Source organism: Peribacillus aracenensis, from assembly GCF_025175645.1.
Classification (GTDB): domain Bacteria; phylum Bacillota; class Bacilli; order Bacillales; family DSM-1321; genus Peribacillus; species Peribacillus aracenensis.
Genome location: NZ_JANZMJ010000013.1, coordinates 1 through 57,671 on the forward strand (window position 1 = coordinate 1; position 57,671 = coordinate 57,671).

Below are 57,671 nucleotides of genomic sequence, written 5' to 3' on the forward strand. Positions count from 1 at the left end.
TTTACAAACGTTCGACAGCATGAAGCATTTCAAACAAGAACTAGAAGATTATATTTATTATTACAATCACCAACGAATTAAGGTGAAATTAAAAGGCATGAGCCCGGTTGATTACCGGGTTCATGCCTTCAAGGTTGCCTAACTAAATAAAGTGTCTAACTTTTTGGGTTCACTTCATGACATGGGGTGCTCTTTTTTTGCGGGAATGGATCATTCCATTCCATGAAATAAAATACATCGAATCAAAAAAAGTTGGGACCAAGAAAATAACAGGAACCGCACTTTATTATCAGCGAGGTCCCGGTGTGTAGCAGCTTATATCTCGGATACATCGATTTCTGAATACTGGGTATTGAAACTTTTCTGAAGACGTATTTCCAAAGTTGATTCTTTATATTGGGCCGATGCCCCTTTTTTCTTAACAAGTGCGGGGAGTGTAATGACATGCCGATCCGACTCTTCAGGAATCCCCTCGATGATGGATTGGTTAGATGTATGGTAAAGTTTCATTTTTTTTAGCCAAGATTCATCTTCTATGGGAATTCTTACAAAGACATATAAGTGGGTTTCAAATACTTCTGCATGTAAAGGAAGTTCAGATCTGGCATTTACTTGTGAGCCGCCATTTACTTGTGAGCTGCCATCATTTTGGTTCATCATACCTTGCATATTGTCAGGGATGACTTGTGAAAATACTTTTTCGATGAACGATTGTACATCACTTTGCTGCATATTTTTCATGAATTCCTTCTGGTTCGAGTTATTCTTAAAAGAAAAAAGTGAATTCCAGGGAAACATAATGGATTCCTCTCTCCTGCTTTTGGTCTGACAGGTTTATTTGTTATATTTTATGCAGTTAAAGCCCATAGGTTCTTTATTATAATTACTAAATTATCGAAAATGGAATAAACTTATGTATAATTAAGTAAAATCCATTAGATAAAGAGGGTAAAGCCTGTGGATGACAAAGTAGCTTTTATTACTGGTGGAGCAACGGGAATCGGCAAAAGGATGGCACTTTCACTTGCGGATAATGGAATGTCCATTATCATTACTTATCGAAAAAGTAAAAAGGCAGCTTTAGCATTAGTGGATGAATTACAGGAAAGGTACCATGTTAAGGCAATTGCGATTCAAGGTGACTCGTCGAGTGAGGAGGATTGCCTGAATATTTTGCAAAAGATTTCGGAGTCATTTGGCCATGTTGATATTTTCATTCATAATGCAGGGCCATATATGCATGACCGTAAGCCCATGACTGAATATGGCAGTGATGAATGGAAATACATCATGGATGGAAATTTAAATGGTTTTTTCTATTTTGCTAAAGAGCTTATTCCACAAATGCGCAGTAGAAACTGGGGTAGAGTCATTACATTGGGGTTTGAACGGTGTGAAACTGCACCAGGTTGGATCTATCGTTCTGTTTTTGCTGCTGCCAAGAGCGGCTTGACCTCCTTGACAAGAACTTTAGCTGCCGAAGAAGCTACACATGGCATCACCGTGAATATGGTCTGTCCCGGTGATATCGTAGGTGACTGGAAAGAGGAGGAAATTAGGGTCGCGAGAGAAGAAAAGGATGATACGGTTCCAGTCGGCAGACCGGGAACAGGGGAAGATATAGCGAGGGTCATCACGTTCCTTTGTGATGAAAAATCAGATTTCATTACCGGCAGCATCATACCGGTAACAGGCGGTAAGGATGTTCTTGGGAAAATATATAAAGCCTAGTGGTTTAGGAGTTTAATTCAGAATATAAAAAGGGTGGGGCCGGTATAATCCAGCTCCACCTTTTTTTACGTCATTTTTTTATATTTGACTTGCTGTATGAACCGTAAGCGAGCCGCCAAGCCTATAGCTCCGAGAGCCAAGCCGGAAATTAAGCCGATCCAGTACCCAAAGGCTCCCATATCCGTATACTTTGCAAAGAAATAGCCAATGGGAAGTCCGAGAATCCAGTAGGAGACAAGTGACATCGCAAATGTGACATTTACATCTTTATATCCACGCAAAATACCCTGAATAGGTGCCTGCAGGGCATCCGATATCTGAAAGAAGATGGCATATATCAAGAAATGTGAAGTCAACATCATTACCTCATGGTCTTTGGTGTATAAAGCCGCCACAGGTTCGCGGAAGAGGAATAAGATGGTCGACAAAACGAGCGACATCGTCAATGCCATTGAAATGCCAATCCAGCTATACTCTTTGGCGTCTTTATAACGGGCTGCTCCAATTTCAAATCCAATGACGATCGTCAATGCCATGGATATACTTAGCGGGATCATATAAAGCAGTGACGCAAAATTCATGGCGATCTGATGCGATGCAATTGTCACGGTGTCATACTTACTCATTAAAAGGGTGACGGCCGAGAAAATGCTGGTTTCAAAAAAGATAGCTAGTCCGATGGGTACCCCGATCAATAATAAGGCCTTCCATTCTTTCCAGGAAACCCGGAAAAATTCACTGAAAACATCATATGTCGAAAATGGGTTGATTTTTATCACAACAAGGATGGCCACAAGCGCAATTAACCAATACGTAATGGCAGTGGCGTAACCGGAACCGACACCGCCAAGTTCAGGGAATCCAAACTTCCCGTATATTAACAGGTAATTAAAAAGGACGTTTACCGGGAGTGCACATAAGGTGATGATCATGGAAATCCTAGTCTGTCCCAGAGCATCAATGAAAGCTCTCAACGCATTATAAACGAATAAAGGAAGGATACCGAGTGAAAGGGCGATCAAGTAATCATGGGCCACCATGTGAACACCATCTTCAAGGTCCATGGCACTCAATATGGGGTTCAAAGAAAACGCCCCAATGACTAAAATGATCAAGGCTAAAGTTACAGCTAAATAAATGGCCTGCATCACGGAATAGGAAACGGATTTAGACTGCCTGGAACCTACCAGCTGCGAAACCACTGGCGTCAAGGCAATCAATATCCCGCTCAGCCCCGTGTACACTGGTGTCCATAGCGAACTGCCGATGGAGACGCCAGCAACGTCCTGGGTGCTGTATTGTCCCGACATCATCACATCAAAAAAAGTCATGGCATACATGCTGATTTGGGTGATCAGGATAGGTATCAATATATAAAATAACAAGCGGATCTTTTGGGATTTAGTATAAGTCTGATTCATCAAAGTACCTCAATATCAATATTTGGAATTTTCAACACAATGAAAGAATTATATCACATAAGCATGTGATGTTTTAAGAGTTTTTATTAGAGGTTAAAAAAGACTTGCCGTATTGGGCAAGTCCTTTTGTCAGTCGCGCATGGATTCAAAATCATTCATGGCTTCAAAATTTGAGTCTTTTTGAAGAATGAATGCCTGTGAAGGAATGGCAATTTGTACATCTTCCTGATCCAATATCTCCATTATTTTAAAGTTCACATCTTCTTTGATTGATAAATATCCCCCAAAGTCCGTCGCATTCGTGAAGAAATAAAGGTAAAGGTTGAAACCGGAATGACTGAACTCATCAAATTTAACCAAAATCGTTTCAGGATGTACTTCAGGATGATCAATGAGCATTTTTTCAATTTCCCTAATGACATTTTCCAATTTTTCTTTTGGTGTCGTGACATTTACGCCCAAATGAAAGGCAATCTGTCTTTTGCCCATCTTGGACCAGTTGATGATCGGTTCATTCGAAAGGGTGGCATTTGGGACTGTAACTAAAGCTTGGGCAAAAGTCCGAACTTTGGTGCTTCGGAATGTGATGTCTTCGATGGTTCCCTCCACACTGGGAGTTTTGACCCAATCTCCTATGGTAAAAGGTTTTTCGGTAACGATGACGATACCCCCAAAGAAATTGCTGACGGTATCTTTAGCGGCAAGAGCGAAAGCCAAACCACCCAAACCAAGCCCCGCAACAAATCCATCGACATTAAATCCCCATTCTTCCGCAATGATGGAGGCACCAAAAGCAATGATGATCAATTTTATGATTTTCGTAAAGAACGGCATGACGATTTGATCGACTTCAAGTCCGAATTTACTTACCAATTTCGGAAATAATATAGTAAAGCTCGAACTGATATTAAAAATCGTCCAAAAGAATAAGAAAACAAAAAACGATCTATATATTTTCGATCTGAATTCAACCGAAGGTGAGTCGATCGGAAAATAGTGCATGGATATAATGATACCAATCAAAACGATAAGCAATCTTACCGGTTGTTCTATAGCGAGCATTAAGTTGGCGGCAAATTCTACTTTACGTTTTTCTGCAATTCGTAGAAAGAACTTGAATATATATGTAGTAAATACTTTTCGAAGCAAAAGGAAAATTAGAAAAATGCCAATGGAAATTCCTAAATTGGTCCAGGCTTCGATTCCATCAAATTGATCGAGTGATTCAGAAACTTCTTGCAATGTATTACTCCTCCAATGTATCTTGTAGTATTGTAGAATACTAAGATTATAATATATTCATGCTGAAAAAGGAAAAATAATCGATGATTACATTCATCATTGGGATTTAGCGATTCACTGAATACTTTTTCAAGTTATTAATGGCAAGGATATATGGTAATATGGATGCAAAGTGATTTTTTAAGTTTGGAAGGTGGAAATATTGACTAAGAAAATAGTATTTACCGGAGGCGGTTCTGCCGGTCATGTATCTGTTAATGCAGCAATCATCCCTGAATTTTTAAAGCATGATTGGGATGTTACTTATATTGGATCAAAAAAAGGCATTGAAAAAAATATCATCGAGACGGAATTTCCCGAGGTCCGTTATGAAACGATTTCCGTTGGAAAATTTCGGCGTTATCTATCTGTTGAAAATATGAAAGATCCTTTCCGGGTCATAAAAGGGATTTTTGATGCACGAAAAATATTAAAAAAGACCAAGCCGGATTTCATTTTTTCTAAAGGTGGATTCGTTTCGGTTCCAGTCGTTTTGGCAGGCAGGATGCTGAGAATACCGATCGCGATACATGAATCGGATTATACGCCTGGTCTGGCTAATAAGATTGCCATGCCGCTTGCATCTAAAATCTTCACCACTTTCCAGGAAACGGAAAAAGATCTTCCTAAAGAGAAGGCCATGTATCTTGGCGCTGTATTGCGCGATGGGATTTTTACTGGAAACGCTTCTGCTGGAAAGACATTTTGTGGATTCACGAATAACAAACCGGTATTGCTCGTTATGGGAGGAAGCCTTGGGGCCGTTAAAATCAATAATCTGATTACAGATAACCTTGATGCCTTATTAAAGGATTATCAGATTATTCACATTTGCGGGAAGGGGAATGTGAAAACGGAATTGAAACAAAGGGGATATGCCCCTTTTGAATTCGTACATGAGGAATTATTCGATCTTTTGGCGGCTGCTGATGTCGTTGTGTCAAGGGCAGGTTCAAATTCAATTTTTGAATTCCTTGCTTTGCAAAAGCCGATGTTGCTTATCCCTCTAAGTGCCAATGCATCCCGTGGAGATCAAATCCTGAATGCGTCAAGCTTTGAAAAACAGGGTTTTTGTAAAGTCATCGAAGAAGAAGAGCTAAATGACCGGATTTTTAATGCTGCATTGGCGGATTTAGTGAAACAATCGGATGAATATCAGGAGAAAATGCGTCAAAAGCGCCCATTCAAAACGGCAGCTGAAATGTATGAATTACTACTTAAAGTAATGGGTGCAAAAAAATAAGTATCAATCCCCTCTATGTAGCATATCTTTTCGAACAGAGGAGGGGGTAGAATGGCTTATGAATATTCCAAAGGGTGGTTCATTCAGCAGCTGAAAGCCGCAGGGATTAGCTATCATCCAATTGAGAAAAAAAAGCTGGAGCTGTATAAAACCTATATTCTAAGGCGTCTATACGACGATCTGCAAAAAAATAAATCTTAAAGAAGAACCGCAACGTCGTTGACGCTGCGGTTCTTCTTTATAGGAAATTACTTATAAAAGGAAAGAAACAGGAAATAAGGATACCTGCGATAGCCATTGCCGCACCTGCGACAGCCCCAGTAAACTCACTTTCCTGGGCAGCTTGAGCCGTTCCGAGACCATGGGCGATCGTACCATAAGCGATACCGCGTGCGAAAGGCATCGTAATGTTTAGTTTATCCATCATTTTTGGAGCGATCATCGTACCCAGCACCCCAGTCAAAATGACGAAGGCTGCTGATATATTGGAATTTCCGCCATAAAGTTCGGTGATTTCAACAGCGATGGGCACTGTAATGGATTTAACCGCCAATCCTTGGAGTATGATTTGCGGAAGTGAAAATGCTTTAGCGATGGCAAAGGCAATGAACAATGTGACCAGAAGACCAAAAACCATGCCGCTAATTGCCGGCATTGCATATTTAACGATTATTTTTCTATTTTTATAAAGTGGTACGGCCAAAGCAACGGTAGCTGGTCCCAGGAAGTAGGTGATGATGTCCTTTCCTGGTGAATAATCTTCGAAGTCCAAACCGCTGATCAGCAGTACGAGAATAATTGTAATCGTACTGAAAAATACGGGTGTCGTAAAAGGTGATGGATGTTTAGCATATATTTTCCTTCCAATGAAATAGGCAAGGATGGTTATCAAGATGCTATAAGTTGTGATGAGCTCTGTCATGCTGCTTAACCTCTTCTCTATGGGATAGCTTCTGGACGGTCCAAGCCGAAACGATGAATCCAAAAACCAGGCTGACTCCCAATGTCAGTGCCAATGGCAAACCGAATTTAATGAAAAGCCATCCCATGGTCATTAAACTGATTGAAATGGGAATGAAGAAAAAGGCTAAGTGCTTTACCAAAAATCCTGAAGTAAGTTCAATCCATTCTACTTTTATTACCTTCGTCTGTAATAAACCGAATAATAGAATCATGCCGATGACGTTGCCTGGTATGGGTAAATGAAGTAAATTGGCTAAATAATAGCCGAGCTTGCAAATGATGAGCAGGAAGATGAGCTGCACGATAAAAGCAAATGTTTTTTTCATGATTAAGTCCTTTCAATGACGCTTTGAATATATTGTTGAATTGGTCAATTGTATTCATTATAAAAAAATATCCCTAAAAAGAATAGGGATTTGCAGCAATCGATCTTAAACATCCTGTGAAAATGGAAAAAAGAGCTTTCCAGGTTTGGAAGCTCCGGCCATTATATGAAAAGAAAAACAAAGCCATGTTGAAATGTTCTTCGCTCTATGCTTCGAGTAACTGTTGTTCGTCATCATCATGCTGTCTAAGGATATGAAAGGTGTATAAATCTTTAGGGATTTCATACAAATCGTATATATCTCCTTCATGATTGATTTGATCATAAAGGGATTTTCTGGTTTCGTTGGCATTGACGGCATAGGGAAGCTTTTCTGCGGCTTTTATAGAGCGGATATTTTTTTTACGGATACGCATGAAGACCGTTTCCAAACCGAGCTCGAAAAAAAGCTCTTTAAAGAAAGCGTCTTTTGCAATGGCATTATACCCTTTTCCATGATAAGGCTTGCCGAGCCATGTGCCTAAGAAACCTGCACCATTTTCAATATCGTATAAAGAAATACAACCGATGGGATTTTCCCATTCATCCAAGATTGTTCGTGATATGAGTTGCCCAGCATCTTCGGCTTCGATCGTTTGCTTAGTAATGAAAACATATTCTTCATATGAATCTACCTTTTGGCGCACGAAAGGGAAGACATCTGGATGCGTCATTTGTTCATAAAGAGAAAAACAATCTGTGAAATCTCTCTTTTTTAACATTTCCGTCCCTCCGTTTGAGGGCAGTTCTTATGCGTAGTCGCTGCCCACCCTCGAAATTTTTTAAGTCGCTCATCAAAAAATTTCGGGGTGGGAATCGAACCCACTAGAACCGGAAACCGGTGGCGCACCATTTGCCTTCCCTATTTTTATTGTCAGAAAGTATGCAAATCAAAAGAACCTTACGAAGGTATAATACTAAAAAAAAAACGGTTTGGGAATAGGTTTTTTGCCTTTTTTTTTCGTCAAATTTCAACTTTTTCAACAAGGGTGAATTTGAAAGGCAAACGTATGCATTTTTCCATGAAAAACTGTTTTTTTCGCCTGCTTTTTTCTTTAAAATTCACCTGTGAATTGCATGAATAAAATGATCACGCCGAGGGCCCATACATAAATGGAGAATATTTTCAGTGATCTCTTTTTTAAGAAATCGATCATCCATACTACGGCTATATAACCAAAGATTGCTGCTGCCAGGGTTCCGACGAAAAGTGCAGTGAGTGGCAGCCGTTCAACTTCTCCTGTAAAAATCGGTTTCATCTGAAATACAATGCCGCCGGTAATGGCAGGAATTGATAGCAAAAAGGAAAAATAGGCTGCAGTGGGCCTATCCAGCCGGCAGAATAGGCCAGCGGCTATCGTTAGGCCGGAACGCGAAAGGGCAGGCATGATGGCAGCAGCTTGGAAGGTACCGATGATCAAGGCATCTTTAATCGAAATTTCATTAAGGGATTTGCCGCCTTTTCTTACTCCGTCCGCTACCCATAAAATCAGTCCGGTCGCTAAAAATTCCCAGCCTATGGTCACGCCTGTTTTTGAAAGGCCATCGAACCAATCGCCGAGTAAAATGCCGGCAATCACTGCAGGGATTGTCCCGGCAATGAGAAGCAGGGTCATTTTAGAGAAAGGTTTTTTCAAAATGGCAATAATGTCATTCTTATAGACGACCACTAACGCTAGCAAGGTACCGATATGGAGCATGGTATCCAGAAAAATGCCGGCCTCGTCAAGATGGAAGATATGCCGTCCTAAATATAAATGTCCAGTGCTTGAAATAGGTAAAAACTCAGTCAAGCCTTGAATGATCCCAAGGATGAAGGCTTGAAATTCGTTCAGCAAAAAAACATCACTCCATTCTAGAAGGTATGGGACATCCATTATTTAAACTGTATGCACAAGACGGATGAACATATTCTGATTTTTTGTCATATATAGTGCCATTTGGGTTTTATGAAGAAAAGGCAGTCCAAATTTACTTTTTTCGAATATAATGAGAGGGAAAATGAAACTATTTTGCATTTGATTCGTAATTATTCGTATGAGAAAGGAGGAGAAGACACTATGCCTACTAAAGATGAAAGAGTGTTTGCTGCCCTTATTTATGTGATCAGCTTTTTTACAGCATTTCTCGGTCCTTTAGTGATTTGGTTATTGAAGAAGGACTCTTCACAATTTGTCGATTATCACGGAAGGGAATACATGAATTTTTTCATTTCCTACACCGTATATTCAATAGTTGCAGGGATACTCACTATAGTATTGGTTGGATTCTTGCTATTGCCTGTTATCGGGATAGCTTTAGTCGTATTCACCATCATCGCTGCCGTTAGGGCTTATGAAGGAACGGATTATAGGTTCCCGTTGATTTTCAGGATTTTATAGTAATGATGTAAAAAGGATTCCGTTCAATTCGGAGTCCTTTTTTATAGGAACCAAGTTGGGAATTGCCCTACATTAAAAAGGGAATAGATCACATTAAAGCGAATAAAGTATTATGATAACTACTTCAATGCACTTTTAGAAAGTGGATGCCGGGCGGTTTGTGGTACTGCAGATCAATATTCGTTCAAGGCAGCAATCTTTCTTATAAGGAGTGAGGAGCAGAGCAGGATATGAATATACGTGAATATTATCAGAAAACAAGCAATTCAAATTTTCATGCATCTTGGATATCACTTCTTTTGGCCGTTGTATTTTTCATTTGCCATATTTTCAAAATGATTCCGGGCAATATATTATTGATAACGTCTCCTTTTATTTTCTTTAGCATTGCCCAATTTGTCAGTCATCGTATATATGAAAATAGAATGAAGGAATTGCCTGATGATCACATCGGGACAAATGCTGGGTTATTTAAAAATGAACATGTTTTATTGACTTTTATGCCAGCACCGACATTGCGCCTGCTTCTATTTGCGCCTGATGGATCTCTAATGGGAGAGGTAAGGGATTTGAATATGAAGTGGTTCATGTGGATGATACCCAATTTCTTGTCTATGCTTTTGGCCAAGCGTTATGAACTGGTGGACCATGAGGGGCGTTTGCTGGCTAAGTACCATATCAAAAGGGGACTTTTCAATAAAATGACGATCATGGATGATCAAGGCGGCATTATTGGATCTTATCAAGAAAATCGGTCATTCGTGAAGGTTAATGGAATGATATATAAGGAAGATGGTACGGAATGGATGCCCATTGAAACGCCGGGAAGTGTGAATTCATTCGAAATTGCCACAATAGAAGGGGGGAAAATCGTTTCATACCAAGAGGGCTGGATGCCTTTGGAGTGGGGGAAACGATTCAAGACAAATACACCCATCCTTTCTTTTTCATCAAATGTTGATGAAATTCCTAAAATCATCGTCTTTGGGTTCTGTGCAGCCACGCTAAATCATCGTTCAAATTGACTAGGATTACTTCTTTAGCAAATCTTTAAAATATTTGATATAATCATAGTGGGATACATAGATTAAATACTCAATTAAAAGGTGGTAAATATGACTTTACTTAATGAGATTCTTGATTTTAATGAACAGTTTGTAGAAAAAGGTGAATATGTCAAGTATAGAACGGATAAGTTCCCTGAGAAACGTATGGTCATCATTAGCTGTATGGACACTCGGCTCGTTGAACTATTGCCGAAATCCTTGAATGTCAAAAATGGCGATGTCAAAATCCTGAAGACTGCCGGGGCAATCGTCTCCCATCCATTCGGAAGTGTCATGCGGAGTATCCTTGTTGCCGTTTATGAGTTAAAGGCGGATGAAGTATTGGTCATTCCTCACCATGATTGCGGGATGGCATCAGTCGATGCTGATTCTATGGTAGGGAAGATGCTCGAACGTGATATTCCACAAAGCACCATCGATACCCTTGGAGCCTCAGGAATAGATATTCGCAGTTGGCTTCGCGGATTTGATGATGTTTATGAAAGTTGTAAGAAAAGTGTGGAAGTGATTAAAGGACACCCTTTGATTCCTAAAAATATTCCTGTACATGGTCTTATCATTTCGCCTGACACAGGGAAGCTGGAATTGGTAGTCGATGGGTATGCCGAAGGACAAAAATAATATATTCAACGAGGCTGTCGGGATTATTTCCGACAGTTTTTTTCAAATTCTGATCAATACTATTTATTTTTATCCTTTTTTTTGTTAAAATCGCCAAGTGTGGTTTGTCACTAATACAAACGGGTGGGCGAGGGACAAATTTAATAAGGATACAACATGAAGAAATTAAACTTGGAGACGTTTTTTCATTTTTCCGACTATGGAACGAATGGGAAGCGTGAAATCCTTGCTGGAGTGGTCGGCTATTTTACAATAGTCTATATTCTCATCGTGAATTCCCTGATTTTATCGGAAGCGGGCATTCCGATTAATGGTGCAGTGATTGCGACGATTCTTTTATCGGCTTTAAGCTGTGTCATGATAGGACTTTGGGCGAATGTCCCAATCCTCCTCGTTCCAGGAATGGGCGTAAATGCCCTATTTGCTTATACCATGGTCCAAGGAATGGGTCTATCTTGGCAATCGGCATTGGGTGCTGTATTTATCTCAGGGGTTATTTTTGTAGTCATCGCTTTTACAAAATACTCTAAGTTAATCAGTGATTCGATTCCAAGGTCGATAAAAGAAGCCATATCTGTCGGTCTTGGCTTATTCTTGATGCTAATCGGTCTCGAGAAGGGCGGGATAATCACAAGAGGTTCATCATCTATCGTCGCACTGGGAGATTTAAGCGATCCAGCGGTGTGTGCAACGGTGTTGACCTTTTTGCTGGCAATTACACTGTTCATCAAGAATGTCCCCGGTAATTTCATGATTACCATCCTGGCAGGCAGCCTCATTGCTTATTGGTTCGGGACAGTTCAACTTTCAAACATTCATTTTTCAGGCATTGACACAGCTTCCTACGGCGATCTATTCTTTTCATTATCGTTCTTGGAAGCGAACCGGATAGAATTCTGGATAAGTGTATTTGCAATGACGATGGTTCTTGTTTTTGAAAATATTGGTCTTGTACACGGGCATGTAGATAGCATAAACCGCCAGGATGCCTATAAAAAGTCGCTGCAGGCGACAAGTGTGTCCGTTCTGTTTTCAGGTATATTCGGTTCGAGTCCTACCGTTGCTACAGTTGAAACGGCAGCTGGAATCGCATCAGGAGGCAGAACTGGTTTTACTTCCGTGGTGACGGGCGTGCTATTCATTCTATCACTTCTATTTATACCGGTGATAAAAGTAATCCCTGATAGCGCCATTGCCCCCATCTTAATTATCATTGGCATTTTGATGCTCGGAAATATAAAAGAGCTGGATTTCAGCGATTTAACCGAGAGCATACCTGCAATCATGATCATTACGATCATTCCTTTCACTTACAGTATTGCCGATGGAATGGCATTCGGTTTCATCCTGTACCCGTTCTTGAAGCTGGTAACCGGAAAAGCGAAAGAAGTGTCAGCCCCGATGTATGTGAGTGCCGGAATGTTTATCGTCTATTTCATCATTGGTATGATCGGTAAATAATTCAATAGAGCGGTTGGAATGAGTTAATTCTTATTCCAACCGCTCTTCTTATTGGTTTTTTCGTCGGAAAAAATGGATATATTGTGATTTACGCGATGACACATCCATCTTGAAAATGCTATGATATAGAATATTAAAAAAATGATATATGACAAGCAGCATATTAGAGGATGTGACAGGATGATTATTGAAGGTTTAAAAAGCCATGGTTCAGGAAATGATTTCTTAATCATTGATGAATTGACTACGACCCTGACGTTTACTGAAGAAGAGCGGAAAAATTTCGCGAAGGCCCTATGCAATAGGGAGAAGCTTGGGGCGGATGGTATTTTGTTCGTAATGAAAAGTGAACATGCTGATTGCCGGATGCGTGTTTTTAATGCGGATGGTTCGGAAGCCTCGATGTGCGGCAATGGACTTCGCTGTGTTGCACGATACGCGAACGACGTTCTAGGACTCGATAAAATGATTGTTGAAACCATGAAGGCAAATCTACTCGTGGAAAAAACGGAAGATATTTATGAGGGAATTCCGACTTTCAAGGTGGAAATTTCACCGGTAAGTTTTAATGTGAAGGATCTACCTCTTGTATTGGCTAAAGAACAGTTGCAAAACGAATTATTGCCGGAACTTCATGATACCCTATTATTTTCGGCATTGGCGGTTCCTAATCCACATTTGATCACGCTGGTTGATAGTGAGATTTTGCAAAGTGGTTTGCAGGACGAACTTTCAACAAAGGTCAATCAACCGAATGAGCTTTTCCCTGATGGTGTCAATGTCAGCTTTGTGAAAGAGCTGGAACCAGGGAGCATTTATGTGCGGACATTCGAACGGGGGGTAGGCTTCACGAATGCGTGTGGAACGGCGATGTCAGCCTCAAGCCTAGTAACATGCTCTGTTGGATTAAATGCGTTGGAAAGTGAAATATCTGTCTACAATAACGGCGGAAAAGTTAAATGCGTGGTCCACCATGATGATGAAAGCCAAAAGTATTCAATTGATTTAATCGGGAACGCAACCTATGAATTCAAGGTATCGATTGAAATGGACATAGACCAGCCTGAAAAATTTGAAGTGCTTGAAAAAGAGGATTTTGAATTGGAAACAAGCTTATATGCCAGGCTTCAGGATGAAGTTCAAAGTTATTTGAAAACAAAATTATAAAAAATTTTCAGACTGCAGCAAACTCGAAGAAAAGAGAGTTTGCCTGCAGTTTTCTCATTTAAAAACCTCTTAGTAATGTAATCAAAAGACCATTCCAGTTGATCCGGACCGGAAGTCCTGCTTAGAAAAGTGCGTTACAGGAAGAGTGCCGGGTGAGGGGGATCAACGTTGCATTTTAAACTCCTTAAGACCAATCAGTTGTTGGTCTTTTTTTGTTTTAGGAACGACAATACTTCCAAAAAGGCTGGTCCATTATCGATGAGTCTGTAATCCATAAATGCACACCCTTCCCTTTTTATTCTGCTTGGTATGGTTTCAATCGTAAAGTCCTTTAACTGGAGACTTTCGTCCACTTCCTTCCAAAACAAAGGTGTAGCCACACCAGCGAAAGAATTTCCCCGCGGGGAATAAGGAAGGATGATGGTTTTTCCTTCACTATGCTGCACAAAGTCCAAGTAAAGTCGATTATGCCGATTTATTTTCATCCTTTCCGTTGTAAAATCATTTGGGTTGGAACTTGATAAGTAGTCACCGAGAAAGTCAGTGAAAATGCGTGTCTCCTGATAAGTAAATGTGTCTACAGGCAGTGGGATGTGTATTTGCAGTCCTTTGTTACCTGAAGTTTTTACAAAAGCTTTTATCCTTAATGAATCCATCACCTTCTTTATTTCCTGTGCGGCCTTTATCGCTAAGGAGAAATATTCGATGGAAGGAGGATCCAAGTCCAGGACGATTTCGTCGGGACGTGTTTTACCCGCTTTCTGAAATGGCGCATGGAATTCCAATGCAAGTTGATTGCCGAACCAAAGAAGCGTTTCAATATCGTTACATAGCATATACTCGATATCTTCATCAATGAACGTTTTAATAAAGGACGGCGCATAATCAGGTTTGTTTTTCTGGAAAAATCTTTCCTTATCCAAAGTGCCATGAGGATAGCGGATCGTCGTAAGCAGTTTATCCTTCAAGAAGGGTAAGAAGAAAGCTGAAACCTCCCGTAAATAATGAAGGTATTCAACCTTTACCACCTTTTTATTTCCTGTTATCCAAAGCGGTTTATCCCTGGAAGTTATTTGCACAGTATCTGGAAATGTATATTGACCTAGCACGAATTTCTCCCAGGTACATTCTTCGGGAGCCGTTTGTAAAAGCCATTGTGAAAACTGAGGCTCACGCAATTCATTCTCCTCATACACGTGTAAGAATTGGACTTCGATGCAAATGGATGGATGGATATAAAAAAATTGTATGTCCTCGTCTGATGCATTTTGCTTGATCAGTTCATATAATATCCTTTTATCTTGAGGACTCAGTCCATTTTTAACACTTCCGATTTTGGTTACGGCACCTTCTTTGAAAACTGCGAGGGAAACGTAACCATTTTCTTTGTGCAATGCTGTAATGAAACAAGAAACGGTCTTCCAATTTTTCACCTTGATCCATGAGGCAGTACGTTTCCCTTCCTGCCAAGTCCCACGAATTTCCTTGGCGACAACCCCTTCGCCATCTAATAGGGTGACCTTATTCAAGGCATTATCCAATACGTCAAAACTCTCTATTAATTGTATCAAAGCCTTATCGTTGGGATCAGGAGGCATAGGAAAGCCAAGATTTGCCCCCATATTCAACATCAATTCCCTTCTTTCTTCCATGGGTTTAGCTGCTACGTTTTTTCCGCTGATGCTAAGCAGGTCAAACGCTATGAACCGGCATGGGGAAAAACGGGCCTTTTCTGAAATTAAGGATTGTTTCCCAAGGCGTCCCCGCCACTGTATTTGAAAAAAGTCGGCTTTCGCCTGATTGGTAAGCCAGACCAATTCGCCATCAATCCGAAGCGGGAGATATTCTTCCAGGTGCAGATTTTTGATGTAAGCAATGATTTCCGGGAATTGTGGTGATAATTCCTTTTCGTTCCGACTCGAAATGCTAATGGTATCGGAGTCTATCGTTAATATAGCCCTAAAGCCGTCATATTTGACTTCATAACGCCAATCCTTGGAATTGGGGGCTTCAGGGTAATAGGTAGGCAGCATCGGTTTCATTTTTTGTATTTACCTCCGCAAATAATTGATTAACATTATTTTGCCAAAAAAACGAAGTGTTAGAGTTGGCAATTGTTTTTTCGGTTTTTTTTGAACAAAGGGGAATAATAAAATTGTTCTTCTCTTTAAAAATAAGTTATGAGGTGACGAATATGCATACGATGTGGAAGGGGAGCATATCATTCGGTTTGGTGAACATTCCGATCAAACTTCATGCTGCAACGGAGGATAAGGATATTTCTTTGAGGACGTTGCATAAGGAATGTCATTCACCGATTAAATACGAAAAGGTTTGCCCGGTATGCCAGAAAGAAGTGGGGAAGGATGATATAGTCCGCGCTTTTGAGTATACAAAGGGAAAGTTTGTTGTATTGGAAGACAATGAACTAGAACAACTGAAAAAACAAAACGAAGAAAAAGCCGTGGAAATCGTGGATTTTGTTAAAATTGAAGAAATAGATCCCATTTATTTTAACCGGAGTTATTACATGTCTCCTAATGACGGAGGGATAAAAGCTTATTCCCTTTTGAGACAGGCCCTTAAGGAATCGAATAAGGTAGGGTTAGCGAAAATTATCATTCGCTCTAAAGAACAAATGGCGGTAATCCGAGTCGTTGATAATACCTTAGTGATGGAAACGATTCATTATCCGGATGAAGTTCGCCCCACAGCGGATGTTCCGAATATTCCTGCCACCGATACCATTGTAAAAAAAGAAATCGATACTGCTGTATTATTGATAGATCAATTAACGACTACTTTCGATCCGACAAAATACACCGATGACTATCGAACCGCGTTACTTGAATTGATTGAATCAAAGAAAGCAGGACAGACGACGATTCCAGCCAAAACAAAAGAACCAATTTCCAACAATGTAACCGATTTAATGGAGGCATTACAGGCATCCATTGACCGTACGAAACATGATGAAACGGAAATGAAAAAGACGACCCGAAAGAAAGTGGCACCGAAAAAAAAGAAACAAGCTTAAACAGGAAGCTGAGCGGAAGACACATGATGTCGCTCGGCTTTCTGCTTGTTTTAGCAAGGTAATTTGCTTTCTAAATGGTAAGGAAAGTGAATTAATAGGGGGGAGATTTACATAGTAAGGAAAGTGCAAATATGTAAGTGGATCACGATGTAAGAACCAGAATGGAATTAAAATAAAATGGTGGCTGGAAATGAAGGCAAAAAAATTCGCTCCCTAAAGAGCGACAATGAGGAATTCAATCGTGAAAATCAACATATAGGCGAACGGTTGTAGTTTTCGACTATATATTGTGTTCATATTCTACCATATTTAATTCTGAAATAGCAACAAAATTACTGAAACAAACCTATGAATTTTTCTGGAAATCAATGATATTTCCCCCATTTAACAGCTCATGAGGCTTTTGCATTTTCATATTCTTATAAAATACTACAGAATAAAATGGACTTTTAGTATAATTTATACATACAGGATGATATAAATTAAATATGAATGGAAGATGCAAAATGGAAAATGGAAAAATCAAAGCACTTCATGCCGGGAAGCCGAAACAAGAAATTTTTTCAAATATCGAAATCTATTCAGCAATGGATAAACAAGAACAGGATAATGTGACAGTGACTAAATCAGGTATAATTGGTGATGGGGTTGGTAATGTAAAGTTCCATGGAGGTCCTGATCGCGTTTTGTGCTTTTACCCCTTTGAGCATTATTCAATATGGAATGAAAAATTCTCTAAAAAACTGGAAATCCCTGCATTCGGTGAAAATTTAACCGTAGCGGGGATGAGGGAAGAAACAACATATATTGGCGATATTTATCAAATAGGCGAAGTGATTGTTCAAATTAACCAGGGGAGGATACCTTGTTCGACCATTTCCCATTTCAATCAAGAACCTAAGTTTTTGGAACTCGTGCTGAAAACGAGTTTCACTGGTTATTTTGCAAGAGTACTTCAAGAAGGAACGATAAATAAACAAAACGATATTGTGCTGATAGATCGTTTGCAGGAAAAAATTTCAGTTCATTATGCAGCAGAGGTACTCCTTCATAAACGAGATGGGCTGGAAGGAGCAAAGGCTTTACTTACACTAGACTCGTTAGCGGAAGACTGGAAACAAAGGATTTTGAAGAGGGTTCAAGCTGCAAAAGGTTGAATGATTTTTGCAAAAGTGAAAAAAATGTCGATCAGGTATTGAAATTGACAGATTATTAATGTAAATTAAATATAATCAAATTTTGAAATCTTATGAAAATTATATAAATGGATCTTATCGAGAGAGGTGGAGGGACTGGCCCGAAGAAACCTCAGCAACCAGCTTAGGCAAAGGTGCTAAATCCAGCAAGCAGAGCTTGATAGATGAGGAGAATGTTTCAAAAAACCTTCTTCTTTGAGAAGGTTTTTTTTCCTTTTCTCTCATACTCATAGAATACGACAAAAACAGGATTGTTTTTGAGAGAGGGTGTAATGATGAATTTTCGTAAAGACGTGAAAGAAAGAATACTGGTTGGGGAAGGGGCAATGGGGACCTTATTGTATTCGAATGGCATCGATCAATGTTATGAGGAATTAAACTGTACGAACCCAGATCAAATAGAGTCCATCCACCGTGCCTATCTGGAAGCCGGTGCAGATATCCTTCAATCGAATACATACGGAGCCAATTTCAACAAATTGAAACGGTATGGAATTGAAGATGAAGTAAGCAGAATCAATCGCCAGGGAGTCATTCTTGCTAAAAAAGCGGCAAAAGGAAAGGCATACGTCTTCGGTACCATAGGGGCACAGCGGAGCATCAGGAAATCGGATTTAAGCATGGAAGAGATAAAACGGGGTTTTCGTGAACAGCTATACAGTCTTTTGATGGAAGACCCTGATGGGATTCTCTTGGAAACATTTTATGACCTGGAAGAACTGGAAACCGTCCTGCAAATCGTTAAATATGAAACTGGACTGCCGATCATAGCAAATGTTTCGATGCATGAACTGGGAAATCTTCAAAATGGAATCCATTTAAATGAAGCTTTTCAAAAACTTGAGCAACTGGGTGCCGATGTTGTTGGGGTGAATTGCCGTCTCGGTCCACATCATATGATTCGGGCCTTGGAAGAAGTGAGTTTGCCAAAGCAAGCATCAATTGCCATATACCCAAATGCCAGCCTCCCGGATTATGTGGATGGAAGGCTCGTCTATAAAGCTGTGCCTGAATACTTCGGTTCAAGTGCCCTAGAACTTCGTGAGCAGGGTGCCGCAATCATAGGAGGGTGCTGTGGAACGACTCCGCTGCATATTCAAGCTGTAAAGAATGCGATTGGAAGTTTGGCTCCTGTGAAAGAGAAATTTACGAAATCCCGTGAAATAGAAATAATTGAAGTGAATGATAGAGAATTGGAACGTCCCCTGTTCGAAAAGGCCAAAACAGAAAGGACGATTCTAGTTGAACTTGATCCTCCGAAAAAGTTAGGTATAGAGAGCTTCATGACTGGTGCCGAGGTTTTGAAAAAAGCAGGGGTCGATTCCATTACATTAGCGGATAATTCGCTTGCCTCACCAAGGATATCGAATGATGCACTGGCTAATTTACTGAAAAACCAATTGAATATAGAGCCGATGGTGCATATAACATGCCGTGATCGAAATTTGATCGGACTGCAGTCACATTTAATGGGTCTGCAGACGGTGGGTCTGAACGAAATATTGATCATCACCGGAGACCCTTCAAAAATTGGGGACTTCCCGGGCGCCACTTCGGTTTATGATTTATCTTCCTTTGACCTAATAAGTATGGTCAAACAATTTAATGAAGGTCTTTCCTATTCGGGTCAAAGTTTGGGCCAACGGGCGAATTTCAAAATTGCTGCAGCATTTAATCCCAATGTGAAATATCTGGATAAAGCGGTACTGAGAATGGAAAAGAAGATTGCCTGCGGTGCCCAATCCTTCTTGACACAGCCAATCTATTCCGTGGAGCAGATCGAAGAAGTATATGAAGCCACAAAACATTTAGAAACCCCGATCTTCATCGGTATCATGCCCTTGACAAGCACCAGGAACGCCGAATTCATCCATAATGAAATCCCAGGCATCAAATTGCCTGATAATGTTAGAAGAGTCATGGCGTTAGCGGGGGATGACCCTGTAAAGTCGAGGATTGAAGGAGTGAATATCGCGCGAGAGCTAGTGGATGCGGCAAGGGAAAAATTCAAGGGCATATATTTAATCACTCCGTTCCTTCGCTATGAAATGACGGCGGAACTTACGAAATATATTAGAAAAGTCGATAGTAAACATACATCAGAGGTGGCAGTACATGAATAAAAAAGCGATTCAAGATCAGTTAAATTCTAAAATACTCCTTCTTGACGGGGCGATGGGAACCATGCTTCAAGCGGAGAATTTGACGGCAGGGGATTTTGGAGGGGAACAATTCGAGGGCTGCAATGAATATTTATCATTGACGCAACCGGAAATCATCCAATCCATTCATGAAAAATATTTAGCAGCGGGTGCAGACATCATTGAAACAAATACCTTCGGAGCGACCAGCATCGTACTGGAGGAATACCAAATAAGCACTATCGCTTACAAGCTAAATAAGATTTCAGCTGAGCTTGCCGTTAAAGCTTGTGAAAAGTACTCCAATGATGAATGGCCAAGGTATGTAGCTGGCTCGATGGGTCCAACTACAAAAACGCTTTCCGTAACGGGAGGAACGACTTTTGATATTTTAACCGATTCCTATGCAGAACAGGCACTCGGTCTCTTGGATGGCGGGGTAGACTTGTTATTGGTGGAAACCTGTCAGGATATGCTTAATGTCAAGGCTGCCTTTTCCGGAATCAAAGCAGCATTCGCTAAAACAGGAAAAGATGTGCCTGTCATCATATCAGGGACAATCGAGCCGATGGGCACTACACTTGCTGGCCAGTCCATAGAAGCTTTTTATTTATCGGTTGAACATATGAAGCCCGTTGCGGTCGGCCTTAATTGTGCAACAGGGCCGGAATTCATGATAGACCATATCAGGACACTTGCAGATATATCAAATAGCGCCATTAGCTGTTATCCGAATGCCGGGCTCCCTGATGAAGAAGGCCACTATCATGAGTCACCTACTTCACTGGCAGAGAAAATGAAGCAATTTGCCGAAAAGGGATGGATCAATATCATTGGCGGATGTTGTGGTACGACACCAGAACATATTAAAGAACTTTCCAGGGTCCTCGAAGGCATGAAACCCCGTACAATTACGGAAACAGCCCATGGTCATGCCGTATCGGGCATAGAGCCGCTAATTTATGATGATTCAATGCGGCCTTTATTCGTAGGTGAAAGAACGAATGTTATCGGTTCCCGAAAATTCAAGGAACTGATACGCGGAAAGCATTATGAGCCAGCTGCCGAAATTGCACGATCCCAGGTAAAAAAAGGGGCCCATGTCATTGATATCTGTCTTGCTGATCCAGATGGGGATGAGCTTGGCGATATGAAGGAATTTGTGGAAGAGGTCGTCAAAAAAGTGAAAGTCCCATTGGTCATCGATACTACGGATGAAGCCGTGCTTGAACAAGCATTAAAACATTCACAAGGAAAATCGATCATTAATTCCATAAACCTTGAAGATGGTGAAGAGCGCTTTGAAAAAATAGTGCCATTAGTCCATCAATATGGTGCTGCCGTTGTCGTAGGAACCATCGATGAAACTGGGATGGCAGTTGATGCTGAACGGAAATTGGAAGTGGCTACACGGTCTGTGAATTTGCTCGTTAATAAGTACGGTCTGAACAAAAGTGACATCATTTTTGATCCGCTTGTATTTCCTGTAGGTACAGGGGATGAACAATATATTGGATCTGCATTGGAAACGGTGAATGGAATAAAGGCGATTAAAGAAAAGTTTCCGGAATGCCTAACGATACTTGGCATTTCTAACGTTTCATTCGGTCTGCCAGCGAGGGGAAGAGAAATATTAAATGCAGTTTTCCTCTACCATTGTACAAAGGCGGGTCTCGATTATGCTATCGTGAATACAGAAAAACTTGAACGTTTCGCTCTGATACCGGAAGAGGAAGTGAAATTGGCTGAGGCACTGCTATTTGAGACTTCAACTGAAACTTTAGCGATTTTTACCGAGTTTTATCGCGGGAAAAAAGCGGAGAAGAAGGATAATGGTGTGATCCTGCCATTGGATGAACGTTTAGGTAACTATATTATCGAGGGAACGAAAGAAGGATTGGTTGAGGATTTAAATGAAGCGATTGAGCGCGGTGACACCCCATTGGAAATCATCAATGGACCATTGATGGATGGCATGAGTGAGGTGGGGAGATTGTTTAATGACAACCAACTTATTGTCGCAGAGGTGCTTCAGAGTGCTGAAGCGATGAAGGCGGCTGTATCTCACCTTGAACCACTAATGGAAAACTCTGAAGATAGTGCTAAGAAAGGGAAAATCCTTTTAGCGACCGTCAAGGGAGATGTGCATGATATCGGGAAAAACCTAGTGGATATCATCCTATCCAATAATGGCTATGAAGTCATTGATTTGGGAATAAAGGTCGCACCGCAACAAATCATAGAAGAGGTTCGAAAACATGAGCCAACCATCATTGGCCTATCAGGGTTACTTGTCAAATCTGCACAGCAAATGGTTTTAACAGCACAGGATTTAAGGCAAGCGGGAATAGACACCCCAATTTTAGTGGGAGGGGCAGCATTATCCCGTAAATTCACCGATTTTAAAATATCACCTGAATATGAAGGACCGGTTTTATATTCCAAAGATGCGATGGATGGTTTGGCTGTAACGAATATTTTACATGACTCTGACAAAAAAGTGGTGTACTTGGAAGAGTTAGTCGAGAAACGGGAAAGAGCGAAAGCGAATGCCGCCATTGCTGCCACGATGGAAAAACCTGTTCGGAAGCAGTCTACAGCTGCCCCTTTAAGCGATGCTCCTGTTCAAATCCCGCATGACATCAAGCGTCACGTCCTGAAAAACTATCCATTGGATGTCATCCAGCCGTATATTAATAGGCAAATGCTGATTGGACATCATTTGGGGTTAAAAGGTAAAGTGTCCGAATTGCTTAAGCAAGGGAATGAAAAAGCAGTGCAACTCAATGAACTCGTTGATGAATTGATTGAATTTCTTAAGACGGAACCGGATTACGGTTTGAATGCAGTTTATCAATTTTTCCCTGCTCAAAGCGAAGGAGATAAGCTATTGGTATACAACCCGGAGAACCATAACGAGGTTTTGGAAACTTTCGACTTCCCCCGGCAAGATACGAATCCGCATCTTTGTTTAGCGGACTTCGCGAAACCAATCTCCTCCGGGCAAATGGATTATGTTGGTTTCTTCCTGGTCACTGCCGGAAAAGGGATTAGAAAATGGGCAGAAAAACTAAAGCTTGAAGGCGATTTCTTGAAAAATCACGCCCTTCAATCACTTGCTCTCGAAACAGCTGAAGGTTTCGCAGAAAGAATTCATCAATTAATGCGGGATGATTTAGGTATAAGCGATCCGATTGAAATGTCCATGAAAGAGCGGTTTGCCGCTAAGTACACCGGGCAAAGGTTTTCATTTGGTTATCCTGCTTGTCCTAATCTGGAAGACCAGGAGAAGCTATTCCGCCTGTTACAACCTCAGGATATTGGCGTGGAATTGACTGAAGGATTCATGATGGAACCAGAGGCTTCCGTGTCAGCCATTGTTTTTGCACATCCTGAAGCCCGTTACTTCAATGTCGATCGATAACTCATTAAATAAAGGCAGCGGTATTTTTTACCGCTGCCTTTTAGTGCATGAAACCCCTTAATTGGTACATCTTAATGGTCAAAAGGAAGGGGATGCAACACCTATGAATTATATCCTGAAATTATTTCTTTCCATGGCGGGTTCCTTCATTATTATTTTGTTGGCTGTGGATGTCCAGAACATTCAAGTACCTGCAATGGTTCCCGAAGAGATCACACCGCTCCTGAAAAGTAAGGAAAATCAGAAAATCGCTTATTTGACATTCGATGACGGACCATCTTTGAATACCATGAAGATATTGGATATTTTGGACGGCTATCATGTTAAGGCCACATTTTTCGTTAAAGGGAATGAAGAACCATACGCAAAGGAAAGTTATCAGGAAATGGTTTCCCGGGGTCATGCGATTGCCCTTCATTCTTATACACATGATTATTCCATCGTTTATCGATCGACTGAGAGTTTCTTTCAAGATTTGAATAGGCTTGAAACCATGCTGCAAAAGGAGTATGGGATAAAAAGCCGTATAGTGCGCCTTCCTGGCGGCTCGAATAATCGTCTGCGGCATCAGGCTGCAACGAAGCCCATCATCAATGGAATCCTTCAACAACTAAAGGAAAAAGGGTATATTTACTTTGATTGGTCCATTGACTCGACAGATGGCTTCAGTCCGTCAATAAGTGAACAACAAATCATTACTGCCGTACAAAAAGGGACGAAAAATCAAAAGCATGTTAATATCTTATTGCATGATATCAATAGTATGAAGAATACAGTGAAAGCATTGCCTGATATAATTGAATTTCTAAAAAAAGAAGGGTATACCTTCGATACTATTGATGAGACAACCCCGAAATTGCAATTTAATTGATGAACACAATGTTTATCTATAGTAAATTAAGGTATAGGGTATTGAGATTACAATGCGAAAGGATTTATCGTTTCTATGATGCCATCATTGTTTTTATCACATGGAACACCGCTATTAGCTTTGGAAAAGAATGGATACACTTCTTTTTTGAAGGATTATATGCAAACTATGAAGAAACCTGCTGCCATCGTAATTTTGTCAGCACATTGGGAAAGTGAAGATCAAATGATTTCAGCAGTAGGGAAGCATGAAGTCATTTATGATTTTGCAGGGTATCCTGAAGAAATATTTCAGATTACTTATCCAGCCAGGGGATGCCTTGAGCTGTCAGATCGAATTTTAACCTTATTGTCCAGGATAGGTGTATTGGGGGAACTTGATGAAAGGCGCCCCCTGGATCATGGATCATGGGGGCTTTTGCATATCATGTATCCCGAAGCTGACATCCCGACCGTATCTATGTCCATTAGTCCTGAACTGCCATTGGACAAGCAGTATGAAATTGGGAAAACATTGAGGGAATTAAAGGAAAGTAATGTCCTTATTATCGGGAGTGGTGGAATTGTCCATAATTTCTCCCAAATACAGGAGGATATGCATGTTGCAGAAGGGTGGGCAATCGAGTTTGAGAACTGGGTCGAAGAAAAAATCATGAATTGGGATTTGCAAACCTTGTTTGAGTATGAAAAAATCGCCCCATACAGTACAGAGGCTGTGCCCTCCAAAGAGCATTTCATTCCATTGGTCATCGCAATGGGGTCAGGGGATGACAAAAAAAAGGCAACTCTACTGCATAGGAGCTTTCAATATGGCAATCTGAGTTTATCAGCTTGGAAGTTTGATTGAGCTGAAAGGGCTTTCAGACTAGTTAAATTTACCTGAAAAATAATCATTATACAAAAATACAAAAATCTTTTTTTAGCGAAAAAAAGACTTAAATGAGCAAAAAAGTCAATTAAAAGCGTATTTTGACGAATTAAACAGAAATATAGTTGCAAAAAGGTTGCATAAAGTAGTTTAACCTTTGGATATTTCGACAAAAACATGTTAATATAACATCTGAAAACGTTTTATCCTTTAAAATTTTATTATTCAATGACCAAAGTTATTTATTGTATATCTTATATATATCATATATTTGGGGAAAATTTAGAAGAAAGAAATTTGGGGATGGATAAAACGTAATGAAAAAAATTATGAGAAAAATTTGGGGGTTTACAAAATGACCATCAATGATTCTAAGGTATTAGACCACTGGAAAGCTTTTTCAGGTCCAAACCTTGGGTATGTCATGGAGCAATACGATCTATTTCTAGCCAACCCGGAAGAAGTGGATCCGGAACTGAAAAACTTTTTTGAAGTAGCAGGTCCTCCTTCATTCGATGTATCGGCAGAAACAACGACTGGAAGTGCACCAACTGTACAAGCTGGAGAAGTTCTTCCGATGAAGAAAATTATGTCTGCAGTAAAGTTAGCTGAAAATATCCGTGCATACGGACATCTTGCTGCAAATATTTATCCTTTAAAAGAAGAAGCTCTGGACACTGAACAAATTCACTTTGAAAAATATGGCTTGACTGCAGATGATTTAAGGAAAATACCGGCTGACTTTATTTGCCCGGAATCACCTGAAGACGTGAAAGACGGATACGAAGCCGTACAATACCTAAAACAACTCTATACAAAAACGATAGCCTTTGAATTTCACCATGTTAATGACTTGGATGAAAAGCAATGGCTTACTGATATGGTCGAATCCGGAAACATGTTCCCGGAAGTGACTAAAGAGAAAAGGGAACTATTACTTAAACGATTGAATGAAGTCGAAGGTTTCGAGAAATTCCTACACCGCACATATGTAGGGCAAAAACGTTTCTCTATTGAAGGACTGGATGCTTTGGTTCCGATTTTAGATGAAATGATTTCACAAACTGTTCAAAGCGGTACTGGGAATGTGAATATTGCCATGGCTCACCGAGGACGTTTGAATGTTCTAGCACATGTATTAGGAAAGCCATATGAGGTCATCTTCTCTGAATTCCAACATTCACCGAATAAAGATTTGGTTCCTTCCGAAGGTTCAACAGGCATTAACAATGGATGGACCGGTGATGTTAAATACCATTTAGGTCTGGATAAACAGATAACTAAATCAAATATACAAAAAGCAAGGATTACACTTGCCAATAACCCAAGTCACTTGGAAGTAGTCGGTCCAATCGTGGAAGGGTATTCTCGTGCGGCACAAGAAGACCGTTCAGAAAAAGGATTCCCGGTTCAAGACATTTCCAAATCTCTTGCAATCCTGATTCATGGTGATGCAGCATTCCCAGGTGAAGGAATTGTACCTGAAACGTTTAACTTAAGCCGTTTACGCGGTTATCAAGTTGGCGGCGCCATCCATATCATCGCCAATAACATGATCGGTTTTACAACGGAAAGTGAAGATTCACGTTCTACCCTATATGCTAGTGATTTGGCCAAAGGCTTTGAAGTGCCTATCGTGCATGTGAATGCAGATGATCCGGAAGCATGTATGGCTGCTGTGAACCTTGCTAACCTATATCGTGAAAAATACAACAAGGATTTCTTGATCGACCTGATCGGTTACAGACGTTTCGGCCATAACGAAATGGATGAGCCATTGGTGACTCAACCTGAAATGTATGCATTAATTCATAAGCACCAAACCGTTAAAGAGCTTTATGGAAAAAAACTGATTCAATCCGGTGAGTTCACTGAAGCTGAAGTTAAAGCGATTGCTGAGCAAGTGGATACAAGGCTTGCAGATGCATATGCGAAAATTTCCGGAAATAAACCGGAAGCTTCTAAAGAATGTAATCCTCCTGGGATTATTGAAAAAGGACTTCCAGCCATTGATACGTCAGTTCCTAAACAAGAACTTGTTACAATTAACGAAGAACTTGTTAAGTGGCCGGAAGGATTCACTCCTAATAAAAAGTTAGGAAAGATCTTATCACGTCGCTTGGATTCCTTTGGTGCTGACGGAAAAATTGATTGGGCTCATGCTGAGACATTGGCATTCGCATCCATATTAAGTGACGGCACTCCAATTCGTTTGACAGGACAAGATTCAGAGCGCGGAACATTCGCACAACGCAATATCATGTTACATGATAGTGTTAACGGAAAAACATATTCACCGCTTCACACACTGGAAACTGCCAAAGCATCATTCGCTGTTCATAACAGCCCGCTTACTGAAACGGCAGTTCTGGCTTATGAATATGGTTATAATGTATTTGCACCTGAGACACTTGTATTATGGGAAGGACAATTCGGTGACTTCGCTAATACAGCACAAGTGATCTTTGACCAATTCATCGCGGCAGGCCGTGCAAAATGGGGTCAAAAATCAGGTCTTGTCATGCTGCTTCCACACGGTTATGAAGGACAAGGACCAGAGCACTCAAGTGCCCGCCTGGAGCGTTTCCTTCAATTAGCGGCTGAAAACAACTGGACAGTTGCCAACTTAAGTTCGGCAGCTCAATACTTCCATATCCTTAGAAGACAAGCGAAGATTTTGGATCAAGAGCAAGTACGTCCGCTTGTCATCATGACACCGAAGAGTATGCTTCGTAATCAAGTGATGGCTTCTACAGCAGAAGAATTCAGTGAAGGCTCTTTTGAATCATTCGTAGAAACCAAAGCTTTGGGCAAAAAACCTAAATCGGTTGAACGCATTGTTTTTGCATCAGGTAAATTGGCGGTTGAACTTCGTGAAAAAGCGGCAACTGAAAAAAATACAGATTGGTTGCAAATCATCAGTATCGAAGAAATTTATCCATTCCCATTCACTGGAGTTCAAGAAGCCCTGAAAAAATATACAAATCTTAAAGAAATCTTCTGGGCTCAAGAAGAACCTAAAAACATGGGTGCTTGGACATTTGTTGAACCTCGCCTAAATGCTGCGGCTCCTGGCAATCTTTCAGTAACATATATAGGAAGGAAGCGCAGATCAAGCCCGGCTGAGGGAGATCCACTTGTCCATAAAAATGAACAACAACGGATTATGACTCAAGCAATTACACGCAATAATGAGGGGGAGAAATAAAATGGCTGAAGTAAAAGTACCTGAATTAGCAGAATCAATTTCTGAAGGATCTATTGCGCAATGGTTAAAACAACCCGGTGATCACGTTGAAAAAGGAGAATATGTCCTTGAACTTGAAACGGATAAAGTGAACGTAGAAATCATTTCAGATTATACTGGTACACTTTCGGAACATTTAGCAGAAGAAGGCGATACTGTCCAAGTTGGACAGGCTATCGCCATCGTTGATGAAAATGGATCAGCTGCAGCAGCTCCAAAAGAGGAAGCTCCTAAGGTTGAAGAAGCTAAAGCAGAACCAGCTAAGGCTGAACAAGCGGCTCCTGCTCAAGAAGCTCCTAAAGCAGAAGCAAAAGAAGCATCATCCACTCAACAAGTTATTGCATCGCCAGCTGCAAGGAAATTGGCTCGCGAAAAAGGAATTGACTTGACTCAAGTGCCTGTAGCCGATCCACTGGGTCGCGTACGTGTACAAGACGTAGAAGCAGCAAGCAATGCACCTGCAGCACCAGCAGCAGCTCCTAAACAAGCCCCTGCAGCTAAAAAGGCAGCAGCTCCTGTTGAAGTGAATGATAACCGCATTGAAGTGGTTAAGATGACACGCCGTCGTCAAACCATTGCCAAACGTCTAGTTCAAGTACAATCCGAAGCAGCCATGCTTACTACTTTTAACGAAGTCGATCTTTCTGCAGTCATGGAATTGCGTAGCCGCCATAAGGATTCTTTCGTGAAAACAAATGATGTTAAACTTGGTTTCATGTCATTCTTCACTAAAGCGGTCATTGGCGCATTGAAAAAATATCCATTATTGAATGCTGAAATCCAAGGCGACCATATCCTGAAAAAGAACTTTTATGATATCGGTGTTGCTGTATCCACTGATGAAGGTCTTGTCGTTCCGGTAGTAAGGGATGCTGACCGCAAAAGCTTTGCTGAAATCGAGAAGAACATTTCGGATTTAGCTGTTAAAGCGCGTAACAACAAACTCGGACTTTCAGATTTATCAGGTGGTACTTTTACTATCACAAACGGTGGGACTTTCGGTTCCCTATTATCTACACCAATCTTGAATGCCCCTCAAGTTGGGATCTTGGGCATGCATACAATCAAGACTCGTCCAATCGCTGTTGGAGATCAAATCGAAAACAGACCGATGATGTACCTTGCATTATCTTATGATCACCGTATCGTTGATGGAAAAGAAGCTGTTGGTTTCTTAGTAGCCATCAAAGATATGCTGGAAGATCCAGAACAACTTTTACTTCAAGGCTAATAAAATAAATACGAACCCCCATGTCATCATGACATGGGGGGTTTTTTTGCGTGAAGAACGGAAAGGATATTTTCATAGAAAAGAAGATGATGGTATTGAAGAAAGGTCATCTCTAACTATATGAATGTTTTTGGAGGTAATCTTGAATGAATTTGGTTACTTTTAAACGTTTTTGATTGATTATTGCTTCATTTTCATATATGATGATGATATTAAAGTGAGGTGGGCGAATTGTTGACAACTGAAAGGCACCAGATCATTTTATCGATCCTTAAAGAACAAGGAACGGTAAAGCTGCAAGAGCTTGTAGATCAGTTACAAGCCTCGGAGTCGACCATTCGGAGAGATTTAGTGCAACTTGAAGAAATGAAGCACTTGAAACGCGTGCATGGTGGGGCTTCTTTACTTCAGAGAAAAGGCCTTGAACCAACAACTATGGAAAAGCAATACAAAGCAAGAGCTGAAAAACAACTTATAGCAAAGCTGGCGGTTTCATTCATAGAGAAAAATGATTGTATATATCTTGATGCAGGCACGACAACTGCGGAAATGATTCCTTATTTAAAGGATAAAAATATAACGGTGCTGACGAATGGCCTTATGCATATACCAAAACTCATAGAATTGGAAATCAAAACAGTGTTAGTGGGCGGGACGATAAAATTTTCGACAAATGCTGTTATTGGAAGTAATGCTGTACAGTTTCTGAATGAATACCGTTTTGATAAATGTTTCTTGGGAATGAACGGAATCCATCAAGATCTGGGTTTCACAACACCCGACCCGGAAGAAGCTCTACTGAAGAAGATGGCATTACGCCTCTCTAACGAGTCCTACGTGCTTGCTGACAGTTCAAAACTGAATGAAGCTACTTTCGCTAAGGTGGCAGATGTAAGCGATGCCATAATCCTTACTGACAGCAATGATGAAGAGGCAATTGCCCAACTCCATAAAAATCCAAAAATAAAGGTCGTGACCATTTAATGATTTATACAGTGACACTAAACCCATCCATCGATTACCTGGTCGAGGTGGAGAGTTTTCAAATGGGCAAGGTGAATCGAACCAGTTATGATGTAAAATTCCCAGGAGGGAAGGGGATCAATGTTTCCAGAGTGCTAAAAAGGCTCGGAAATAGTACGACAGCGTTAGGATTCATCGGTGGACAAACTGGTGAATTTGTAAAAAGGTTTTTAAGACAAGAAGAAATTTTCACGGACTTTACAGAAATAGCTGGAGATACAAGAATAAACGTTAAATTGAAAACAGGGCTGGAGACTGAAATAAATAGTCAAGGGCCAATCATTTCAAAAGGGAATTATCAACAATTAATTAGTCAGATCGAACAGTTGAATAATAATGATATCCTCATTTTGTCAGGAAGCATCCCTCCAAGCGTTCCTTCTGATGTATACGAAGCCATGGCAAGGTCTTGTTCCCATAACGGCATTAAAGTGGTGGTGGATACGAGTGGTAAGGAATTACTGGATGTCCTTCCACACCGGCCATTTTTAATAAAGCCCAATCATCATGAACTGGGTGAGCTTTTTTCAACCGAAATAAGAACGGTTGATGATGCTAGGGAATATGGCGCTAAATTGGTTGAAGCAGGAGCACAAAACGTTATTGTATCAATGGCGGGACAAGGGGCCGTGCTATGCTCCGGCAGAGAGTCATATTCCGCAAATGTTCCAAAAGGGAACGTCATCAATTCAGTGGGTGCCGGTGATTCCATGGTCGCAGGTTTCATTGGGACATATGAACGTACAGGGGATATTCTATCTGCATTCCGCTTCAGTCTTGCAGCAGGAAGTGCTACAGCCTTTTCATCCGATCTTGGTACATTGGATAAAATTGAAGAGTTATTACCGCAAATTTCCATCAATCATCTAACAGGAGGCTGACTCTATGAAAATTACAGACTTGTTAAAATTGGATACAATCATCATCAATCTGCAAAGCGTTACAAAGCAAGCAGTCATTGACGAACTATCAGGAAAGCTAGCCGAGGCAGACAGGTTAAACGATGTGGAGGGTTTCAAAGCTGCCATCTTAAAACGTGAAGAGCAAAGCACAACAGGGATTGGTGAAGGGATAGCCATACCACACGCAAAAACAAGTGCTGTAAGGGTACCTGCCATCTGCTTCGGCAAATCTGTCAGTGGTGTGGATTATGAATCGCTTGATGGGCAGCCGGCTCATTTGTTCTTTATGATTGCAGCAAGTGAAGGAGCGAATGCAGATCACTTGGAAACCCTTTCCCGGCTTTCTTCATTACTGATGGATGATAAATTCAGAGCCCGATTGATTTCTGCTGCTTCTGGTGAGGAAGTGTTGGAGATAATCAATCAAAAAGAAATGGAAGCCGATGAAGAAGAAATGGAAGAGCAGCAATCAAGTAAGGCTGCAAGCGGTAAAAATAAAGGGGGTAAAATCCTAGCCGTTACAGCTTGTCCTACAGGAATTGCCCATACTTATATGGCTGCCGATGCGTTAAAGGCTAAAGCTAAGGAAATGGGAATCGATTTCAAAGTCGAAACAAATGGTTCCACAGGAATCAAAAATGGTTTAACCGCTGCAGAAATTGATGAGGCGGATGCGATTATCGTTGCAGCTGATAAGCAGGTGGAAATGAATCGTTTTAACGGGAAACATGTCATTATTGTCCCAGTGGCGCATGGAATCCGGAAGACCGAGGAGCTGTTAACCAGAGCCTTGAATCAGGACGCCCCTATTTACAACGGAACAGGAAACGATAAAAGTGATGAAGGGGATTCAGCAAAAGGAGGATTGGGGATTTACAAGCACTTAATGAATGGCGTAAGTAATATGCTTCCATTTGTCGTCGGAGGCGGAATCTTGATTGCGCTTTCTTTCTTTTTTGGAATCGAGGCAGCCGATCCGGCAAATCCGGATTATAATCCCATTGCCAAAGCATTAAGTGATATTGGTGGGGGAAATGGTGCCTTCTTCTTACTTGTCCCTGTCCTGGCTGGATTCATTGCTTCAAGTATTGCCGACCGTCCGGGTTTTGCTCCTGGTATGGTAGGGGGATTATTGGCAGCACAGGCTAATGCCGGTTTTCTTGGCGGACTGATCGCCGGTTTCCTTGCAGGTTATGTCGTCTTATTTTTAAGAAAATTGTTTTCCAGATTACCGCAAACACTCGATGGCATTAAACCGGTTTTACTCTATCCTGTATTCGGTATGTTAATTACAGGGTTTATCATGTTATTTCTCATAAATGAACCAGTAACCGCAATAAACATGGGCTTGACCAATTGGTTGCAAGGTTTATCTGGTACGAACGCAATATTCCTTGGCTTGATTCTAGGGGGGATGATGGCTGTAGATATGGGTGGCCCCCTAAACAAGGCTGCTTTCACATTTGGGCTAGCCGCCATTGAAGCTCAGAGTTTCGGACCGCATGCTGCTGTAATGGCTGGTGGAATGGTTCCTCCTCTAGGGATTGCCTTGGCCACTACATTCTTTAAAAGCAAATTCACTGAAATGGAAAGGAAATCAGGATTCACTAATTATTTCATGGGTGCTTCGTTCATTACAGAAGGAGCGATCCCTTTTGCGGCAGCGGATCCATTGCGTGTTATCGTCAGCAGTGTTGTCGGTGCAGCGACAGCGGGAGCACTGTCAATGGCTTTTAACGTGACTCTCCCTGCACCACATGGTGGAATATTTGTCATCCCACTTGTCAATCACCCATTTTTCTATTTGTTGGCCATATTAATAGGATCCCTCATCACCGCCTTACTATTGGGATTCTCGAAAAAGAAACAGATATAAAAAAACGGAAAGAAAGCGGATCTAAATACAGAGGGGCCGCTTTCAGTTTATAGACAAAAAGGTTACGGAATGGCATCATTCCGTAACCTTTTTCAATTTTATTGGATGGAAGCAGTTATAAATAGAGGATCTAAGATGACTATCATGCGTACCTACTGTTGCGCATGAAACGTATAGGCAAACTGATTTGTTCTCTTGCACATAGTAGCTGCTCTCAGGAACAGTTGAACTTTCCTTAATCTCCTAGTTTTCTTCCTAGATAAACTTATCTGGTGGAAAGGGCTTCTTTACACTGTTTTTGAGATCTTGATTTATTTCTTCTTGAATGTGTCCTTGATGGTAAGTGTTTCCCTATGATAGATGTTTCACTATATCTAATAATTAAAACCAACTCAATTGTAGAAACAGTCCAACTATTAGTATCCGTCGTTGTTAACTTGATGGGCATGTGGTAGGACCTCGAAAAGTCATTCTGTCAGGATATCTATCGGATAACTAATAGTAATACAATATTTTCCTGAACATATACCATTTCCAGTTCCAGATGGACACGTCAATCTAACCATAACCAGATCACTGTATGTTCGGGAGATAGTATTGAGAGGAGGGATATCAAATGTATCAGTAAACCCAGATGAATCAGTAACAGAAACGGTGAGATTTCCTGAACATCCATCTGAATAAAATACACTTACCGTACCTGATGGAGAAACTTCTTCCGTATTCCATACTGTAAAGTTTGAAGAACCACATGGGAGATTAAAATTGCCGCAAAATTCATTGGTTGTTAGGAACAATTCAGGCTTAGGGGCAGGGGGTTTTGGAGGAAACAAGGATGGGCAACCTTTAGGAGGCAGGGAAGATGGACAATCCTTCTTTGTCCATTCAGAGTATGAGTAATTCATCTTTACTTATCCTTCCTTTCTTGTTTAAACACTTTATGTTTGGTTGAAAAAGCTATCTTAAAGGCCGACCGTACTCATTATATTAAAAAATCCAGCTTTTTTTTATTATATTTTATGTAAAGTAATGTACATTGATTGGGCCAAGTGCTTTTTATAGTAGGTCTAGGCTTTTCATATATGACATAACAGCAGACAAAAATTCAGTCTAGAATTAAAAAAGGTGTTCCATTCTTTTATGAAAGTTAATGAAAAAGCATATTTTATTTGGAATAGACAAACATACAGCCCTAATGTGTGGGGGTGTATATACTATCAATGTGAAAAATAGTTAATTATATAAACTAGGCAAATATTGTATCTAACCTCTACGGCACATTTAAAGATAACTTGATACAAGGTTTTAGCTTTTTATTTTACAAGAAATTAACCAGATACTACCATTTAAAGAATAGGAGAGTGTTACATGTGCAATTCAAATAGTTGTTGTCCTTCTGCAGAAATTTTTAAAGAGGAATTTTGCGGGAATTTTGCCGGACCATTAGCTGCCGAAGTAGTATGGAGTGCGCCGGCTGGTAGTTATATAGCTGGAACTTTTCAACTTTTCAACGCCAATTCCAGTACAGGTATTGTTACTGCGGCAGGGAACGCAATTCCACTAATAGCCTTATCTGCTACTCCAGGGAATACGGATACTCAATCTGTTAACAATCCGACTTCCTTTACGATTACCGCAGCTGCGGGTGACAGCGGGACATACTGTATCACGTTGTACAAGCGTGTGTTAGCGTAAAGGTAAGCCTATCTTATATTCCAGACTCCGTGTCTTTATCTTCTCCTGATTGTAGCCGTTTCACAGAAAAGGAGGATACGATTATTCTTCCAGTTTTTCCTCCTTTATAGTCAAGGATCTTTTTTCTCCTACTTTATGGGGGTTTAACGGGATATACGATTATAGGATGGGGGGGAACCATAAAATAAGAAAGGAGATATAAAATGGTTAATTCTAAAAGATGTAATCGGGCTTGTTGCCCTCCCCGTCAAATTATCCAAGAGGAATTTTGCGGGAATTTTACCGGACCATTAGCTGCCGAAGTAGTATGGAGTGCGTTGACTGGTAGTTATGTTTCGGGAACGTTTCAGATTTTCAACTCCGCTTCCAGTTCCGGTACTGTAACGGCAGCAGGAACAGCAACCCCTGCTATTGATTTAAATGCTGACCCAGGGAATACGGATACTCAATCCGTTAACAATCCGACTTCGTTTACGATTACCGCAGCTGAGGGTGACAGTGGAACTTACTGCATTACTCTCTTTCGCAATCTTTCCCACGTGCCAACTCCACCTATTCCTTCTTGCCGTTTTCTTGTTTACGTTACAAATGCTGGTCAACCAGTTAGTGGTCAAAATGATACAGTATCCGTCATTGATACGGGGACAAATACGGTTACTGCTACTATTAACGTGGGAGATGCTCCTCTTGAAATAGCCGTTACACCGGATGGGACGCGAGCTTACGTACCAAATTTCTTTTCTGACACGGTATCGGTTATTGATACCGTGTCAGATACGGTGATTGCAACCATTAATGTGGGAGAGGGACCACTTGGTGTAGCGATCACGCCGGATGGGTCAACTGCTTATGTGTCAAATCATGGATTTGTCTCACCGATGGTTGACACGGTGTCGGTTATAGATACGGCAACGAATACGGTGATTGCTACGATTACCGTCGGGGACGGCCCTCAAGGAATCGCTTTTACGCCAGATGGAACCATTGCTTACGTAGCAAATGAATTGGACGATACGGTATCGGTCATTGATACGGCGTCGAACACGGTGATTGATACCATTAACGTAGGGGACCGCCCTAGATCGATCGTCATATTGCCGGATGGGACAAGAGCTTATGTCACAAATCAAGGTGATAACACGGTATCGGTCATTGATACGGCGTCGAACACGGTGATCGATACCATTAACGTAGGGATCGCTCCTGTGGGAACAGACATCACACCGGATGGGACCCGTGTTTATATTGTAAATAAAGGAAGTAACACGGTGTCGGTTATAGATACGACAACGAATACGGTAATTAATACCATTGCCGTGGGACAATCACCTGATCAAGTAGCCATTTTGCCTGATGGGACCCGTGCTTATGTCACAAATCAAGGTGATGATACGGTATCGGTCATTGATACGACAACGAATATAGTAATTGATACTGTTGCCGCTGGGGAAGCTCCAACTGGTATAGCAAGCGGAACAATCTGCGAATAATTGCTACAGATATAAGAGAATAATGACCTCGGTAGAATATAAGATTCCAAGAAAAACACTGGTGACTAGGACGGGAATGGTTTTTACGGTGAATGTATAATTAGGGGATGACAATCTATGCAGGATTGGTCATTCTCCTTTTTTATTTGGGCATAGAAAAAGAGCTTATATGCTTCATTGTGTTCACTTTCAAAAAAGCCTTTTTCTGTTTCGGCAATTTGTTCTAGTTACTCATTCATTTGCTTCATTTCCTTGTGAAGCTCCTCATTTTCTTTTTGAAACGCCTTAAGTTGTTCAAACAGCTTATTATCCCTATTCTTAGTAGAGTCCTCTAAATTTGATACGAACGCCGCAGTTCGTTTAAGAAGAAAATTTTAAAATCACCTTTTAACATCTCTAAACAGCAAAAAAGATTGCAAACCTGTAAAAGAAACAATACTTAAAAACACCATCATTCCAAAATCCAGTTCTTTAAAATGATCCCGTATCAAATAAATTGAAAGTATTGCAAAAAGTGTTGGAATAAGTTTACCTGCCTTACCAAAAATATCAGTAAAAAAATACTTTCCATTGACCCCATTACCAGACCACTTAAAAGAAATAAATAAAAAAACATAAGAAAACTCGAATACTCTCGATTTTAATCAAGTTTGTCTTCAGTCTGAAAGCGCCTCTAATTACAGCGGGTACGCTTTTCTTATATCCAATCCAAAACTCCAATCCGGTTGCCGAAAGGGTGATAAAAAAATACTGTTCGCTTCAGGAAACCTTGCGTCACTTTAAAAGATATATGATCAATTATTAAATGTGGCTAGAAGCCAATAGCCTATCTGATTTTCAACTACAAGAGCTGGATGTGACTTTTCGCGCAGCCCTCAATTAATCGATCTGGAATCAAACCATACTCTCCCTTAATGCTGCAGGTTTGTCTTTTAAATGGAATTTCCGTGAACTACTTCATCAATCGGTCCACTTTATATGCAGGAGTGGCTAATTGGAAATGTTGACTTAAAATCATCCCTCATTCCTTATAGATCCAATATGAAAACAAGATAATTATAAAAAGGTTTGTTAATCTTAATATCGACTGGTTTATTAAAGCATGAACCTTTATGTTTATGGGTAAAGGAATATAAAAACGAACAAACAAAAGGAGTGAAGGTATATGCTGAAGAAAAATACCTTAAAAACGACGAAGAGGGATGATATGATTGATGTCACGACAGAAGTACAGGCGTTCATCAAGGAAAATGGGATTCAAGAGGGAGTAGCTCTTATATATTGTCCACATACGACAGCAGGGATTACGATTAATGAAAATGCTGATCCCGATGTCAAAAAGGATATGTTAAGAAGACTGGATGAGCAATACCCATGGAATCATGCATTGGATTTACATATGGAAGGAAACACGGCAGCCCATTTGAAATCAAGTGCGGTTGGTTCTTCACAGCAGGTGATCATCCATAAAGGGAGTTTGATCCTTGGTACCTGGCAAGGTGTATATTTTTGTGAATTCGATGGTCCAAGAGAAAGGCAATATTTTATTAAATTATGTGTCGACAGGTAAAATGGAAAGTACGGCAAGGTTGAATTGGGAGGAAGCGGATTGGACGATGTTTGGATTGAAGGAAGTAAAGTAATATTGAGGAATGTTAAACAAACCGATTTAAAACGTTTATGGAGCCTGAAATATGGAGAAGCAGATCCAGAATGGAAAAAGTGGGATGCACCTTATCATCCTCTTGAACTCATTGATTTCCAAACGTATATCGATAAAGAAACGAAATATAGAACCTATGATGAAAAAGTGGGGGCTTACTCTGAGCTATTAATGGAAAAGAACGATCAAATAATAGGATCTGTTGTATATTACTGGGAACATGAAGCTTCACGTTGGCTTGAAATCGGAATTACGATATTTGAGCCCAAGTATTGGAATGGAGGTTATGGAACTGAAGCGTTAAGGTTATTCATAGGCTATTTATTCGAAAAAATGGAGATTGAGCGGGTGGGTCTGACGACATGGTCAGGTAATGAACGCATGATCGCAGTAGGAGAAAAGGTAGGTATGCAAGTAGAGGGAAGGATGAGGAAATGCCGTTATCTTGATGGTTATTATTATGATTCAATCAGAATGGGAATGCTACGGGAAGAATGGGAATCATTAAAATTTCGAAGTTAATAGACCCCCGTGAAAATTTTTCCTTCATTTCCTTGGAAAAAACTTAGCACTGTTTTCTCCCATATGGTCTGTTATCCTTGGAAGATGCTTAACGAGGAGGTTACAGGATGAAATTATCAGTTATAATAACCGTGATAATGACTCTAAGTGTCATCATACTTGGGATAGCTTTTCCTAAGGGAACGACCAGTAAAGCTTCTGATGGAGCAACCAAACATGTCATTAAACAAGGTGAATCGATATGGGATATTGCGAAGCAGTACGGTGTTCCTATCGGAAAGTTAAAAGAAGTCAATAATAATGTAAATAATGTTGCCGAGCCAGGTAAAACATTAATTATTCCACATGTAATGAATGAAAAAGATAAAGAATTATTAGCAAGGCTTGTGCATGCAGAAGCTAAAGGGGAGCCATACAGAGGTAAGGTCGAGGTGGCAGGAGTCGTTTTGAATCGCCTTGATAGCGATGAATTTCCTGATACGGTACGGGAAGTGATTTATCAAAAAAACCAATTCTCGCCTGTTGGTGACGGCAGTATAAATAAACCAGCAGGAGATGATGCCAAGAAAGCTGTAAATGAAGCATTGGCGATTCATGGCTATACAAATGATGCCTTGTATTTTTGGAATCCTAGTATTTCAGACAGTGAATGGATGAAGCAATTACAGGTAATAAAAATTATCGGCGGCCATCATTTTGCCATATAAACTACATCTCAAGAACCGGCTTTCCAAATGGGAGGCCGGTTTTTTAATTTTTGAAACCTTCCGTTAAACGATATCAGCCCACATCTCGCGGGGGTTCAATTCATAAATGCTGTTTTCACGGTACATGATGCTTCCGATAATGAGTTCACGCCTTATTGTTGCATAATCCTCATGGAAAGACTGGATGAATTCATTCAATTCTTTTTCTGGATATTTACGTCCCTTTTCCAAAAGGCTGGCTATATGATGAAGAACGATCATTTTCTTTTTTCTTTGTGCAGGTATGGTTTTTAGCCTACCATCTGGCATCAAAAAGTTTTCAAGGATCTTTTTGTGTTCTAAATTCAGCTTTTGATTATCCATTTTATTGGAATCCCCCTTAGATGAAACGAGTTTAGGTAATGCTGACGAATAATGCTTCAGGACATCTTCATTCAAAAAATAATATACCGTATTTTTTTCCCTTCGATCCTTCACTAAATTAATGTCCTTCAATTTAGTTAAATGGTGCGAGATGGTCGGTGCCGTCAATTTTAATATTCCGGCAAGTGCTTGTCCGTGTTTTGGACCATTTGCCAGGATGGATATAATTCTAATCCTTGTTACATCACCAATCGTTTTATGGAATGCGACCAATTTTTCTAATTGCACTTTTACCCCTCCATTAATTAGATTATCATCTAATTAGATAATAATCTAATTAATGGGTTATAATCAAGTTAATATTCACTTTTCTATATTGCTTGGAAGATCTGTTGTATACTTTGGTTGGATACTAAAAAATTAATTCGGAACTAAGGAGCTGTAACATGGCCAATACACATGTTTATACAAAAAAAGAAGAAGTGGTCAATGCGATAACCCACGGTGTCGGCGTTTTGTTAAGTATTGCAGCACTTGTGTTTTTAATCATGTTCTCAGCCCAAACAGGATCGCCTTTGCATATAGTCATTGCAGTCATTTATGGTGTCTCCATGCTACTTTTATACGTCTCTTCCACATTAGTGCATAGTTTTCCTGAGGGCAAAACAAAGGATATATTCGAAATCTTTGATCATTCAGCCATATATATATTCATTGCAGGAACATACACGCCCATCATGCTTCTTGTGATCCAAGGGTCACTGGGCTGGACACTGCTGGGTATAATTTGGGGAGTTGCCATAATTGGGGTCGTCTTTAAAGCCTTCTATGTGAAAAGGTTCCTCTTCCTTTCGACGATTCTCTATATTGCAATGGGGTGGATGATCGTTATCGTTTGGGGACCACTTACAGCAACGATGCCTTCAGCTGGTATCCAGTTACTGATTGCAGGTGGGTTGCTTTATACGTTTGGCGCCATATTTTATGTTTGGCGCGGTTTTCCGTTTCATCACGCGGTTTGGCATGTATTCGTGCTGGGGGGATCTGTCACACACTTTTTTGCGGTATTGTTTTATGTCCTTCCACTATGATCATTTGGCAGATTTGATGTATGTGAGGGATTCTGAAGTTTTAATTGACCTTTATTAGGAAATAGATAAGGTATAAGACTAAAGGAGAAAAAACTAATGAGAAGATCAATCAAAACATTATCAGTGCTGTTTGCCGCTATGCTTGTTTTGGCTGGATGCGGCGAAGAAAACGATGAGGTGAAAAACCCGCCGGTTCAGGAGAATGAAAATCAAGCTGAAAATAATCCTGAAACAGGAACGGATAATAATGAAAAACTGCCATTCACTTATAAGGATTTTCAATTGGAAGTGGATTATACAGGCAATGATAACGAATACGAAGCTGAATATGATACAATGGGTGCTCAAACAGAAGCTTCGATCGAGGACAAACTTAACAAACATGAAGTTTACGGTGATGAAGCAATGAAAGAATTGACCCCGATTCTGGAAAAATTGACATTCACCAAAGATTCATCAGAGGAGGAAGTCATTCAAGAAGTGACAAAAGCTTTTAATCTGAAGGATGACTATCAAGAATTTGATTTAGAGGTCGTTTTCGAAGATGGTACGAAAAAAGAATATAAAGTGAATAATAAGTAACTAAATCCGTTACTTATACTTCCTAAAGTTATAAAATGTCAGTAAGTTCATGGTGTATCCTCAAGAGTTGTCAAATGACTGTTACTATAGTAAAATGATTACGGTTAGCAAAGGGGATCATATACATTTGCTATTCATATTCGGACTTATGGGGATAGGACCGCAATAATTACTTGTAAAAAAGATTCTTATTTAAGAGTCTTTTTTTGTGCAAGTGTTCGGGAAGTTGAATATAAATGAAAAGGGGCTACCGTAAGCGGTACCCCTCTTTCATTTACCCATCATTGGGAAAGTGATGCATTTTTTTTGGGCAGCATATTAGCCGAGGCTAACCTTGAACGGATTGTGATGCCAAGCCATGATGCAAGGAATGCCTTTAAAACGCCTCCGATTATAAATGGAGCAAAACCGCTGGCAAATGCCACTGGCCAAGATAATGAACTCATATATTTTAACCAAACCGTACCGATGACCAAAGTAATTATCATCCCGATTGTATTTGCAAGGAAAGCCATTGCAACTGTGAAACGGGTTTTTTCCAATATCAGACCCGTTATATATACTGTCGGGATATAGGATAATAAATAACCGCCTGTCGGACCGAATATCTTAGCTAATCCTCCAGACATTTCAGCGAATACCGGCACTCCCGCTGCCCCTATGAACAAGTATAATAAAACGGAAGAAGTTCCATAACGCGAACCGAGAATCGTTGCTGCCAGTCCAATTGCTAGAGTTTGACCTGTAATCGGTACTAAGGGCAGTGGAATTGTGAATTGGGCAAATATTCCTATAAGTGCTGCAAATAAAGCTGTAACCATCATCATTCTTAACTTCTCATGACGTTCCTTCATTGTGCTTCCTCCTAATGTAAACCTATTCGTATGACGAGTTAACATATAAAGAATTTTAATATGTTAACTAAACACTGTCAATGATATTATGGATTTTAATTCATTAATGATTTATTAGACGACAATGTTTGAAAGTGAAGAAAAAGGAAAATTCAAAACTTGGAAAATAAATGAAACTTTTTTAATGCATCATTCGTATGAATGGTAGGCAAGTAAATGGAGGGGGTCATAACAAAGAATATCAATGTTGGGAAAACGCTTATCCCAGGTCCTTAAAATAGTAAGCGGCTTGGAAAAAATCGAATTTAAAGGATGAAAGAGATGGAGTTATTTGGGGTTCCATTAGAAACAGTCTATTTATATGGATTAATTATATTCGGGGGGCTAACATTCTTATTTATCTTGTTTAACGATTTATTTTCCGGCCTTGAATTACCGGATATATTTAATCCTACCCTCATTTTTAGCTTTTTGACCGTGTTTTTTGCGAGTGGGTTTTTGCTTGAATCGCTTTCAGGACTTCATGCTGGGGTGATTGCCGGCATTTCCCTGATCATTTCATTTACCATCGTCACTTTACTGAATGTATTTGTTTTGATTCCCATCTCATCAGCGGAAGAAAGTTTGACATTTCATGATAATGATCTGAGAGGGAGGGTCGGCAGGGTTCTGACATCAATCCCGGTTGACGGGTTTGGGGAAGTCTTGATTGAAAGCATCAGTGGAAGCATCGCGAAAACTGCGGCCAGTTATAAGAATGAAGGAATTGTTTCGGATTCAAAGGTCTTGATCATCGAAGTTAAAAACGGGGTTGTCTATGTTATGCCCCACCAGGATTAAAAAAGGTAGGAGGTAGTTTATGTTTAATTTGATTTGGATTGTCGTCGCCATTGTTGCATTTTTACTTATCGCACTTATTGCTGTCTTTATTACGAAATACCGCACGGCTGGTCCTGATGAAGCATTGATTGTGACTGGAAGCTACTTAGGAAGCAAAAATGTTCACATTGACGAATCAGGAAATAAAATTAAAATCGTCCGCGGAGGTGGCGCATTCGTTCTCCCTGTGTTTCAGCAAGCGGAACCACTAAGCTTGTTGTCAAGCAAACTTGAGGTATCAACTCCTGAAGTATATACAGAACAGGGAGTTCCAGTCATGGCTGATGGTGTATCGATCATCAAGATTGGCGGTTCAATCACCGATATTGCCACAGCAGCGGAGCAATTCCTGGGTAAATCCAAAGATGACCGTGAACAGGAAGCGCGGGAAGTCTTGGAGGGACACCTTCGTTCCATCCTTGGATCGATGACAGTCGAGGAAATTTATAAAAACCGCGAAAAGTTTTCCCAGGAAGTACAGAGGGTAGCCTCGCAGGATTTAGCTAAAATGGGACTCATCATCGTATCATTCACAATAAAAGATGTCCGCGATAAAAACGGATATCTTGAATCCCTTGGTAAGCCAAGAATCGCACAAGTGAAAAGGGATGCCGATATTGCTACAGCTGAAGCAGAGAAGGAAACGCGAATCAAGCGTGCCGAAGCTTCGAAGGAAGCCCAGCGTGCCGAACTTGAAAGGGCAACGGAAATAGCCGAAGCCGAGAAAATCAACAAGCTGAAGGTTGCGGAATACCGTCGCGAGCAGGATATTGCCAAAGCACGAGCTGACCAAGCTTACGATCTGGAAACCGCCCGCTCCAAACAGGATGTAACCGAGCAGGAAATGCAAATCAGGATCATCGAACGGCAAAAGCAAATCGAGCTAGAGGAAAAAGAAATCCTTCGCCGTGAAAAGCAATATGATTCCGAAGTGAAGAAAAAGGCGGATGCCGACCGTTATGCAGTCGAGCAGGCAGCCTCCGCTAACAAGATGAAACAGATTACAGAAGCGGATGCCGATAAGTATAAAATCGAAGCCATGGCAAAAGCCGAAGCGGAACGCGTTCGCATGGACGGTCTTGCTAAAGCGGACGCACAAAGGGCACAAGGTACGACAGAAGCGGAAATCATCCGGTTAACAGGGGTAGCAGAGGCCGAAGCCAAGCAGAAGATTGCCGAAGCATTTGAACAGTTCGGTCAGGCAGCCGTCATGGATATGATCTTGAAAATGCTTCCGGAGTATGCCAAACAAGTGGCAAGCCCGCTTAGTAATATCGACAAGATCACTGTAGTGGATACAGGTGGAAGCGGTGCGAATGGCGGGGCCAATAAAGTGACTGGATATGCAACGGATTTAATGGCCACATTGCAGGAGTCATTAAAGGCATCTTCGGGAATTGATGTCAAAGACTTGCTTGAGAATTTCTCTGGAAAGAGAAATTTACCATTTACAACCATCAGTCAGGATAATGTCGAAGCGAACATGAATATGGCAGCAGGCAAGGAAGAATAACAGAGAAAAGGTAAATCATTCTGTTCGTCAAATAAAATAAAATAAAAGCTGTTGCAAAAGACAAGTAAATATTTAAATAACAAAAAGTATTGAAGAATTAACCATTAATAGCAATAGGCGAAATCATACAAGAAGAAGCAACAGATATACAATCTGTTGCTTCTTTTGTTTAAGTGCTTTTACATTTATTGTAAACCCGAGGGGGTATTCATAGTTGTTTCCGTTTACAATAGGGCCATTCCCATCTGCAAAGAAGTTTGATGACGGGTCAATGTTAGCCACAACTCCCAACTCAGAACTGTTCATTTAATGAACAACATTCAAATATTTGAGTTTGACACTGAAAAAGAAGCTAAAGAGGCTTTCAGGGAAAAGCAAGGTTGTAAATCCTAACAGAAGTAATATATTTTAATGATTAGGAATACTACACAATAAATAAATAAATAAATAAATAAAGTTTGAAAAAAGTTAATCAGATATAAGAAAAAATATTATGTTAAACAAACAAATACGGTTCCCATCAGATTTATAACTATGTTCTTCCACTTATTAACGTTTTAATAGTAACAAGGTGCGGATTTACGGTAACAACTTCAATGTTTTGTTCAAATAACCATTTTGATAGATTCAACCAGTAATGGTAGGTTCCATGCCCACGATGGCTGTGTCTAAACGGTTTATTCGTTTAAGTTCTTTAATCCAAATTAGAAATATAGTATACCCCTCATTGTTATTTTCAAAGGTTAGAGGATGACCGACCACAATTCCTCGATAGTTAACAGCTCGAGCAACATGAAATTGTTGTGCAATATCAATTACTACAACAAGATGACGATTCGTGATTCTTTCAATTAGTTTGATTTTGTTTGTTTTGTATTTTAAAGTTCATAGTAGAGCTTCCTCCTTAAGATGAGTTTTGGTTTGTGTGTACTCTCATCATACTGAGGAGCTCTGTTTTTTTTTCAAAGCCGATATTTAACGCTCTACAGGAATGCTAACAGGTGGGTTTGTTCATTAAAGATGATGCAATTGATAGAGTGGTAATTTTTATCGTCTCATAAGGCAAGAATGCTCTTTGCAATGAGATACAATAAATAAAAGCCTCTAAGATGAACCTAGAGGCTTTTATTCTCTAATTATGTCTGATGAACAGTAAGAACCGTAACAGAGAATAAAATGGGATGCATTTAATTATATAATATATAATGTGATTTCGAAGTTTCTTGAAAATATCTATAACGTCTCACTTATTTGGAGTAGCCTCATAATTCATAGGAGATTGAGATTCTATGTTTCTAACAGGTCATATTTGCACCAGAACCTTTTAGCTTGAGTTTACAGATTCTATCTGGGAAATAACTAACAGCCTAAATTGTTTAACGCAACTAATAGTTACCTATTAGGAACTGATCTTTCAAATGTTTTAAGAATGTTTTAGTAGATTTCGTAATCATTCTTTCTTTCAATCTTACCCATCCTATGGATATTGATGTATTGGAATATTGCAATAAATCAATTGGGATGATCTTCCCAGATGATATATAAGGATTGTTTCTTAAGAATATGTCAGAAGTAGCGGAAATGACTGATCCTTCTGCAACAAATTGTCTAATCAAATTAACGTTATTTGTAACACACAATACATTCATTTTCCCGTAATTTTTTAAAAAATTATGCATTTCCTCTCTCATTTCCTTTGAATCATATAAAATGATAGACTGATTGAGTAAATTTTGGGGCGTCAAGTAATCTTTAGAAGCCAATGGGGAGTCTTTACTTACACATATTTTCGCTTTACTATTTAATAATACCTCAGAATCTAATTCCTCATCCTCTATTATCTGTTTAGTGATATACGTGAGCCCAATATCAACCGATTTTTTTTTGATTTTTTCAATAATGATATGTGAAGGAGCTTCTTTTATTTCAATTTGGATGTGTGGGTTGTCCTCTTTAAAGGACGACAGGCTTTTAAATATAGATTCTATAAGAAGTGGATATACAGATATTTTCAGATCTTCAAGCACTTGACTCGATTGTATTTTTGCTGTTTTCCTGAATTCTTGAAGTTTGATTATTACCTCATACGCTTTTTCAATTACAGTTTTTCCTTCCTCAGTTGGCAAAGCCCCTGACCGTGACCGGTTAAATATTTTGATCCCTAATTCCTCTTCAAGTTTTCCGATTGATTTACTGATACCGGATTGGGTTACATGAAGGTTTTCTGCAGCAACAGAAAATGAACCGGTTTCTGATATTTCTACGATATATTCCAATTGCTCAATATGCATGGATCATTCCCCGTATCCTTCTATATATTTTATTATGAATCCTTGTTCCCAAAAATAGATCCTGTTCAATACAGAATCATCTTCTCCATGTGAACTTTTTTTAAAATGTACTTTACAATGGGTACACTTTAAATATCTGGCTGACCTTATAATACGAAAGGGTGCGTTTCTTCACCAATGCAACCATAGATTATAGTATCCCTAAGTCCATTAAAATGCCAAAAATCCTTAATTTTTGATCGAAATCAATGATTTTTTTGTTTAATAATCGCAGCTTACTCTTGCGATGAGTGGAGGGCATGTATCCCAAACAGAGGAGGAAACCAAGACCTTTGGGAGATCACAAGAAATGGTGTAGAAGGGTTTGCAAGAACTTATGACCAACTTGTCCATTACTTGCTTTCTATATATGATTGTTAGTCATGTTTATCATGATTAATAGCTATTTTATCAGATTGTAATTAATTGGTACACTATATTTGTGAATATATTGAATATTCTAAAAAATATAAAGGGTAGGAGGTTTGCACTACCAATATAATATTTGTTTTTTTCGATGCTTACAGTAATGATGTACAGTTTGTTCGGTAGAAGAATAGCTGAGAGAAAAAGCCAAAAACAAATGGAAAGAGGGAATAATAATGAAAATTACAAATAACATACTGGCGTCTAATTATGTTGACCCCAAGGAGTTGCCTTGGGTTCCGACTGGATTAGGTGGTATGGAAACAAAATTATGTAAGGTAAACCCAATAACAGGTCAATATATTGTGCTTTCCAAAAGCCCTGGAGGTGATCAAGACGTGCCTGCCCATCTTCATCATGGCACTGTAATTGTCTATACTATTCAAGGTAAATGGAAGTATATTGAAGATGAATGGGTATCAGGACCAGGGGACGTTGTATTTGAACCTGCTGGTTCACTGCATAGGCCAGTGGCTATGTCTCAAGATGAAGATATAATAACATTTGTTGTCATTGATGGCGCACTGGAATTTAAAGATGAAAACGGTAACACCTTATTTACCAGCAATTCGCAAACAGTATTGGAGAAATATCACGAATATTGTGCGGAAAACGGTATCAAACCGGTTGATGTAACAATATATTAATTCAATCCATATTCAATACTAGGATGCTAGTGTCTTTCATCTCATAGGGCAATTGTCCTAATGGTAGATGGTCTGAAATAACAGTCGATGAGGTCGTTCATAGGGAGAAATACTCCATCTTTAAAACAACAAAGTTGGTAATAATACACGATTTTTAAAGGCAATATATCATGCCTTCAAAAATCGTGTACAAGAAAGTGCGAGATGAGTACTCAATTATATATGTAAATATATTAATTCAATTTTATCGTATCAGTAGCATTGCATTAATTAAATCAGAGGACGAGAAACACTGGGAATGTTCAATTTTAAACCATATAGACAATAGAAAAGGCCAGGCGATCCCTTTCCAAATCCAATATAAAGAACTATACATTAGGACAAGTATACTAATTTCATTTGGTAAATAGGTTTCACCTGTAAATCTTCAAAAATAGTCATGACAAGTGTAAACAGGAACCTTGAAAAGGATGAAAAAGGAGAATGAAAGTATGGAATATATGGATATAACCATTGCTGGTAGTGGTGTTTTAGGAAGTCAGATTGCCTTTCAAACGGCGTTTAAGGGATTCAATGTAACAGTATATGATATTGATGATGAAGCATTAGAACGTGCAAAGGTAAGAATCAGAAATTTAGAACAGCGTTATCAAGAAGATTTAGGAGCTTTAGAGGAAGAAGTGAATTCGGCTTATAATCGCATTTCTTTTTGCAGTGTTTTATCGAAAGCTGTGTCCAATGCTGACCTCTTGATTGAAGCCATTTCTGAAGTAGTTCAAATTAAAGTTGATTTTTATAAGGAGTTAGGGAAAGTTGCACCTGAGAAGACCACATTTGTGACAAACTCCTCTACATTATTACCAAGCCAATTTGCGGAAGCGACAGGACGCCCAGAAAAATTTTTGGCTTTACATTTTGCAAATGAAATTTGGAAAAACAATACGGCAGAAATCATGAAACACAAGGAAACCGACATGAAAGTGTTTGATGAAGTGATTGAATTTGCAAAAGCGATTGGTATGGTGGCTATACCCCTATACAAAGAACAGCCAGGATATATTCTAAATACTTTATTAGTTCCGTATTTGGAGGCTGCTACGTGTTTGGTGATGAAAGGGATTGCTGATCCTGAAACGGTTGATAAGACTTGGATGATAGCTTCTGGTTCTCCTATAGGTCCGTTTGGTGCTTATGATGTTATTGGTTTTAATACTCCATACAATGCCCTTCTTGAAAAAGAAAAAGCTGGTGATAATCAAGCTGCTGAAGTTGCTGAGTGGTTAAAAACAGAGTTTATCGATAAAGGGAAATTTGGAAAAGAATCAGGAGAAGGATTCTACAAATATCCCAATCCTAATTACATGAAACCAGATTTTTTAAAAAGTTAAATAGTAGAGTTATTTATATACTGACTAATCAGCATTGGTATTTTAGTGAAGTTGACTGGATACTTCCATAATTCTAAGTATGGGCGATGTATTTTAACTCCCTTCTCGGGAAATCTGTCATCGCTATCCTTGGGGAATAAGATGCCTTAGCCCGATTAAGTCAGCAGGCTGGCAGTAGCAAATATGACCCGGTAATACCGAATGGGATTGGACATTATCGATGGGTGGGTGGTCACAGCGATCGACGGTGTAGAAGCGGCCGGTTATTCCGCCATTGTTGTTACACTAGATACCCCGATGATCGCATGTCGAGAGTTTGATCTTGCAAATACGTATTATCCATTCTCGTTTGAAGAAGGACTCGGTAACTATTTGAATGATCCTGCTTTTTGTGCAAAGTTACAGAAACCGCCTAAAGAGGATATGAGAGGTGCGATTTCCCTTTGGGCGCAGAATTTGGAGATACCAGTCTGACATGGGAAGACTTAAAGTTTCTCCGTGATCACACGAAATTACCAATCTTGTTGAAAGGAATTCTTCACCCTGGAGACGCAGAAGTGGCGTTAAACTACGGCGTGGACGGTTTAATCGTATCTAACCATGGTGGGAGGCAGGTGGATGGGGCGATAGCGGCACTAGATGCGCTGCCAAAAGTGTGTGACGTTGCCCAGGGAAAAGTTTCTGTACTATTTGACAGTGGCATTAGACGCGGTGCAGATATAGTAAAGGCATTGGCTCTGGGGGCGTCTACTGTTCTCCTGGGAAGATCTTATGCCTAAGGATTGGCATTAGCAGGTGAACAAGGTGTCCAACAGGTTATTCGGAATCTCATCGCTGATATGGATTTAACAATGGCCCTTTTCGGCAGAAAATCTGTGGTGGAGCTTGACCGAACCCATTTGGTAGAGGCCAAAATTTAAGGAGGATAGATAAAATATGGTAACAAAAAATTTTAAAGAACCACCGACTTTCAGTTCTGTTGAAGAAGAACGGAAACATACCAAACAACGTCTTGCAGCTGCTTTTCGCTTGTTCTCCAAATTTGGATTTGATGAAGGCGTAGCCGGTCATTTCACGGCAAGAGATCCGGGAGAAAAAGATTGTTTCTGGGTGAACCCGTTCGGCATGCACTTTAGCCAAATCAAGGCTTCTGATCTGATCCTGGTTAATCACAATGGTGATGTGGTAGAAGGGGAGAGGCCTGTTAATCGGGCAGCGTTCACTATTCACTCCCAAGTACATTCTGCACGTCCGGATATTATTGCTGCGGCCCATTCGCATTCCGTATACGGGAAAACGTGGTCGACCCTGGGACGTTTGCTCGACCCCATCACGCAGGATGCCTGTGCCTTTTACAAGGATCATTCGGTGTTTGATGATTACACAGGTGTGGTCCATGACCTTGAGGAAGGAAGACGTATAGGCAAAGCGCTTGGTCCTCATAAAGCGGTTATCTTGCGTAACCATGGTTTACTCACTGTTGGGAAAACGGTAGATGAGTGTGCATGGTGGTTCATCACAATGGAACGTTCCTGTCAAGCGCAACTAATGGCGGAATCAGTCGGTAATCCTGTACTCATTGACGAACATCATGCAGAGCGTACAAGTAACTATGTCGGATCTCCGCAAACGGGTTGGTTTCAGTTCCAGCCTCTATGGAGTCGAATCGTCAAAGAACAGCCTGATTTATTGGAATAGCCATTTCTTAAGTTGTTGTGAGTTCACTCACAGATGTCGGAGTATACGCCGACCACTTCTTTAGAATAAAGTTTATTAAACGAAATGTCGTAAAGATTTCGTTTAATATAAACCATCTTTTAAAAAAACATGATTTAAAAAGGAGGACCTATGGTAATAAATAACTGGCATCAAAAATTAGAAGACTTGTACGATCAAATGGTGGAATGGAGAAGGTATTTCCACCAATATCCTGAGCTTTCTTTTGAGGAGGTAGAGACACCAAAACTTATCGCGAAAATTCTTACTGATTTAGGAATTGAGGTAAGAACTAGTGTGGGCGGCCGCGGCGTTGTCGGCATCATTCGAGGGGGGAATCCTGGGAAAACAGTGGCGCTAAGAGCGGATTTTGATGCCCTGCCGATACAGGATGAAAAGGATGTACCTTATAAATCTAAAGTTCCCGGTGTCATGCATGCCTGCGGACATGATGGGCATACAGCTACACTGCTTGGTGTTGCTAAGGTATTAAGTGAGGTTCGGGAAGAATTGTCTGGAAATGTCGTTTTAATCCATCAGCATGCGGAAGAAAAGGCACCTGGAGGAGCTGTTGAGATGATCGCCGACGGATGTCTGGAGGGAGTAGATGCGATTTTTGGCTATCACCTGGCATCACCTGCTCCCCTCGGATTTGTCGGAACAAGAAAAGGACCGGTGATGGCTGCAGCAGATTCCTTTGAGGTAACGATTTATGGCAAGGGCGGACACGGATCTGCCCCACATGAAACGGTTGACTCCATCATTGTTGCAACACAAGTGATCAATCAACTTCAGCTGTTGGTCAGCCGTCAAGTAGATCCAATAAAAACAGCCGTTCTTTCTGTTGGTTCCTTCCATGCTGGTGTTGCTAACAATGTCATTTCTGACAAGGCCCATTTTACTGGGACGGTACGGTCCTTTGATCCGGAAGTCAGAGATTATCTTGAAAGAGAGTTCAAAACAATCGTTGAAGGAGTTTGCACTGCTCTTCACGCAAAGGCAGAGATTCGATATGAGCGCGGATATTCTCCTGTTGTCAACCATGACAAAGAGACAGACCTTTTCTTTAAAGTCGCCAAGGATCTATTAGGAGCCGACAAAGTGGCGGAAATGCCTCCGATAACGGGGGGGGAAGATTTTGGAGCTTATCTTGAGCATGTACCAGGAGCATTCTTTCATGTAGGGGCTGCTAATCCAGATGGCCGCGAAATGTTCACACACCATCATCCGAAATTTGATATAGATGAGCGAGCCTTGGTGATTGCTGGGAAAACGATGTTAAGTCTGACTTACCATTATCTTAACGAACACCAGAAAACGTTTCTTGATGATTCAAAAAATGGTTTACTTTCGCAAATTCAATAGATGCCTATTTAGCCAATATACTTTTATAAGTTCATCCAACCTTTTATTATCCATCATGTTTACCAATCAGTGTAACTAAGTTGCTATCCAATACTCCAAGATGAGACAGAATATTCCTAAAAAATAAAAGTTTAATACGAAATGTTTGGTGAGTAAATGGGCCCTTATTTGAAGTTGATCATGTGAAAATTACATTTCAATCAGATAAAAAAGAAGTAATCTCCGTTGAAGATGTGAGTTTTACTGTCAATCCCGGTGAAACAATCGGTATTGTTGGTGAATCTGGGTGCGGAATGAGTGTAACCTTATTGTCGATTATTGGTTTGCTCGGAAAAAATGGCAAAGTAAAAGAGGGTCAAATCTTATTACAAAAGTAACGGAATCCCGCCTAAGAGAAATAAGGCTCCTGAAATATCGATGATTTTTCAGGAGCCAATGACTTCCTTAAATCCTGTTTTCACTATAGGTAATCAAATAATCGAAGGAATCAAACTCCATTTAAAAATGAATTCAAAGGATGCAAAAGAATACGCAATAGAAATGTTAAACAAAGTTGGGATTCCCAGAACGGACGAAATGTTGAAGGAGTACCCTTATGCATTATCTGGAGGGATGAGGCAAAGGGTATCTTATCCATCAGTTTGTGGAAGAGGTAATCCCGGGAGGGGCAATGCCCATGATTGAAGGGGGCAGATGTTTATTGCATTGGTTTTTAATTATCCTTCAAACAGTATTATTAATGCCGATTCTATGAATCAAGTAGAAGCTTAGTGGAAATCAATTCGTTTTGTAGGCTGAATTGGCTGATAAACTAGAACCCCACAAAAGCATTGTCATTAGATTTTGATTACAGAAAAATAAGAGGTGATCATATGTTTGCTGATGTTGTATTTGTAAATGGACAAGTCATTTCCGTCGATTCAGACAATCGGATCCTAGAAGCAGTTGCCGTTAAACGTAACCGAATTGAAGCTGTCGGGACGAACGAGGAAATCAAACATTGGATCGGAGAGCGGACCAAGGTGATCGATTTACAAGGTAGGAGTCTTTTGCCCGGATTTATCGATTCGCATTTGCATCTGATCGGTTATGGAAGAACAAGGTTGGCGATTAATTGCAAAGACGCTTCTATCCAATCGAATGTAGATATTATCGGTAAATTGCAAAGGAAGGCGGTGTCTACTCCTGCGGGAAGTTGGATCGTAGCAACAGGCTACAACGAAAGGGCTATGTTAGAAGGACGGTATTTGACCCGCCATGAGCTGGATGATGAGGTGTCGACGGAACACCCGATTCTAATTATACGAACATGCGGCCACATTATGATTGCGAACAGTAAAGCGTTGGAATTGGCAGGCGTAAACGAACAGTCGGTCGATCCGGAAGGTGGAGTGTTCGGTCGGGACGAGTCCAGGAGATTAAACGGGCTACTCGTGGAAGCAGCCATGGATCCGGTAAAACATGCCATGAATCCGACGGAACAGGACTTGGCCAGAGCGGCGGAAATCGCTTCGCGCGATTTCGTATCGTTAGGCATTACGACAATTCATGATGCCGGTGGGTTCGAGCCGGTCAATATGCGCATCCTGCAGCAATCGGTTCGTTCTGGTCGCTTAAAGGTTCGGGTGTATGCAATGGTCGTTCACGAGCCTAACTTTAACCGTATGAGACAGACGTGCCTGTCGACTGGGCTCGGCGACGAGCGGTTTCGTATCGGTCCGGCGAAAATTTTTATAGACGGCGCCTCAAGCGTGCCGACGCTTGCGACGCGTCAGCCGTATGAGACCAATCCTGAAGACAGCGGCATTCTGTATTACACGCAAGAAAATATGAACGATGCTCTCATCGCAGCCCATCGCGACGGTTATCAAATTACTGCTCACGCCCAGGGTGATTGGGCGATCGAGATGTTACTGAATACGTTCGAAGAAGCGCTTAGGCAATATCCGCGAGACAATCACAGACATCGAATCGAGCATGCGGGTTTAGCAATGCCCGATCTCATCGAGCGAATGGCTAAATTGGGCATAGTGACCGTTCCTAACCCGAACTTTTTCACCGAGTTCGGAGATATATACATTAAGCACTTCGGCGCTCGCAGGGACTATTTTTACCCAATTGGATCCTGCTTGAAAGCGGGAATTGTTGTAGCAGGTGCCTCGGACAGCCCGGTCTCGAACTGCAATCCGCTTATCGGCATTCATGGGGCGGTCAACAGACTGACGCCGTCCGGCACGGTAGTTGGGGAAGAGCAGAAAATCTCCGTCATGGAAGCGATTAGGATGTACACCTGGAGCGGAGCCTACGCAAGCTTCGAGGAAGATCGAAAAGGAAGCATCGAGGTAGGGAAATTAGCCGATTTGGTTGTGCTAAACGACCGAATATTAGATGTAACAATCGACAGTATTGATCAATTAAGGGTTGAAATGACGATGATTGACGGGGAAATCGTTTACGAGCTGGGGAAATCCCCGGATGCAGATGATGAGTTGGAAGAAACCGTTAATTTCATTATGTAAAGATTCAACTGCTCAATATCATTCTATTATTAAGTATTAAGGCTATGTTAAAGAATAGTGTTGATTTCCTGTTGTCAGAGTATCAGAAAACCAGAGGATAAAGACTTTTATTGTGTCTGAAATTTGCAGGATTTTAGGATTAAAAAGTTTGATAGACGGCAGAATGGAAAATTGTTCACGATTTAAAGAAATGCACTTGAGTTAAGTATAGATAGCTATCGCCAGGATATGTACGAAATTGGCAAAGAATAAAGGCGTCTCTGATCCAGAGGAAATAAAAATCAGCCGTCTTTTTAGAAGAAAAGTTATCATGATGCAAAATATGATATATACAATTCATCCCTTCCAAACAGGAACGTCTCGTTATTGGGATTACAAACATGATTGAGCCTTGTGAGCATCAATTATGATATTTTGACCCAATTATCAACACTAACTTTAACAAAGCCGTTATTTTAAAAGAAAAATGTAAAGAAAATATAGGAATTTGATTAAGTGTAATCTGAATTATGAATAAAGGAGGTTTTTATGAACAAGAAATGGTTTATTTTAGCACTGTTATTTTTTGGTTGGGCACTCGGGAATCTCGATCGATTTGTCATGAGCTATGCGATTGTCGACATCTCGGCAGATTTATCTTTAAAAGCAACAACACAGGGGTTTGTTCTTAGTAGTTTCTTCTTAGGATACGCCATTATGCAAATGCCCGGGGGATGGCTAGCGGATAAATTTGGTTCAAGGAAAGTAATCACGAGTTCAATGTTATTATTGTCCCTATTTACAGGTCTAACTGGTGCTGTAAATTCATTCATGATGATAATAGTGATTCGCTTCTTATTTGGTCTTGGGGAAGGTGGCTTTATGCCAGCGTCTACAAAAGCAATTTCGACTGTCTTTCCTGAGCAAGAGCGTTCTCGGGCACAATCGATTCTACTATCAAGCGGTGGGATAATAGGGATTTTAACACCGATTTTTGCTACCTATTTAATGGTTTCTATTGGTTGGCGCTGGATGTTTTTTCTCATGGGAGGCTCCGGTATATTGTTTGTAATACTTTATTTTTTCTACTTTAAAGTTCCGCACGTGACAACAACAGAAACAGGACAACCACTGCAACAAACTGAAAATCCGTTAAAAGTTGTACTTAAAATTCCATTATTGTGGAGTTTGTTTTTTTCGTCTTTTGCAATTTATACTATTTCTTGGGGACTTATTTCTTGGCTGCCAAGTTACTTATCAAAAGAGCGAGGATTAGATTTAGTTTCAATTGGTTGGATTCAAATTATTCCGGGCATTGCTTCATTTGTCGGTATGTTAGCTGCCGGTTACATTATGGATTTAATGCCAAAAGGTAAAGAGAAATATCTTGGAATCGTTATTACAGGTATTATGGCAATCCTAACGTTTTTCATGTTTTCTGCTTCAAGCATTGTGGTTTTTATCATTTGTGAAACTGTTGTAAGCCTGTCCGGTGCAATAGTCATTATTTTATTAAATGCACTATTACTAAAAAATATACCTACTGCAGTTGCTGGTTCTGCTATGGGCTTTGTTAATGTGGGTGGCCAGTTAGCTGGTTTTATTGCACCTATGGTCATCGGCTTCATTGTTGACAAATCAGGAAGCTTCGATTTAGCCTTCTGGATGTTAATAGCGGCCGCTGTATTATGTATGATTACAATCAGCACAATTCGTACAAAGAAAAAAATAGAAAGGCCAGCCTTTCAAGAGGCAGGATTTTAAGGAGGTTCATGAACTCAAACAGCTAATTTCACTCAATTAGTGAAAGAAATAATTGAGCAAAAAAAGATTCATTTCGTTCGTGTAGCGATTACATTTGGGGAAATCCGGAAATTCACTTTGGAGAAAAAATCATCCAAAGCACTAGCTGAAGCATTAAAACAAGAAGGCTTCACTGTAGAATATGGCGTTGCGGGACTAGACACTGAGTTTATCGCCTTGTATGGTTCAGGACATCCAATTATCGGTATTTTAGGCGAATTCGACGCGCTTTCAAGTCTAAGCCAACAAAAGGAGCAACTTCACATGAACCAGTAGTAATAAACGGAGACGGTCCTGACCACGGTTGTGGACATAACTTATTAGGCACTGGTCAACGTTAAGGGGTTCTGGATACAAAAATAGCCACTTCCACTTCCCAGAGCTTGCTTCAGCGAGATGCAATCCTGCATGACGAAGGAGCGCATTCCCATGAGCGAACCCACTCAGATCTCCAGCTTCTCCTAAGATTGCCGCCAGGGAAATCTCGCTGATTCCTTTAATGCAAGTATTTGCTTAACGAATGGAATCTGTTCCAAGACGTTTGTGACTTAAAGGGATTTTTAGTTGCTGCAGCTATAAGTTTCTTTGCCTTTGTATTTGCCCACTTACTTGAACGACTTGTAC

The 57,671-nt window shown here is 40.3% G+C and carries 51 protein-coding genes, 5 pseudogenes and 1 riboswitch; of the genes and pseudogenes, 41 read left to right on the plus strand and 15 right to left on the minus strand.

What is annotated here, in order from left to right; translation table 11 throughout:
* Window positions 1-142, plus strand: a 142-nt coding sequence (locus tag N0M92_RS14185; RefSeq protein ID WP_260285602.1) for an IS3 family transposase, incomplete at its 5' end; no start/stop codon positions are given.
* Between the two features lie 173 nt (window positions 143-315).
* Here N0M92_RS14185 and N0M92_RS14190 read toward each other — a convergent pair.
* Window positions 316-741 carry an Hsp20/alpha crystallin family protein gene (locus N0M92_RS14190; protein WP_260286372.1) on the minus strand — a complete coding sequence of 142 codons (426 nt, stop codon included), beginning with the start codon at window positions 739-741 and terminating at the stop codon, window positions 316-318.
* Between the two features lie 216 nt (window positions 742-957).
* On the opposite strand from N0M92_RS14190, the gene N0M92_RS14195 reads away from it, so the two are divergent.
* The gene (locus N0M92_RS14195) at window positions 958-1,731 is read left to right on the plus strand and encodes an SDR family oxidoreductase (RefSeq protein WP_260286373.1); all 774 of its coding nucleotides are present in this window, start codon (window positions 958-960) and stop codon (window positions 1,729-1,731) included.
* Between the two features lie 65 nt (window positions 1,732-1,796).
* Here the strand turns inward: N0M92_RS14195 and N0M92_RS14200 are convergent, their stop codons facing one another.
* Entirely contained in the window at window positions 1,797-3,152 is a 1,356-nt protein-coding gene (locus tag N0M92_RS14200) for an MATE family efflux transporter (RefSeq protein ID WP_260286374.1), read from the minus strand.
* 129 nt (window positions 3,153-3,281) lie between these two features.
* Window positions 3,282-4,394, minus strand: a complete 1,113-nt coding sequence (locus N0M92_RS14205; RefSeq protein ID WP_260286375.1) for a mechanosensitive ion channel family protein — start codon at window positions 4,392-4,394, stop codon at window positions 3,282-3,284.
* A gap of 193 nt (window positions 4,395-4,587) precedes the next feature.
* Here N0M92_RS14205 and N0M92_RS14210 point away from each other — a divergent pair, with 193 nt between their 5' ends.
* Both N0M92_RS14210 and N0M92_RS14215 read left to right on the plus strand, forming a co-directional pair.
* Entirely contained in the window at window positions 4,588-5,676 is a 1,089-nt protein-coding gene (locus N0M92_RS14210) for an undecaprenyldiphospho-muramoylpentapeptide beta-N-acetylglucosaminyltransferase (protein WP_311202558.1), read from the plus strand.
* 51 nt (window positions 5,677-5,727) lie between these two features.
* The gene (locus N0M92_RS14215; protein ID WP_260286377.1) at window positions 5,728-5,877 is read left to right on the plus strand and encodes a YflJ family protein; all 150 of its coding nucleotides are present in this window, start codon (window positions 5,728-5,730) and stop codon (window positions 5,875-5,877) included.
* Window positions 5,878-5,914: 37 nt separating this feature from the next.
* Here the strand turns inward: N0M92_RS14215 and N0M92_RS14220 are convergent, their stop codons facing one another.
* The 4 genes from N0M92_RS14220 to N0M92_RS14235 form a co-directional block, all read right to left on the minus strand.
* Entirely contained in the window at window positions 5,915-6,598 is a 684-nt protein-coding gene (locus N0M92_RS14220) for an LrgB family protein (protein ID WP_192205139.1), read from the minus strand.
* Complete coding sequence (locus N0M92_RS14225; protein WP_260286378.1) at window positions 6,573-6,965, minus strand: CidA/LrgA family protein; 393 nt, start codon at window positions 6,963-6,965, stop codon at window positions 6,573-6,575. Before N0M92_RS14225 ends, N0M92_RS14220 begins: the two co-directional genes overlap by 26 nt.
* A 205-nt stretch (window positions 6,966-7,170) precedes the next feature.
* The gene (locus N0M92_RS14230) at window positions 7,171-7,725 is read right to left on the minus strand and encodes a GNAT family N-acetyltransferase (RefSeq protein ID WP_192205137.1); all 555 of its coding nucleotides are present in this window, start codon (window positions 7,723-7,725) and stop codon (window positions 7,171-7,173) included.
* Window positions 7,726-8,058: 333 nt separating this feature from the next.
* Window positions 8,059-8,838 (minus strand): undecaprenyl-diphosphate phosphatase, encoded by a 780-nt coding sequence (locus N0M92_RS14235; protein ID WP_260286481.1) that lies wholly within the window; start codon window positions 8,836-8,838, stop codon window positions 8,059-8,061.
* Window positions 8,839-9,063: 225 nt separating this feature from the next.
* On the opposite strand from N0M92_RS14235, the gene N0M92_RS14240 reads away from it, so the two are divergent.
* The 5 genes from N0M92_RS14240 (at window position 9,064) to dapF (ending at window position 13,700) form a co-directional block, all read left to right on the plus strand.
* Window positions 9,064-9,384 carry a DUF4870 domain-containing protein gene (locus N0M92_RS14240; RefSeq protein WP_260286379.1) on the plus strand — a complete coding sequence of 107 codons (321 nt, stop codon included), beginning with the start codon at window positions 9,064-9,066 and terminating at the stop codon, window positions 9,382-9,384.
* Window positions 9,385-9,614: 230 nt separating this feature from the next.
* Entirely contained in the window at window positions 9,615-10,409 is a 795-nt protein-coding gene (locus tag N0M92_RS14245; protein WP_260286380.1) for a hypothetical protein, read from the plus strand.
* A 90-nt stretch (window positions 10,410-10,499) separates the two neighbouring features.
* On the plus strand, window positions 10,500-11,072 hold the full coding sequence (locus tag N0M92_RS14250) for a beta-class carbonic anhydrase (RefSeq protein WP_260286381.1): 573 nt from the start codon (window positions 10,500-10,502) through the stop codon (window positions 11,070-11,072).
* Between the two features lie 156 nt (window positions 11,073-11,228).
* Window positions 11,229-12,533 (plus strand): NCS2 family permease, encoded by a 1,305-nt coding sequence (locus tag N0M92_RS14255; protein WP_260286382.1) that lies wholly within the window; start codon window positions 11,229-11,231, stop codon window positions 12,531-12,533.
* 180 nt (window positions 12,534-12,713) lie between these two features.
* A complete protein-coding gene (gene dapF / locus N0M92_RS14260) occupies window positions 12,714-13,700 on the plus strand; it encodes a diaminopimelate epimerase (protein ID WP_260286383.1) in 987 nt (328 codons plus the stop codon).
* Between the two features lie 194 nt (window positions 13,701-13,894).
* Here the strand turns inward: dapF and ligD are convergent, their stop codons facing one another.
* Entirely contained in the window at window positions 13,895-15,742 is a 1,848-nt protein-coding gene (ligD, locus tag N0M92_RS14265) for a DNA ligase D (RefSeq protein ID WP_260286384.1), read from the minus strand.
* A gap of 152 nt (window positions 15,743-15,894) precedes the next feature.
* On the opposite strand from ligD, the gene ku reads away from it, so the two are divergent.
* The 11 genes from ku to N0M92_RS14320 all read left to right on the plus strand — a co-directional run bounded on the left by ku (window position 15,895) and on the right by N0M92_RS14320 (window position 33,515).
* Entirely contained in the window at window positions 15,895-16,737 is an 843-nt protein-coding gene (gene ku / locus N0M92_RS14270; protein WP_260286385.1) for a non-homologous end joining protein Ku, read from the plus strand.
* Window positions 16,738-17,243: 506 nt separating this feature from the next.
* Window positions 17,244-17,894 (plus strand): MOSC domain-containing protein, encoded by a 651-nt coding sequence (locus N0M92_RS14275; protein ID WP_260286386.1) that lies wholly within the window; start codon window positions 17,244-17,246, stop codon window positions 17,892-17,894.
* Between the two features lie 111 nt (window positions 17,895-18,005).
* Window positions 18,006-18,104: riboswitch (SAM riboswitch) on the plus strand.
* A 104-nt stretch (window positions 18,105-18,208) separates the two neighbouring features.
* Window positions 18,209-20,056 (plus strand): bifunctional homocysteine S-methyltransferase/methylenetetrahydrofolate reductase, encoded by a 1,848-nt coding sequence (locus N0M92_RS14280; RefSeq protein WP_260286482.1) that lies wholly within the window; start codon window positions 18,209-18,211, stop codon window positions 20,054-20,056.
* The gene (metH, locus tag N0M92_RS14285) at window positions 20,049-23,498 is read left to right on the plus strand and encodes a methionine synthase (RefSeq protein ID WP_260286387.1); all 3,450 of its coding nucleotides are present in this window, start codon (window positions 20,049-20,051) and stop codon (window positions 23,496-23,498) included. Before N0M92_RS14280 ends, metH begins: the two co-directional genes overlap by 8 nt.
* Window positions 23,499-23,601: 103 nt before the next feature.
* On the plus strand, window positions 23,602-24,369 hold the full coding sequence (locus N0M92_RS14290; protein WP_260286388.1) for a polysaccharide deacetylase family protein: 768 nt from the start codon (window positions 23,602-23,604) through the stop codon (window positions 24,367-24,369).
* 75 nt (window positions 24,370-24,444) lie between these two features.
* Window positions 24,445-25,215, plus strand: a complete 771-nt coding sequence (locus N0M92_RS14295; protein WP_260286389.1) for a dioxygenase family protein — start codon at window positions 24,445-24,447, stop codon at window positions 25,213-25,215.
* A gap of 376 nt (window positions 25,216-25,591) precedes the next feature.
* Complete coding sequence (locus N0M92_RS14300; protein ID WP_260286390.1) at window positions 25,592-28,444, plus strand: 2-oxoglutarate dehydrogenase E1 component; 2,853 nt, start codon at window positions 25,592-25,594, stop codon at window positions 28,442-28,444.
* 1 nt (window position 28,445) lies between these two features.
* Window positions 28,446-29,714, plus strand: coding sequence for a 2-oxoglutarate dehydrogenase complex dihydrolipoyllysine-residue succinyltransferase (gene odhB, locus N0M92_RS14305; protein WP_260286391.1), 1,269 nt, complete (start codon window positions 28,446-28,448; stop codon window positions 29,712-29,714).
* A gap of 231 nt (window positions 29,715-29,945) precedes the next feature.
* Complete coding sequence (locus tag N0M92_RS14310) at window positions 29,946-30,698, plus strand: DeoR/GlpR family DNA-binding transcription regulator (RefSeq protein WP_260286392.1); 753 nt, start codon at window positions 29,946-29,948, stop codon at window positions 30,696-30,698.
* Window positions 30,698-31,618, plus strand: a complete 921-nt coding sequence (gene pfkB, locus N0M92_RS14315; RefSeq protein WP_260286393.1) for a 1-phosphofructokinase — start codon at window positions 30,698-30,700, stop codon at window positions 31,616-31,618. Before N0M92_RS14310 ends, pfkB begins: the two co-directional genes overlap by 1 nt.
* 4 nt (window positions 31,619-31,622) lie before the next feature.
* Window positions 31,623-33,515 carry a PTS fructose transporter subunit IIABC gene (locus tag N0M92_RS14320; protein ID WP_260286394.1) on the plus strand — a complete coding sequence of 631 codons (1,893 nt, stop codon included), beginning with the start codon at window positions 31,623-31,625 and terminating at the stop codon, window positions 33,513-33,515.
* A 161-nt stretch (window positions 33,516-33,676) separates the two neighbouring features.
* Here N0M92_RS14320 and N0M92_RS29595 read toward each other — a convergent pair.
* Window positions 33,677-33,854, minus strand: a pseudogene (locus N0M92_RS29595) (IS5/IS1182 family transposase); the annotation flags it as partial.
* Between the two features lie 128 nt (window positions 33,855-33,982).
* Window positions 33,983-34,420 (minus strand): DUF3992 domain-containing protein, encoded by a 438-nt coding sequence (locus tag N0M92_RS14325; protein WP_260286395.1) that lies wholly within the window; start codon window positions 34,418-34,420, stop codon window positions 33,983-33,985.
* A gap of 463 nt (window positions 34,421-34,883) precedes the next feature.
* On the opposite strand from N0M92_RS14325, the gene N0M92_RS14330 reads away from it, so the two are divergent.
* The 5 genes and pseudogenes from N0M92_RS14330 (at window position 34,884) to N0M92_RS14350 (ending at window position 39,592) form a co-directional block, all read left to right on the plus strand.
* Complete coding sequence (locus N0M92_RS14330; protein WP_260286396.1) at window positions 34,884-35,210, plus strand: S-Ena type endospore appendage; 327 nt, start codon at window positions 34,884-34,886, stop codon at window positions 35,208-35,210.
* A 542-nt stretch (window positions 35,211-35,752) separates the two neighbouring features.
* A pseudogene (locus tag N0M92_RS14335) lies at window positions 35,753-36,700 on the plus strand (beta-propeller fold lactonase family protein); the annotation flags it as partial.
* Between the two features lie 1,165 nt (window positions 36,701-37,865).
* A complete protein-coding gene (locus N0M92_RS14340) occupies window positions 37,866-38,270 on the plus strand; it encodes a secondary thiamine-phosphate synthase enzyme YjbQ (protein ID WP_260286397.1) in 405 nt (134 codons plus the stop codon).
* A gap of 39 nt (window positions 38,271-38,309) precedes the next feature.
* The gene (locus tag N0M92_RS14345; protein ID WP_260286398.1) at window positions 38,310-38,885 is read left to right on the plus strand and encodes a GNAT family N-acetyltransferase; all 576 of its coding nucleotides are present in this window, start codon (window positions 38,310-38,312) and stop codon (window positions 38,883-38,885) included.
* Between the two features lie 107 nt (window positions 38,886-38,992).
* Complete coding sequence (locus N0M92_RS14350) at window positions 38,993-39,592, plus strand: cell wall hydrolase (protein WP_228467434.1); 600 nt, start codon at window positions 38,993-38,995, stop codon at window positions 39,590-39,592.
* A gap of 63 nt (window positions 39,593-39,655) precedes the next feature.
* Here N0M92_RS14350 and N0M92_RS14355 read toward each other — a convergent pair whose 3' ends face one another.
* Window positions 39,656-40,243, minus strand: a complete 588-nt coding sequence (locus N0M92_RS14355) for a DUF2087 domain-containing protein (protein WP_260286399.1) — start codon at window positions 40,241-40,243, stop codon at window positions 39,656-39,658.
* A 158-nt stretch (window positions 40,244-40,401) separates the two neighbouring features.
* Here N0M92_RS14355 and trhA point away from each other — a divergent pair, with 158 nt between their 5' ends.
* Window positions 40,402-41,046, plus strand: coding sequence for a PAQR family membrane homeostasis protein TrhA (gene trhA / locus N0M92_RS14360; RefSeq protein ID WP_260286400.1), 645 nt, complete (start codon window positions 40,402-40,404; stop codon window positions 41,044-41,046).
* Between the two features lie 96 nt (window positions 41,047-41,142).
* Window positions 41,143-41,628 (plus strand): YusW family protein, encoded by a 486-nt coding sequence (locus tag N0M92_RS14365; protein WP_260286401.1) that lies wholly within the window; start codon window positions 41,143-41,145, stop codon window positions 41,626-41,628.
* A gap of 281 nt (window positions 41,629-41,909) precedes the next feature.
* On the opposite strand, the gene N0M92_RS14370 is transcribed toward N0M92_RS14365, so the two are convergent.
* On the minus strand, window positions 41,910-42,482 hold the full coding sequence (locus N0M92_RS14370) for a biotin transporter BioY (RefSeq protein ID WP_260286402.1): 573 nt from the start codon (window positions 42,480-42,482) through the stop codon (window positions 41,910-41,912).
* Window positions 42,483-42,803: 321 nt separating this feature from the next.
* Here N0M92_RS14370 and N0M92_RS14375 point away from each other — a divergent pair, with 321 nt between their 5' ends.
* Both N0M92_RS14375 and N0M92_RS14380 read left to right on the plus strand, forming a co-directional pair.
* Window positions 42,804-43,322 carry a hypothetical protein gene (locus tag N0M92_RS14375; protein ID WP_260286403.1) on the plus strand — a complete coding sequence of 173 codons (519 nt, stop codon included), beginning with the start codon at window positions 42,804-42,806 and terminating at the stop codon, window positions 43,320-43,322.
* A 19-nt stretch (window positions 43,323-43,341) separates the two neighbouring features.
* A complete protein-coding gene (locus N0M92_RS14380) occupies window positions 43,342-44,874 on the plus strand; it encodes a flotillin family protein (protein ID WP_260286404.1) in 1,533 nt (510 codons plus the stop codon).
* A gap of 565 nt (window positions 44,875-45,439) precedes the next feature.
* Here the strand turns inward: N0M92_RS14380 and N0M92_RS14385 are convergent.
* Together N0M92_RS14385 and N0M92_RS14390 are read right to left on the minus strand one after the other, a co-directional pair.
* A pseudogene (locus N0M92_RS14385) lies at window positions 45,440-45,763 on the minus strand (IS110 family transposase); the annotation flags it as partial.
* 496 nt (window positions 45,764-46,259) lie between these two features.
* On the minus strand, window positions 46,260-47,165 hold the full coding sequence (locus tag N0M92_RS14390; RefSeq protein WP_260286405.1) for a LysR family transcriptional regulator: 906 nt from the start codon (window positions 47,163-47,165) through the stop codon (window positions 46,260-46,262).
* A gap of 641 nt (window positions 47,166-47,806) precedes the next feature.
* Here N0M92_RS14390 and N0M92_RS14395 point away from each other — a divergent pair.
* The 12 genes and pseudogenes from N0M92_RS14395 to N0M92_RS14450 all read left to right on the plus strand — a co-directional run bounded on the left by N0M92_RS14395 (window position 47,807) and on the right by N0M92_RS14450 (window position 57,323).
* On the plus strand, window positions 47,807-48,277 hold the full coding sequence (locus tag N0M92_RS14395; protein ID WP_260286406.1) for a 2,4'-dihydroxyacetophenone dioxygenase family protein: 471 nt from the start codon (window positions 47,807-47,809) through the stop codon (window positions 48,275-48,277).
* 491 nt (window positions 48,278-48,768) lie between these two features.
* Window positions 48,769-49,665 (plus strand): 3-hydroxyacyl-CoA dehydrogenase, encoded by an 897-nt coding sequence (locus tag N0M92_RS14400; RefSeq protein WP_260286407.1) that lies wholly within the window; start codon window positions 48,769-48,771, stop codon window positions 49,663-49,665.
* Window positions 49,666-49,866: 201 nt separating this feature from the next.
* Window positions 49,867-50,139, plus strand: a complete 273-nt coding sequence (locus N0M92_RS14405; protein ID WP_260286408.1) for a hypothetical protein — start codon at window positions 49,867-49,869, stop codon at window positions 50,137-50,139.
* Window positions 50,109-50,585, plus strand: a pseudogene (locus tag N0M92_RS14410) (alpha-hydroxy-acid oxidizing protein). The gene N0M92_RS14405 and the pseudogene N0M92_RS14410 overlap by 31 nt, the downstream one beginning before the upstream one ends.
* A gap of 16 nt (window positions 50,586-50,601) precedes the next feature.
* Entirely contained in the window at window positions 50,602-51,363 is a 762-nt protein-coding gene (locus tag N0M92_RS14415; protein WP_260286409.1) for a class II aldolase/adducin family protein, read from the plus strand.
* Window positions 51,364-51,513: 150 nt separating this feature from the next.
* The gene (locus tag N0M92_RS14420; RefSeq protein WP_260286410.1) at window positions 51,514-52,746 is read left to right on the plus strand and encodes a M20 metallopeptidase family protein; all 1,233 of its coding nucleotides are present in this window, start codon (window positions 51,514-51,516) and stop codon (window positions 52,744-52,746) included.
* Window positions 52,747-52,928: 182 nt separating this feature from the next.
* A complete protein-coding gene (locus N0M92_RS14425) occupies window positions 52,929-53,123 on the plus strand; it encodes an ATP-binding cassette domain-containing protein (RefSeq protein WP_260286411.1) in 195 nt (64 codons plus the stop codon).
* Window positions 53,124-53,181: 58 nt separating this feature from the next.
* On the plus strand, window positions 53,182-53,430 hold the full coding sequence (locus N0M92_RS14430) for a hypothetical protein (RefSeq protein ID WP_260286412.1): 249 nt from the start codon (window positions 53,182-53,184) through the stop codon (window positions 53,428-53,430).
* A gap of 188 nt (window positions 53,431-53,618) precedes the next feature.
* Entirely contained in the window at window positions 53,619-55,265 is a 1,647-nt protein-coding gene (locus N0M92_RS14435; RefSeq protein WP_260286413.1) for an amidohydrolase, read from the plus strand.
* Window positions 55,266-55,503: 238 nt separating this feature from the next.
* Window positions 55,504-55,653, plus strand: a complete 150-nt coding sequence (locus N0M92_RS14440) for a hypothetical protein (RefSeq protein WP_260286414.1) — start codon at window positions 55,504-55,506, stop codon at window positions 55,651-55,653.
* A gap of 140 nt (window positions 55,654-55,793) precedes the next feature.
* Complete coding sequence (locus N0M92_RS14445) at window positions 55,794-57,008, plus strand: MFS transporter (protein ID WP_260286415.1); 1,215 nt, start codon at window positions 55,794-55,796, stop codon at window positions 57,006-57,008.
* 39 nt (window positions 57,009-57,047) lie between these two features.
* Entirely contained in the window at window positions 57,048-57,323 is a 276-nt protein-coding gene (locus N0M92_RS14450; RefSeq protein WP_260286416.1) for a hypothetical protein, read from the plus strand.
* Here the strand turns inward: N0M92_RS14450 and N0M92_RS29455 are convergent.
* Window positions 57,297-57,586, minus strand: a pseudogene (locus N0M92_RS29455) (transposase); the annotation flags it as partial. The gene N0M92_RS14450 and the pseudogene N0M92_RS29455 overlap by 27 nt on opposite strands.
* Between the last annotated feature and the right edge of the window lie 85 nt (window positions 57,587-57,671).

Coding starts and splice junctions, on each gene's coding strand:
- N0M92_RS14190 (WP_260286372.1), bottom strand. CDS start 741: ATGAAAAATATGCAGCAAAGTGATGTACAATCGTTCATCGAAAAAGTA.
- N0M92_RS14200 (WP_260286374.1), bottom strand. CDS start 3,152: ATGAATCAGACTTATACTAAATCCCAAAAGATCCGCTTGTTATTTTAT.
- N0M92_RS14215 (WP_260286377.1), top strand. CDS start 5,728: ATGGCTTATGAATATTCCAAAGGGTGGTTCATTCAGCAGCTGAAAGCC.
- N0M92_RS14220 (WP_192205139.1), bottom strand. CDS start 6,598: ATGACAGAGCTCATCACAACTTATAGCATCTTGATAACCATCCTTGCC.
- N0M92_RS14225 (WP_260286378.1), bottom strand. CDS start 6,965: ATGAAAAAAACATTTGCTTTTATCGTGCAGCTCATCTTCCTGCTCATC.
- N0M92_RS14230 (WP_192205137.1), bottom strand. CDS start 7,725: ATGTTAAAAAAGAGAGATTTCACAGATTGTTTTTCTCTTTATGAACAA.
- N0M92_RS14240 (WP_260286379.1), top strand. CDS start 9,064: ATGCCTACTAAAGATGAAAGAGTGTTTGCTGCCCTTATTTATGTGATC.
- N0M92_RS14245 (WP_260286380.1), top strand. CDS start 9,615: ATGAATATACGTGAATATTATCAGAAAACAAGCAATTCAAATTTTCAT.
- N0M92_RS14250 (WP_260286381.1), top strand. CDS start 10,500: ATGACTTTACTTAATGAGATTCTTGATTTTAATGAACAGTTTGTAGAA.
- N0M92_RS14255 (WP_260286382.1), top strand. CDS start 11,229: ATGAAGAAATTAAACTTGGAGACGTTTTTTCATTTTTCCGACTATGGA.
- dapF (WP_260286383.1), top strand. CDS start 12,714: ATGATTATTGAAGGTTTAAAAAGCCATGGTTCAGGAAATGATTTCTTA.
- ligD (WP_260286384.1), bottom strand. CDS start 15,742: ATGAAACCGATGCTGCCTACCTATTACCCTGAAGCCCCCAATTCCAAG.
- ku (WP_260286385.1), top strand. CDS start 15,895: ATGCATACGATGTGGAAGGGGAGCATATCATTCGGTTTGGTGAACATT.
- N0M92_RS14275 (WP_260286386.1), top strand. CDS start 17,244: ATGGAAAATGGAAAAATCAAAGCACTTCATGCCGGGAAGCCGAAACAA.
- N0M92_RS14280 (WP_260286482.1), top strand. CDS start 18,209: ATGAATTTTCGTAAAGACGTGAAAGAAAGAATACTGGTTGGGGAAGGG.
- metH (WP_260286387.1), top strand. CDS start 20,049: ATGAATAAAAAAGCGATTCAAGATCAGTTAAATTCTAAAATACTCCTT.
- N0M92_RS14290 (WP_260286388.1), top strand. CDS start 23,602: ATGAATTATATCCTGAAATTATTTCTTTCCATGGCGGGTTCCTTCATT.
- N0M92_RS14295 (WP_260286389.1), top strand. CDS start 24,445: ATGATGCCATCATTGTTTTTATCACATGGAACACCGCTATTAGCTTTG.
- N0M92_RS14300 (WP_260286390.1), top strand. CDS start 25,592: ATGACCATCAATGATTCTAAGGTATTAGACCACTGGAAAGCTTTTTCA.
- odhB (WP_260286391.1), top strand. CDS start 28,446: ATGGCTGAAGTAAAAGTACCTGAATTAGCAGAATCAATTTCTGAAGGA.
- pfkB (WP_260286393.1), top strand. CDS start 30,698: ATGATTTATACAGTGACACTAAACCCATCCATCGATTACCTGGTCGAG.
- N0M92_RS14320 (WP_260286394.1), top strand. CDS start 31,623: ATGAAAATTACAGACTTGTTAAAATTGGATACAATCATCATCAATCTG.
- N0M92_RS14325 (WP_260286395.1), bottom strand. CDS start 34,420: ATGAATTACTCATACTCTGAATGGACAAAGAAGGATTGTCCATCTTCC.
- N0M92_RS14330 (WP_260286396.1), top strand. CDS start 34,884: ATGTGCAATTCAAATAGTTGTTGTCCTTCTGCAGAAATTTTTAAAGAG.
- N0M92_RS14340 (WP_260286397.1), top strand. CDS start 37,866: ATGCTGAAGAAAAATACCTTAAAAACGACGAAGAGGGATGATATGATT.
- N0M92_RS14350 (WP_228467434.1), top strand. CDS start 38,993: ATGAAATTATCAGTTATAATAACCGTGATAATGACTCTAAGTGTCATC.
- trhA (WP_260286400.1), top strand. CDS start 40,402: ATGGCCAATACACATGTTTATACAAAAAAAGAAGAAGTGGTCAATGCG.
- N0M92_RS14365 (WP_260286401.1), top strand. CDS start 41,143: ATGAGAAGATCAATCAAAACATTATCAGTGCTGTTTGCCGCTATGCTT.
- N0M92_RS14370 (WP_260286402.1), bottom strand. CDS start 42,482: ATGAAGGAACGTCATGAGAAGTTAAGAATGATGATGGTTACAGCTTTA.
- N0M92_RS14375 (WP_260286403.1), top strand. CDS start 42,804: ATGGAGTTATTTGGGGTTCCATTAGAAACAGTCTATTTATATGGATTA.
- N0M92_RS14380 (WP_260286404.1), top strand. CDS start 43,342: ATGTTTAATTTGATTTGGATTGTCGTCGCCATTGTTGCATTTTTACTT.
- N0M92_RS14390 (WP_260286405.1), bottom strand. CDS start 47,165: ATGCATATTGAGCAATTGGAATATATCGTAGAAATATCAGAAACCGGT.
- N0M92_RS14395 (WP_260286406.1), top strand. CDS start 47,807: ATGAAAATTACAAATAACATACTGGCGTCTAATTATGTTGACCCCAAG.
- N0M92_RS14400 (WP_260286407.1), top strand. CDS start 48,769: ATGGAATATATGGATATAACCATTGCTGGTAGTGGTGTTTTAGGAAGT.
- N0M92_RS14405 (WP_260286408.1), top strand. CDS start 49,867: ATGGGATTGGACATTATCGATGGGTGGGTGGTCACAGCGATCGACGGT.
- N0M92_RS14415 (WP_260286409.1), top strand. CDS start 50,602: ATGGTAACAAAAAATTTTAAAGAACCACCGACTTTCAGTTCTGTTGAA.
- N0M92_RS14420 (WP_260286410.1), top strand. CDS start 51,514: ATGGTAATAAATAACTGGCATCAAAAATTAGAAGACTTGTACGATCAA.
- N0M92_RS14430 (WP_260286412.1), top strand. CDS start 53,182: ATGACTTCCTTAAATCCTGTTTTCACTATAGGTAATCAAATAATCGAA.
- N0M92_RS14435 (WP_260286413.1), top strand. CDS start 53,619: ATGTTTGCTGATGTTGTATTTGTAAATGGACAAGTCATTTCCGTCGAT.
- N0M92_RS14445 (WP_260286415.1), top strand. CDS start 55,794: ATGAACAAGAAATGGTTTATTTTAGCACTGTTATTTTTTGGTTGGGCA.